General features: G+C 71.9%; 50 protein-coding genes and 1 pseudogene (1 of these 51 running past the window's edge). 27 read left to right on the top strand and 24 right to left on the bottom strand.

All coding sequences use genetic code 11. The features are described from left to right. A partial coding sequence (locus tag ACFV6X_RS24410; protein ID WP_385386728.1) for a PQQ-binding-like beta-propeller repeat protein occupies positions 1–1,302 on the top strand: 1,302 nt, incomplete at its 5' end. Between the two features lie 88 nt (positions 1,303–1,390). Continuing rightward, entirely contained in the window at positions 1,391–1,975 is a 585-nt protein-coding gene (locus tag ACFV6X_RS24405) for a hypothetical protein (RefSeq protein WP_385386726.1), read from the top strand. A gap of 23 nt (positions 1,976–1,998) precedes the next feature. Here ACFV6X_RS24405 and ACFV6X_RS24400 read toward each other — a convergent pair whose 3' ends face one another. From ACFV6X_RS24400 to ACFV6X_RS24390, 3 genes are read right to left on the bottom strand one after another with little or no spacing between them, the layout of a single operon-like run. Then, complete coding sequence (locus tag ACFV6X_RS24400) at positions 1,999–2,775, bottom strand: enoyl-CoA hydratase/isomerase family protein (RefSeq protein WP_385386724.1); 777 nt, start codon at positions 2,773–2,775, stop codon at positions 1,999–2,001. After that, positions 2,772–3,182: a Zn-ribbon domain-containing OB-fold protein gene (locus ACFV6X_RS24395; protein WP_385386723.1), complete on the bottom strand. Its 411-nt coding sequence runs from the start codon at positions 3,180–3,182 to the stop codon at positions 2,772–2,774. The genes ACFV6X_RS24400 and ACFV6X_RS24395 overlap by 4 nt, the downstream gene beginning before the upstream one ends. Positions 3,183–3,187: 5 nt before the next feature. After that, positions 3,188–4,336: a lipid-transfer protein gene (locus ACFV6X_RS24390; protein ID WP_385386721.1), complete on the bottom strand. Its 1,149-nt coding sequence runs from the start codon at positions 4,334–4,336 to the stop codon at positions 3,188–3,190. Between the two features lie 94 nt (positions 4,337–4,430). Here ACFV6X_RS24390 and ACFV6X_RS24385 point away from each other — a divergent pair, with 94 nt between their 5' ends. After that, positions 4,431–6,008 (top strand): FadD3 family acyl-CoA ligase, encoded by a 1,578-nt coding sequence (locus ACFV6X_RS24385; RefSeq protein ID WP_385386719.1) that lies wholly within the window; start codon positions 4,431–4,433, stop codon positions 6,006–6,008. Positions 6,009–6,118: 110 nt separating this feature from the next. Here the strand turns inward: ACFV6X_RS24385 and ACFV6X_RS24380 are convergent, their stop codons facing one another. The 3 genes from ACFV6X_RS24380 to ACFV6X_RS24370 are packed head-to-tail and all read right to left on the bottom strand — an operon-like array spanning position 6,119 to position 8,584. Further along, complete coding sequence (locus ACFV6X_RS24380) at positions 6,119–6,937, bottom strand: ABC transporter permease (RefSeq protein ID WP_365459826.1); 819 nt, start codon at positions 6,935–6,937, stop codon at positions 6,119–6,121. After that, the gene (locus tag ACFV6X_RS24375; RefSeq protein WP_385386717.1) at positions 6,934–7,896 is read right to left on the bottom strand and encodes an ATP-binding cassette domain-containing protein; all 963 of its coding nucleotides are present in this window, start codon (positions 7,894–7,896) and stop codon (positions 6,934–6,936) included. The genes ACFV6X_RS24380 and ACFV6X_RS24375 overlap by 4 nt, the downstream gene beginning before the upstream one ends. Before the next feature lie 16 nt (positions 7,897–7,912). Beyond that, positions 7,913–8,584, bottom strand: coding sequence for a DUF4097 family beta strand repeat-containing protein (locus tag ACFV6X_RS24370; protein WP_385386715.1), 672 nt, complete (start codon positions 8,582–8,584; stop codon positions 7,913–7,915). Positions 8,585–8,828: 244 nt separating this feature from the next. Here ACFV6X_RS24370 and ACFV6X_RS24365 point away from each other — a divergent pair, with 244 nt between their 5' ends. Continuing rightward, a complete protein-coding gene (locus tag ACFV6X_RS24365; RefSeq protein WP_385386713.1) occupies positions 8,829–9,581 on the top strand; it encodes a helix-turn-helix domain-containing protein in 753 nt (250 codons plus the stop codon). 208 nt (positions 9,582–9,789) lie between these two features. On the opposite strand, the gene ACFV6X_RS24360 is transcribed toward ACFV6X_RS24365, so the two are convergent. The 5 genes from ACFV6X_RS24360 to ACFV6X_RS24340 form a co-directional block, all read right to left on the bottom strand. Continuing rightward, positions 9,790–10,020: a hypothetical protein gene (locus ACFV6X_RS24360; protein WP_385386735.1), complete on the bottom strand. Its 231-nt coding sequence runs from the start codon at positions 10,018–10,020 to the stop codon at positions 9,790–9,792. A gap of 81 nt (positions 10,021–10,101) precedes the next feature. Further along, a complete protein-coding gene (locus ACFV6X_RS24355; RefSeq protein ID WP_385386711.1) occupies positions 10,102–10,332 on the bottom strand; it encodes a hypothetical protein in 231 nt (76 codons plus the stop codon). A gap of 116 nt (positions 10,333–10,448) precedes the next feature. Next, positions 10,449–10,901 carry a phospholipase gene (locus tag ACFV6X_RS24350; protein WP_385386709.1) on the bottom strand — a complete coding sequence of 151 codons (453 nt, stop codon included), beginning with the start codon at positions 10,899–10,901 and terminating at the stop codon, positions 10,449–10,451. A gap of 258 nt (positions 10,902–11,159) precedes the next feature. Next, positions 11,160–11,375, bottom strand: coding sequence for a hypothetical protein (locus ACFV6X_RS24345; RefSeq protein ID WP_385386707.1), 216 nt, complete (start codon positions 11,373–11,375; stop codon positions 11,160–11,162). A gap of 211 nt (positions 11,376–11,586) precedes the next feature. Continuing rightward, positions 11,587–14,529 carry a BTAD domain-containing putative transcriptional regulator gene (locus ACFV6X_RS24340; RefSeq protein ID WP_385386705.1) on the bottom strand — a complete coding sequence of 981 codons (2,943 nt, stop codon included), beginning with the start codon at positions 14,527–14,529 and terminating at the stop codon, positions 11,587–11,589. Positions 14,530–14,756: 227 nt separating this feature from the next. Between ACFV6X_RS24340 and ACFV6X_RS24335 the strand changes: the two genes are divergently transcribed. From ACFV6X_RS24335 to ACFV6X_RS24310, 6 genes are all read left to right on the top strand, one after another. Continuing rightward, positions 14,757–15,986 (top strand): amidohydrolase family protein, encoded by a 1,230-nt coding sequence (locus ACFV6X_RS24335; RefSeq protein ID WP_385386703.1) that lies wholly within the window; start codon positions 14,757–14,759, stop codon positions 15,984–15,986. Continuing rightward, a complete protein-coding gene (locus ACFV6X_RS24330) occupies positions 15,965–16,936 on the top strand; it encodes a TIGR03619 family F420-dependent LLM class oxidoreductase (protein ID WP_385386701.1) in 972 nt (323 codons plus the stop codon). Before ACFV6X_RS24335 ends, ACFV6X_RS24330 begins: the two co-directional genes overlap by 22 nt. A gap of 3 nt (positions 16,937–16,939) precedes the next feature. Continuing rightward, entirely contained in the window at positions 16,940–17,710 is a 771-nt protein-coding gene (locus ACFV6X_RS24325) for an SDR family NAD(P)-dependent oxidoreductase (RefSeq protein ID WP_385386699.1), read from the top strand. 95 nt (positions 17,711–17,805) lie between these two features. Continuing rightward, positions 17,806–18,924 carry an LLM class flavin-dependent oxidoreductase gene (locus ACFV6X_RS24320; RefSeq protein WP_385386697.1) on the top strand — a complete coding sequence of 373 codons (1,119 nt, stop codon included), beginning with the start codon at positions 17,806–17,808 and terminating at the stop codon, positions 18,922–18,924. Between the two features lie 94 nt (positions 18,925–19,018). Then, positions 19,019–20,749 carry an amidohydrolase family protein gene (locus ACFV6X_RS24315; protein ID WP_385386695.1) on the top strand — a complete coding sequence of 577 codons (1,731 nt, stop codon included), beginning with the start codon at positions 19,019–19,021 and terminating at the stop codon, positions 20,747–20,749. Then, the gene (locus tag ACFV6X_RS24310) at positions 20,746–22,221 is read left to right on the top strand and encodes an aldehyde dehydrogenase family protein (RefSeq protein ID WP_385386693.1); all 1,476 of its coding nucleotides are present in this window, start codon (positions 20,746–20,748) and stop codon (positions 22,219–22,221) included. Before ACFV6X_RS24315 ends, ACFV6X_RS24310 begins: the two co-directional genes overlap by 4 nt. Before the next feature lie 12 nt (positions 22,222–22,233). Here the strand turns inward: ACFV6X_RS24310 and ACFV6X_RS24305 are convergent, their stop codons facing one another. Then, a complete protein-coding gene (locus ACFV6X_RS24305) occupies positions 22,234–23,637 on the bottom strand; it encodes an alpha/beta hydrolase family protein (RefSeq protein WP_385386691.1) in 1,404 nt (467 codons plus the stop codon). 69 nt (positions 23,638–23,706) lie between these two features. Further along, positions 23,707–24,117 (bottom strand): nitroreductase/quinone reductase family protein, encoded by a 411-nt coding sequence (locus ACFV6X_RS24300; RefSeq protein WP_385386689.1) that lies wholly within the window; start codon positions 24,115–24,117, stop codon positions 23,707–23,709. Between the two features lie 81 nt (positions 24,118–24,198). Between ACFV6X_RS24300 and ACFV6X_RS24295 the strand changes: the two genes are divergently transcribed. After that, the gene (locus tag ACFV6X_RS24295) at positions 24,199–25,014 is read left to right on the top strand and encodes an endonuclease/exonuclease/phosphatase family protein (protein WP_385386687.1); all 816 of its coding nucleotides are present in this window, start codon (positions 24,199–24,201) and stop codon (positions 25,012–25,014) included. 6 nt (positions 25,015–25,020) lie between these two features. Here the strand turns inward: ACFV6X_RS24295 and ACFV6X_RS24290 are convergent, their stop codons facing one another. Continuing rightward, positions 25,021–26,538 carry a CehA/McbA family metallohydrolase gene (locus ACFV6X_RS24290; RefSeq protein WP_385386685.1) on the bottom strand — a complete coding sequence of 506 codons (1,518 nt, stop codon included), beginning with the start codon at positions 26,536–26,538 and terminating at the stop codon, positions 25,021–25,023. A 106-nt stretch (positions 26,539–26,644) separates the two neighbouring features. Here ACFV6X_RS24290 and ACFV6X_RS24285 point away from each other — a divergent pair, with 106 nt between their 5' ends. From ACFV6X_RS24285 to ACFV6X_RS24275, 3 genes are all read left to right on the top strand, one after another. Then, positions 26,645–27,493, top strand: coding sequence for an LLM class F420-dependent oxidoreductase (locus ACFV6X_RS24285; protein WP_385386683.1), 849 nt, complete (start codon positions 26,645–26,647; stop codon positions 27,491–27,493). A gap of 38 nt (positions 27,494–27,531) precedes the next feature. Further along, complete coding sequence (locus tag ACFV6X_RS24280; RefSeq protein WP_385386681.1) at positions 27,532–30,117, top strand: bifunctional FO biosynthesis protein CofGH; 2,586 nt, start codon at positions 27,532–27,534, stop codon at positions 30,115–30,117. A 75-nt stretch (positions 30,118–30,192) separates the two neighbouring features. Continuing rightward, positions 30,193–30,762, top strand: a complete 570-nt coding sequence (locus tag ACFV6X_RS24275) for a hypothetical protein (RefSeq protein WP_385386679.1) — start codon at positions 30,193–30,195, stop codon at positions 30,760–30,762. Here the strand turns inward: ACFV6X_RS24275 and ACFV6X_RS24270 are convergent. The 3 genes from ACFV6X_RS24270 to ACFV6X_RS24260 are packed head-to-tail and all read right to left on the bottom strand — an operon-like array spanning position 30,755 to position 32,293. Continuing rightward, positions 30,755–31,270, bottom strand: a complete 516-nt coding sequence (locus tag ACFV6X_RS24270) for a DUF2165 domain-containing protein (RefSeq protein ID WP_385386677.1) — start codon at positions 31,268–31,270, stop codon at positions 30,755–30,757. The genes ACFV6X_RS24275 and ACFV6X_RS24270 overlap by 8 nt on opposite strands. Before the next feature lie 34 nt (positions 31,271–31,304). Next, complete coding sequence (locus ACFV6X_RS24265) at positions 31,305–31,484, bottom strand: DUF397 domain-containing protein (RefSeq protein WP_385386676.1); 180 nt, start codon at positions 31,482–31,484, stop codon at positions 31,305–31,307. Beyond that, entirely contained in the window at positions 31,481–32,293 is an 813-nt protein-coding gene (locus ACFV6X_RS24260) for a helix-turn-helix transcriptional regulator (RefSeq protein ID WP_385386674.1), read from the bottom strand. The genes ACFV6X_RS24265 and ACFV6X_RS24260 overlap by 4 nt, the downstream gene beginning before the upstream one ends. Positions 32,294–32,408: 115 nt before the next feature. Here ACFV6X_RS24260 and ACFV6X_RS24255 point away from each other — a divergent pair, with 115 nt between their 5' ends. From ACFV6X_RS24255 to ACFV6X_RS24230, 6 genes are all read left to right on the top strand, one after another. Beyond that, complete coding sequence (locus ACFV6X_RS24255; protein WP_385386672.1) at positions 32,409–32,843, top strand: ATP-binding protein; 435 nt, start codon at positions 32,409–32,411, stop codon at positions 32,841–32,843. A 239-nt stretch (positions 32,844–33,082) separates the two neighbouring features. After that, positions 33,083–33,901, top strand: coding sequence for a helix-turn-helix domain-containing protein (locus ACFV6X_RS24250; RefSeq protein ID WP_385386670.1), 819 nt, complete (start codon positions 33,083–33,085; stop codon positions 33,899–33,901). Between the two features lie 492 nt (positions 33,902–34,393). Then, positions 34,394–35,509 carry an ADP-ribosylglycohydrolase family protein gene (locus ACFV6X_RS24245; protein WP_385386668.1) on the top strand — a complete coding sequence of 372 codons (1,116 nt, stop codon included), beginning with the start codon at positions 34,394–34,396 and terminating at the stop codon, positions 35,507–35,509. A 99-nt stretch (positions 35,510–35,608) separates the two neighbouring features. Further along, a complete protein-coding gene (locus ACFV6X_RS24240; protein WP_385386667.1) occupies positions 35,609–36,040 on the top strand; it encodes a TM2 domain-containing protein in 432 nt (143 codons plus the stop codon). Further along, the gene (locus tag ACFV6X_RS24235) at positions 36,033–36,458 is read left to right on the top strand and encodes a DUF2752 domain-containing protein (protein WP_385386665.1); all 426 of its coding nucleotides are present in this window, start codon (positions 36,033–36,035) and stop codon (positions 36,456–36,458) included. The genes ACFV6X_RS24240 and ACFV6X_RS24235 overlap by 8 nt, the downstream gene beginning before the upstream one ends. A gap of 235 nt (positions 36,459–36,693) precedes the next feature. Further along, entirely contained in the window at positions 36,694–36,957 is a 264-nt protein-coding gene (locus ACFV6X_RS24230) for a TM2 domain-containing protein (protein WP_385386663.1), read from the top strand. Between the two features lie 80 nt (positions 36,958–37,037). Here the strand turns inward: ACFV6X_RS24230 and ACFV6X_RS24225 are convergent, their stop codons facing one another. Both ACFV6X_RS24225 and ACFV6X_RS24220 read right to left on the bottom strand, forming a co-directional pair. After that, on the bottom strand, positions 37,038–38,606 hold the full coding sequence (locus ACFV6X_RS24225; RefSeq protein ID WP_385386661.1) for a sodium:solute symporter family protein: 1,569 nt from the start codon (positions 38,604–38,606) through the stop codon (positions 37,038–37,040). A gap of 148 nt (positions 38,607–38,754) precedes the next feature. After that, positions 38,755–39,543, bottom strand: coding sequence for an SDR family oxidoreductase (locus tag ACFV6X_RS24220; RefSeq protein WP_385386659.1), 789 nt, complete (start codon positions 39,541–39,543; stop codon positions 38,755–38,757). 75 nt (positions 39,544–39,618) lie between these two features. Between ACFV6X_RS24220 and ACFV6X_RS24215 the strand changes: the two genes are divergently transcribed. Beyond that, positions 39,619–40,449: a hypothetical protein gene (locus tag ACFV6X_RS24215; RefSeq protein ID WP_385386657.1), complete on the top strand. Its 831-nt coding sequence runs from the start codon at positions 39,619–39,621 to the stop codon at positions 40,447–40,449. On the opposite strand, the gene ACFV6X_RS24210 is transcribed toward ACFV6X_RS24215, so the two are convergent. After that, positions 40,450–42,339, bottom strand: a complete 1,890-nt coding sequence (locus ACFV6X_RS24210) for an MFS transporter (protein WP_385386655.1) — start codon at positions 42,337–42,339, stop codon at positions 40,450–40,452. It abuts the gene before it with no gap. Between the two features lie 205 nt (positions 42,340–42,544). Next, entirely contained in the window at positions 42,545–45,481 is a 2,937-nt protein-coding gene (locus ACFV6X_RS24205) for a D-alanyl-D-alanine carboxypeptidase (RefSeq protein ID WP_385386653.1), read from the bottom strand. Positions 45,482–45,715: 234 nt separating this feature from the next. Here ACFV6X_RS24205 and ACFV6X_RS24200 point away from each other — a divergent pair, with 234 nt between their 5' ends. The 3 genes from ACFV6X_RS24200 (at position 45,716) to ACFV6X_RS24190 (ending at position 48,185) form a co-directional block, all read left to right on the top strand. Further along, on the top strand, positions 45,716–46,471 hold the full coding sequence (locus ACFV6X_RS24200; protein ID WP_385386651.1) for a GPP34 family phosphoprotein: 756 nt from the start codon (positions 45,716–45,718) through the stop codon (positions 46,469–46,471). Between the two features lie 474 nt (positions 46,472–46,945). Beyond that, positions 46,946–47,803 (top strand): helix-turn-helix transcriptional regulator, encoded by an 858-nt coding sequence (locus tag ACFV6X_RS24195; protein WP_365450112.1) that lies wholly within the window; start codon positions 46,946–46,948, stop codon positions 47,801–47,803. A gap of 190 nt (positions 47,804–47,993) precedes the next feature. Next, entirely contained in the window at positions 47,994–48,185 is a 192-nt protein-coding gene (locus ACFV6X_RS24190) for a DUF397 domain-containing protein (protein WP_141311170.1), read from the top strand. A gap of 151 nt (positions 48,186–48,336) precedes the next feature. Here the strand turns inward: ACFV6X_RS24190 and ACFV6X_RS24185 are convergent, their stop codons facing one another. From ACFV6X_RS24185 to ACFV6X_RS24175, 3 genes are read right to left on the bottom strand one after another with little or no spacing between them, the layout of a single operon-like run. Next, positions 48,337–49,221 carry a MerR family transcriptional regulator gene (locus tag ACFV6X_RS24185; RefSeq protein ID WP_385386648.1) on the bottom strand — a complete coding sequence of 295 codons (885 nt, stop codon included), beginning with the start codon at positions 49,219–49,221 and terminating at the stop codon, positions 48,337–48,339. Positions 49,222–49,273: 52 nt separating this feature from the next. Beyond that, positions 49,274–49,783 (bottom strand): glutathione peroxidase, encoded by a 510-nt coding sequence (locus tag ACFV6X_RS24180; RefSeq protein WP_385386646.1) that lies wholly within the window; start codon positions 49,781–49,783, stop codon positions 49,274–49,276. After that, positions 49,780–50,772 carry a winged helix-turn-helix domain-containing protein gene (locus tag ACFV6X_RS24175; RefSeq protein WP_385386644.1) on the bottom strand — a complete coding sequence of 331 codons (993 nt, stop codon included), beginning with the start codon at positions 50,770–50,772 and terminating at the stop codon, positions 49,780–49,782. Before ACFV6X_RS24175 ends, ACFV6X_RS24180 begins: the two co-directional genes overlap by 4 nt. A 73-nt stretch (positions 50,773–50,845) precedes the next feature. Here ACFV6X_RS24175 and ACFV6X_RS24170 point away from each other — a divergent pair. From ACFV6X_RS24170 to ACFV6X_RS24160, 3 genes and pseudogenes are all read left to right on the top strand, one after another. Further along, positions 50,846–51,973, top strand: a pseudogene (locus tag ACFV6X_RS24170) (MFS transporter); the annotation flags it as partial. 665 nt (positions 51,974–52,638) lie between these two features. Next, positions 52,639–53,958 carry a phosphatase PAP2 family protein gene (locus tag ACFV6X_RS24165; RefSeq protein WP_385386642.1) on the top strand — a complete coding sequence of 440 codons (1,320 nt, stop codon included), beginning with the start codon at positions 52,639–52,641 and terminating at the stop codon, positions 53,956–53,958. A gap of 197 nt (positions 53,959–54,155) precedes the next feature. After that, positions 54,156–54,474 carry the 5' portion of a VOC family protein gene (locus tag ACFV6X_RS24160; RefSeq protein ID WP_385386640.1) on the top strand. The gene runs 116 nt beyond the window's last position, so the window shows 319 of its 435 coding nt (coding positions 1–319); it begins with the start codon at positions 54,156–54,158; the stop codon falls past the right edge of the window.

Below are 54,474 nucleotides of genomic sequence, written 5' to 3'. Positions count from 1 at the left end.
GCCGTGTCCATCGGCCCCGGCCCGCGCGTCGCCGACGCCCGCGCCGCCGCCGTCAAGGCGCCCCCGCCCGAGGCGGGCCTGGCCGCCTCCTGGGCCAAGCCGCGCCCCGGCGTCAACGGCGCGGAGCCCGCCGTACCGGTGCCGCCGCCCCCCGCGCCCGCGGAGAGCCCGGGGGGCTGGCGGCCCTGGCGGTTCCGGATGTCCAACGACGTCTGGGGCACCCCGGCCGTCGCCGACGACCTCGTCTACGTCACCTCCTTCGAGGTGCACGCCCTGGACGTGGCCACCGGGCGGCGCCGCTTCAAGACCAGGGACGTGGCCTGGTCGATGGCGGTCGCGGAGGGGCGGATCCACGCCTCCGACGGCCCCACCCTGTTCGCCCTGGACGCCCGCGCGGGCACGGATCTGTGGCGGCTGTCCACGGACGCCTGGGTGTACTCCCTGAGAGCCGAGCGCGGCACCGTCGTCACCGGCACCCGCGGCGGCGGCGTCCAGGCCTGGGAGGCGGTGAACGGCCGCAAGCTCTGGGAGATCACCGGCTGCCAGAGCGACTTCGAGTCCCCCGAGGCCGGCCCCGCGCTGCACGACGGCACCGTCTACGTCTGGCAGGACGCCCGGCTGCGCGCCCTGGACGCCCGCACGGGCGACGAGCGCTGGTCGTACCCGATCGGCGACGCGGCCTCCTGCGGCGGCGTCCCGGTCCGGGTCGCGCCCGCCCCCGACGGCTACGTGTACATCACCGCCGGCACCCGTGTCCTCGCCGTGGACATCGCGGCGGGGCACGTCCGCTGGCACTTCGAGGCACCGGCCGTCTTCCTCTCCCCGCCGGCCTTCGCGCCCGGCCCCGCGGTCACCGGCGGCGGCATCTATCTCGCCGACTACCTGGGCACGGTGTACGCCCTGGACGCCACGGACGGCCGCGACCGCTGGCGCATCGCCACCGAGGCCCGCACCTCCGTCGAGCCGGTCCTGGTCGCCGCCGGCCACGTCCACGTCGGCAGCGGCACCGGCCTCTACACGCTGGACGCGGTCACCGGCACGCCCAAGTGGCGCTTCCAGGCGGGCGGCGACATCGTGGGCTCGCCCTCGGTCGCCGAGGGCCGCATCCACTTCGGCGCCAACGACCACCTCCTGTACACGCTCAAGGCCGACGACGGCCGGCTGCGCTGGAAGCTCGCCACCGGCGGCGAGATCACCGGCTCCCCGGTCGTCAAGGACGGGATCGTGTACGCGTGCAGCAAGGACCGGTGTGTCTACGCCCTCGACGCCGAGAAGGGCACGGGCACGGCCCGCACCGCCTGACGGCGCCACGGGACGCGGCGGCGGGCCGGGTGCGCGACGGTCGCCGCGTGGTGACATGACCGTGACAGGTGATCCGTAGGGTGCCGGTATGGATCTTCGGGGGCGCAAGCTCAAGCTCACGGCGGTGGCGGCGTTGGTGGTCCTGACGCTGACCGGTTTCTCGACGGGCCGGCACAGCGGCGGCACCGGCTCAGGGGGCGGAGGAGGGGGCGGCTGCAGCAGCTCCGGCCAGGACCACGACAGTTCCTCGTCGACGTCCGGCGGAGGAACCTGGTCCGGCTCGGGCCACGATGACGACGACCACGACTACGACGGTTCGTCCGGCAGCGGCGGCTACGACGACTCCTACGACGACACGGGCACCGGCTCCGGCTCGGACGACGGCTCCGGCTCCGGCGAGACGCTCCGGGACGCGACGGCCGAGCTCGTCGGCTGCGCGACCGAGCAGGACTCGTACGCCACCGTCGCGGTGACCAACCCCAACGACAGGGGTGCCTACTTCACCGTCACGGTCGACTTCCTCGACGCCGCGTCCCACCGGGTCGAGCAGGGCACCTGGGACGAGTTCGTCGGCGCGAACGAGACGGTGGACGTGCGGGTGAACCTGTCCAGTCCGGGTGTCGCGGCGAAGGTCGACCACTGCGAGGCCGAGCCGCACGCCACGGTGAACTGACGGGCGCCGCCCTCGACGGACCCTCAGCGGACGCGATGTCCACCGTGGCGGCGGGCGGCGAACAGCTCCGTCTGCCGCCCGGCCGGCAGATTCCCCAGCGCGATGAGCGCCGGCGCCTGCGCGAACGCCGCCGCCAGGGCCGCCTCGCGGCCCGCCCACAGCGCCCGTACCGTCCCCTGGACGGCCTCGGGGGGATACCCGGCGAGCACCGTGGCGCAGGCGGTGGCCGCCGCGAGTGCCTCGCCCGGCGGCGTCAGTTCGGACACCAGACCCACCTCGTACGCCCGCCGCGCCGAGAGCCGCTCCGCCGTGCCCATCAGAGCCGTCCGGGCGGCCTCCCCGTACGGCATCCGCTGCGCCATCAGCATCGCCTCGTACGCGCTGACCATCCCGTAGGAGGTGTGCGGGTCGAAGAAGGTGGCCGTCTCGTCCGCGACCACGAACTCGGCCTCCCCGAGCAGGTAGAAGGCCCCGCCGCAGGCCATTCCGCGCACGGCCACGACGACCGGCTTCCACAGGTCGTTCGCCTTCGGCCCGACGCCGAGCAGCGGATCGTCCTGCATGTACGGCGATCCCGGCTGCGGCACCGAGGCGTCCCGGTCGATGCCGGTGCAGAAGGCCCGTTCCCCGGCACCGGTGAGGACGACGGCCCGCACGGTGTCGTCGTAGCGGAACGCCCGCCAGGCGGCGACCAGTTCGCTCGCCATGGTGAGATCGACGGCGTTGAGGCGCGCGGGCCGGTCGAGGGTGACGACGGCGACGCCGGTGTCCTTGTCGGCGGTGACCTTCAGGCCGCTCATCCGTACACCCACTGCGGGATCCCGGCGTCGGTGAAGACGACCCGCACCTTGGCGCCGATCCGGACGCGATCCGGCGGCACGGAGTCGAGGGCGGCACCGGCACGGCTGACGAGGTTGCCGACGAGCCGTATCCGCGGCGCCTCGGCCAGTTCGACCACGATCACGTTGTAGGGCGCCTGCGCGGCGTAGTCGGGCAGCAGGGGCGGATGCGGGACGACGTACGACCAGATGCGCCCGAGCCCCGACATCCGGCGCCACTCGCTCGCGAAGGACTGGCAGTGCGGGCAGCAGGGGCGGGGCGGGAAGCGCAGCTCACCGCAGTCGGCGCAGGCCTGGATGCGCAGCTCGCCCTGGGCGGCGTACCGCCAGAAGGGCGCGCCCTCGGGGTCGACGACGGGACTCAGCATGCCTCTCAGCTCCTCAGCAGCAGTGCGGACGTGGGGACTCCCTCACCGGCGGTGACCAGGCAGGTCGCGGCGCCGGGGACCTGGGCGGTGCTGGTTCCGCGCAGTTGCCGCACGCCCTCGGTGACGAGGTTGAACCCATGGACGTAGGCCTCGCTCAGGCCACCGCCGGAGGTGTTGAGCGGCAGCCGCCCGCCGATCTCCAGGGCGCCGCCCTCGGTGAACGCCCCGCCCTCGCCGCGCCCGCAGAAGCCGTAGCCCTCCAGGGACAGCGGGACGAGGGCCGTGAACGCGTCGTAGATCTGCGCGACGTCCACATCCTGTGGAGTGAGGTCGGCGTGCTTCCACAGATGCCGGGCGGCACTCCAGGCGGGCCCGGTGAGCGGGTCGTCGTTCCAGTAGTTGACCATGCCGTGGTGCTGGGCGGGCAGGCCCTGCGCGGCGGAGTGGACGTACACGGGGCGTTGCCGGCAGTCCCGGGCCCGCTCCCGGGAGACGACGACGCAGGCCAGCGCCCCGTCCGTCTCCAGGCAGTTGTCGAAGAGACAGAGCGGCTCGCTGATCCAGCGGGAGGTCATGTACATCTCGCGGGTCAGGGGGCGGTCGTACATGATCGCGGCGGGGTTCTGGTTGGCGCGGTTCCGGCAGGCGAGCGCCACGTTGAAGAGGTGGTCGCGGGTGGCGCCGTATTCGTGCAGGTAGCGCCGGGTGAGCATGGCGATCTCGTCCGCCGGACGCAGCAGGCCGAACGGCCGCGTCCACTGGCCGGGGGTCGGCAGCTGGACGGTGGTGTTCGTCCACGGCCGGGGCCCGCTGCCGCGCTTCCGCGACCGCCAGGCCACGCCCACGGTCGCCTGACCGGTGGCTATCGCCGCGGCGAGATGCGCCACGGTCGCGCACGAACCCCCGCCGCCGTAGCCGACCTTGCCGAAGTAGGTGAGGTCGCCGAACCCTACGGCCTTCGCCAGTTCGACCTCGTCGGTCTCCTCCATGGTGTACGAGGCCAACGCGTCCACCTCGCCCGGCGCGATCCCGGCGTCGTCGAGGGCGGCGAGGACGGCTCGGCAGGCGAGGGTCCGTTCGTCCTCCGGAAGGTGCTTGGCGAAGGCGGTCCGGCCGATGCCGACGATCGCGGTCGCGTCCTTGAGGCCTGCCATGTCCGCGCACCTCCCTGGTGCCCACGAGACTGCTGACAGTCCGTCAGGCTACAGCTAATCTGACGGGCAGTCAGCTTGCTGTCGGGAGGCCGTTGTGCGTGGAGATCTGGAGAGCGGTGGGGAGTGGGGGAGCGTTCCGGGCCTGGTCCGGTGGGCGGCCGGGCGCTACGCGGACGTCGAGGCCGTGGTCGAGGGCCGCACCCGGGTCTCGTACGCCGACCTGGGCGCCCGGGTCGAACGGGCGGCGGCCGCCTGCATGGCCCGCGGCGTCCGCCCCGGCGACCGCGTGGCCGTCTGGGCCCCCAACTCGCTCGACTGGATCGTCTCGGCACTGGGCGCCGTGTCGGCGGGCGCGGTGCTGGTGCCGCTGAACACCCGCTTCAAGGGCGCCGAGGCGCTGGACGTGCTGCGCAGGAGCGGAACGCGGCTGCTGTTCGTGACGGGCACGTTCCTCGGGACGTCGTACGTGGCGTCGCTGCGCCGGGCGGCGGGGCCGGGCGAACTGCCGGAGCAGGTCGTCGTCCTGGCCGAGGACGCGCCCCCGGACTTCCGCACCTGGAAGGACTTCCTGGCAGAGGGGGAGGGCATCGGCGCGGCCGAGGTGCGGGAGCGGGCGTCGGCGGTGTCCGGCTCGGCGCCCTCGGACATCATCTTCACCTCCGGCACGACGGGCCGGCCCAAGGGTGCGGTGATCACCCACGCGCAGTCCCTGCGGGCGTACGACATCTGGGGCGGCCTGGCCGGCCTGCGCCCGGGCGACCGCTATCTGATCGTCAACCCCTTCTTCCACACCTTCGGCTACAAGGCCGGCGTCCTGGCCTGTCTGATGCGAGGCGCGACGATGATCCCGCAGCCGGTCTTCAACGTCGGTACGGCGCTGGCGAACATCGCTGCGGAGCGGGTCTCGGTCCTCCCCGGCCCGCCGACCCTCCTCCAGTCCCTCCTCGACCACCCCTCCCGTGCCGCGCACGACCTCTCCGCGCTGCGGCTGGTGGTGACGGGCGCGGCGGTCGTGCCGTTGCGGCTGGTGGAGCGGCTGCGCGGGGAACTGGGCGTCGAGACGGTCCTCACCGCGTACGGCCTCTCCGAGGCGAGCGGCATCGTGACGATGTGCCGCCGGGGCGACGACCCGTCGGTGATCGCCGCCACGTCGGGCAGGGCGATACCCGGCACGGAGGTACGCGTCGACGCGCCCCTCGGCACCCCCGGCGAGGTGCTGGTCCGCGGCTTCAACGTCATGCGGGGCTACTACGACGACGGGCCGGCCACGGACGAGGTGCTCACCCCCGACGGCTGGCTGCGCACGGGTGACGTGGGCGTGCTGGACGACGCGGGCAACCTGCGCATCACGGACCGCATCAAGGACATGTTCATCGTCGGCGGCTTCAACGCGTACCCGGCGGAGATCGAGCAACTGCTCGGCCTGCACCCGGAGGTGGCCGACGTGGCGGTGATCGGCGTACCGGACACCCGGCTCGGCGAGGTCGGGAAGGCGTACGTGGTCCTGCGGGCCGGGGCCGTGCTGACGGCGGACGACCTGATCGCCTGGGCGCGACGGGAGATGGCGAACTACAAGGTGCCCCGCGAGGTGGAGTTCGTGGGCGCGCTGCCGCGCAACGCGAGCGGCAAGGTGGTGAAGAACCGGCTGCGGGATGGGGGCGTGGGCGCCTAGGCCGATGCCCGTCCCCCACACGAACGGGGCGGCGTACGCCGACGGGTGTCGGTGTACGCCGCCCTCGGGTGGGACGCGTCGCGGGAGGACGGCCCGCCTCGCCACGGCGGTTACTTCGGGTCGTCGTCGAACTTGGAGGTCGACCAGAAGTAGCCGAGTGTCGCGAGGCCCAGGCACCAGGCCAGGGCCAGCCATCCGTTGTGGCCGATCCCGGTGCCCAGCAGCAGGCCGCGCAGGGTCTCGATGGCCGGGGTGAACGGCTGGTACTCGGCGACCGGCTGGAACCAGCCCGGCATCGCGTCCAGCGGGACGAAGGTGCTGGACAGGAGCGGCAGCAGGATCAGGGGCATCGCGTTGTTGCCGGCCGCCTCGGCGTTCGGGCTGACCAGGCCCATGCCGACGGCGATCCAGGTGAGCGCCGTGGCGAAGAGCACGAGCAGTCCGAACGCCGCGAGCCACTCCAGGACGGTCGCGTCGGTGGAGCGGAAGCCGATGGCCACGGCGACGGCGCCGACGAGGACCACGCTGGCGACCGACTGGAGCACGCTGCCGACGACGTGCCCGACGAGCACCGATCCGCGGTGGATCGCCATGGTGCGGAAGCGGGCGATGATGCCCTCGGTCATGTCGTTGGAGACGGAGACGGCGGTGCCGATCGTGGTGCTGCCGATGGTCATCAGCAGCAGGCCCGGGACCACGAAGGCGATGTACTCGGAGCGGTCCGGACCGCCTCCGCCGATGCCCGCGCTCATGGTGTCGCCGAAGATGTAGACGAAGAGCAGCAGCAGCATGATCGGCGTGAGCAGCAGGTTCAGGGTCATCGACGGGTAGCGCCGGGCGTGCAGGAGGTTGCGGCGCAGCATGGTGGAGGAGTCGCGCAGGGCGAGGGAGATCCGGGTCGGGCGGGTGGGTGCCAGGGGGGAACTCATCGGGCGGCCTCCGTGGACTGGTGGGGGACGACGGCGCCGCCGGTCAGGGCGAAGAAGACGTCGTCGAGGTCGGGGGTGTGCACGGTCAGCTCGTCCGCCTCGACGCCGGCGGCGTCCAGCCGGTCGAGCAGGGAGCGCAGTTCGCGCTGGCTGCCGTCGCTGGGGATCTGGAGGGTCAGCGCCTCGTCGTCCCGGGTGGCCGGGCGCAGTGCCGAGGCGGCGCCCTGGTAGGCGGCGGGGTCGGTGAAGCGGAGCCGGACGTGTCCGCCGGGGACGATCCGCTTGAGCTCCTCGGCGGTGCCCTCGGCCGCGATCTTCCCGTCGTCGAGGACGGCGATGCGGTCGGCGAGTTCGTCGGCCTCCTGGAGGTACTGGGTGGTGAGGAAGACGGTGACGCCGCCGGTGACCAGCTCCCGGATGATGCCCCACATGGTGTGCCGCGAGCGTGGGTCCAGTCCGGTGGTCGGCTCGTCGAGGAAGATGATCCGCGGGTCGCCGACCAGCGTCATGGCGATGTCGAGGCGGCGCTTCATGCCGCCGGAGTAGGTGGAGGCCGGCTTCCTCGCGGCCTCGGTGAGGTCGAACCGCTCCAGCAACTCGGCGGCCACGCGCCGCCCTTCGCGCCTGGAGAGGTGGTGCAGGTCGGCCATCAGGAGCATGTTCTCCTCGCCGGTGATCAGCCCGTCGACGGCGGAGAACTGCCCGGTGACGCCGATCGCCGCCCGCACGGCCTGCGGTTCGGCGCCGAGGTCGTGGCCCCCGACGCTGATCCGGCCGCCGGCGGGGTCGGGGGAGACGAGGGTGGAGAGGATCTTCACGGCGGTGGTCTTGCCGGCGCCGTTCGGGCCGAGCAGGGAGAAGATCGTGCCTTCCGGGACGGCCAGGTCGATGCCGTCGAGGACGGTCTTGTCGCCGTAGGACTTGCGCAGCCCGTTCGCCGCGATGGCCAGGTCGGTCATGAGAGGAACTCCTTCTTCACAGGCTGCGGGCGGTGACGTCGCCGTAGGCGGTGGTCGCGTGGAGGGTCAGGCCGGCGTCGGCGCCGTCGCTGTTCTTGAGCGTGTTGCTGATCCGGCCGTGGCTGGTGCCGGCGTCCAGGGAGGCGGAGACCCCCTGGGCGGCGCCGACCGAGATGTCGCCGTGCTCGGTGCGCAGCGTGACGGTGCCGCGCATGGCTTCGGCGATCCGGATGTCGCCCTTCTGGGTGCTGATCTCGCCCGGCCCGCCGAGCCGGCCGACCGAGATGTCGCCGGCGAGGAGGGTGAGGCGGGCCTGTGCGGCCTCGTCGAGCTTGACCGAGCCCTGCGCGCCCTCGAAGGCGACGTCGCCGAGCCGTCCGACGCCCCGGAACTCGGCGGCGGCGGCCTTCGCCTCGATCCGGGAGCCGGCCGGCAGCTGGACCGTCACCTCGACGGTTCCGGAGGCGCCGAGGATCCGGTTCTTCGCCGCAGGCACCTCGATCCGCAGGACACCGTCGCCGTAGGCGACCTCCGTCTGCTCGGCCGCCTTCACGTCGCGGCTCTTGCCGGCGTCCGCGGGGAGGACCTCGACGGTGGTGTCGGCCCGGTCGGCGGCGATGAACCGGATGTGTCCGGCGGGGATGTCGAGGACGACGGAGACCGGGGCGGGGGTGTGGAACTTCTGCATGGTGCTCTCCTTCATCTGCGTCGCGGGCCTTCCGTCGGCCCGCCGTTTCCGATGTCGTGAACGCTACGTTGCATTCACTGATCCGGCAACGTCTTCGTTGCACTGAGAAGCGATAATGGCAGCTCAGTGACGCAATTTCATTGCAATGACCCTGAACTTAACGCAACGACGCTCCCCTGTGCGTTGCAATGAAATAAAGGTGAACGCTATGCTGGGGACCTCACGCGCCACGAAGGAGACCGGGATGCCGGGAGGCAGACTCACCCAACAGGAACGTCAGCAGATCGCGCTGGGACTGGCCGACGGCCTCGCCTACGCGGAGATCGCCAGACGCCTCGACCGCCCCACCTCGACGATCACGCGCGAGGTGATGCGCAACGGCGGGCCCACCGGCTACCGCGCCGACCTCGCCCACCGCGCCACCGAACGCCGCACCCAGCGCCGCAGGCAGAGCGCGCCCCGGGGTACGCAGGCGCCCCCGCAGGCGCACGGTCGCGACGCCGAGGCCGTGCGGGCGTACGAGGAGCTGCTCACCTCCGTGTTCACGCAGTCGGGCATGCCCGCGATGATGTCCCGGGTCATGGCCTGCCTCACGACCACCGACGAGGGCAGCCTCACCGCGTCCGAACTCGTCCAGCGCCTCCAGGTCAGCCCGGCGTCCATCTCGAAGGCGGTCGCGTTCCTCGACGGCCAGGGCTTCATCCGCCGGGAACGCGACGAACGCCGCCGCGAGCGGTACGTCGTCGACGACGCCGTCTGGTACGAGTCGATGATGGCGAGCGCCCGCGCCATCGCCCAGGTCGTCGAGACCGCGCGACAGGGCGCCGGCGTCCTCGGCCCCGGCACCCCGGCCGCCATGCGCCTGGAGAACATCGCCCGCTTCTTGGACTACGTCTCGGAGAGCACGGCCCGCGCGGCGGAACAGGCCCGCGACATCCTCCACACGACGGCGGGGACCGGCCCGGACGGCACGGCCGAGCAGGGTTCAGATCACTGACGCGCAGGCCGTGTCGAGGGTCACGGCGATGGACGGTGGACGGCACCGGGGTCGCGGCGGAGCTGGTTCCAGTGCTCCCCCAGTCGCCGGCCTCGGTCGCAGTGGCGGTCGTCGGTCCTGCGGTCGCGGCACGTCGCCCCGTGGACGGACCGGCGCCGGAAGGCCAGTTGGACCGGGCTCCACCGCTGCTTGGTGACCGGTCCGCCGCTCAGGGCCGCGTGGTGGCGGCGGAGTTCCTCCACCGACCGGGCCAGCTGCCGCAGGTGGGCGATTCCGGCCAGGGGCCGAGGGCGGAGCTTGTCACCGCCAGGAGGCGCCGTGCCTCACGGAGGCCTGCGTGCGCGGCGATCCGCACCTTGGCGTCCTCCGGCGCGGCCGGCACGGCGGCCTCGACCTCGCGGACGACGCCGGTGAGCTGCCCGCGTAGACGGAGTGCGATGGCCTCCGGCTCCTGGGGGCCGGGCGGTCCGGCGTCGCCGTCCCGCGAGGTCGAGGCCGGTGGGGTGGCGGGTGCGCGCCGTCATGGCAACTCGCGCCTCGAACGGGCGTTGACGGCCGCGACCGCAGCGCTGAGACCGTCGCTGGTCCTGACCGGCTTCAGGTCTTCGGGGCTCGCGTCCCACTCCACACCCCCGCCGGGGGGCCGCAGTTGGACGTACGGCCCCTCGAAGCCCATCACCTCGCCGATCCGCTGACTGCGGTTGTCCTCGACGATCTCGTGCAGCCTGGGCTCGTAAGCCACCGCCGTCACCGCGCCTCCCCGGCCGGGGGAGTCGGCGCCGACGGGCGGTACTCGGGGCTCGGTGGGGAGCCGGAGGGACCGGAGCGGGGCGCCGTGGGCGGCGTGGCGCCCCGCTGCGGACCAGGTCAGCCGAAGGCGCGGACGGCCTGGTAGTACGTCCAGGCGGTGCTGTTGCAGGCGGTCTTGGTGGCGCCGCTGTAGCCGTTGCAGACCCGCTTCAGGTCCTCGTAGAAGGCGCTGTCGAGGCGGTCCTTGTTGGCGCTGAAGGAGCCGGCGGCCTTGTAGTTGCGGTAGCCGAAGTCGTGACGGGCGCAGGACGTGGAGAAGGGGAAGCCGAAGGGGTTGTCCGGCGAGGTGGAGCAGTAGTCGGTCGACCAGTCGAAGCCGTACGCGGCCCAGGCGCCCTGGTTCGCGCGCGCGGCGGTCCAGGCGTTGTAGCTGGACGCGCTGGTCTGCGTCCAGCTGGACAGGACCTGGGGCTTGTCGGCCGGAGCGGCCCCGGCGGTCGTCGCGGTGGCGACGACGGTGACCAGGGAGAGGGTCGCGGTGGCGAGAGCGGTCGCGAGTCTGCGGTGCATTCCCACACCTCCATGAGGCTGTTGCCCGCCTGTCGGGCTACAGGTTCATGACAAGATGATTGACATCGCAACAGCTTCTTCACACCGCGCCGACCGAAAGGATCTCTGAACTCTCGGCGCGGTCCGGGGATCGGAACATGAACCTCCGGGGGCGCAAGTGACGGGACGTCATCTGTGTGCCGTGCGAGGCTTTCTGGACATGACTCGGCCGCGGCGGCTCCCCTCCCCGCCGCCGCGGCCGTACCCCGTCGGGTTGGCTTAGTTGGCCGGCTCGCTCGTCGCGTGCTGGTCCAGCGGCTTGGCCTCGCCGCCGGTCGCGTGCTGGTCCTGCGTCGTCAGTTCGCCACCGGTCGCGTGCTGGTCCAGGAGTATGGCCTCACCGCCCGTGGCGTGCTGGTCCTGCGTCGTCAGCTCTTCACCGGTGGCGTGCTGGTCCAACGGCTCGACGACGGGCTCGCTCTTCTTCTCGCTCATGACGGTCAACTCCCGGTTCATTTCTCAGGCCAGAGGTCCGACGCCCGGAACAGCGACTCCCCCGCGGGCCGCCGTCCGGGCGTCGATCGGCCGATCAGACTAACCTCACGGCCTCGGCGTCGCTCCGCAACCTCCGCCTGCGGAGAACGACATGAGCGAGCATGCAGGACGCCGATAAACGTTCGCTGAACGCCCCGCTCCCCGCGACGCCTCAAGCCACCGCCGCCGGTGTCAGCAACCCGCGCACCTCGTCCGCCTCCGGGGCGTCCAGGTCCTCGTAGATGCCGAGCGCCTCCCGCCAGCAGACCTGGGCGCGGCCCGTCTGGCCGATGCCGTTCAGGGCGCGGCCGAGGGCGGTGAGCACCAGGCCGCGGCGCCATTCGCCGCCGATGCCGCGCAGCACGGTCAGCGCCATCTCCGCGTTGGACGCCGCCTTGGCCGGGCGCCGGGCCGCGAGGTCCACCTCGGCGAGGCGGAAGAGGGTCATGCCCTCCCAGAGGCGCTGGCGGCTGTCCCGGAAGGTCTCCAGCGCCTCCCTCAGGCTCTCCGCCGCCAGCCGCAACTCGCCGCTGCGGGTGAGCGCCAGCCCCAGCGCGTAGCGGCCGTTGGCCCCTCGCAGCGCGTTGCCCATCCCGTCGTAGATGTCGATGCCCTGCTGGGCGAGGGCGATGGCGCTGTCGACCCGCCCGGTGGCGAGGTGGATCCGGGACAGGTTGCACAGGGCGCTGGCCTCGCCCGGCCGGTTGCCGTTGGCGCGGAAGTTGTCGATCGCCGCGTTGAGGTGCAGTTCGCCCTCGGCGTGGCGGTTCTGGTAGATCGCGATGATGCCGCGGGTGTTGGGGGCCCAGCAGCTGGCCACCGGGTCGGACGCGTCGCGCGCCATGCGCAGGGCCTCGACGGCCGCCGCGTCGGCCTGGTCGAAGCGTCCGGCGACCATGTGGACGTCGGTGAGCGTGGTCAGCGCGCGCCCGGCCGCCCACGCGTCCCGGGCGGCGTGTGCGCGCTCCAGCGCCGCGTTGGCGGCGATCTCGTACTCGCGTGCGTTGGCCCCGGACTCCGCCAGGTCCTTGGCCGCCCACAGCAGGTCGACCGCCCGCCGCAGCCGCCCGTCGCCCACGGACCGGCGCACGCAGGACAGCAGGGCGCCCGCCTCGGCGTAGAGCCAGTCCTGGGCGGCGTGCCGGTCGGAGAAGGACAGTCCCGGGTACTTCGTCACTTCCAGGTGGTCCACCAGCCGGTCGCCCGGCCGCTCCATCGCGTAGACCCCGGCGGCGGTGGCCAGGTAGAAGTCCAGCAACCGCGACATCGCCGCCTCCCGCTCGCTGGGCAGGTGCTCGTCCCGTTCGGCGCACGCGCGCGCGTAGAGCCGTACGAGGTCGTGGAAGCGGTAGCGGCCGGGTGCCGCCGATTCGAGCAGCGACATGTCCACGAGGGACTCCAGCAGGTCCTCGGCGTCCTCGGCCGCCAGGTCCAGCACCGCCGCCGCCCCGGCCAGCGAGATGTCCGGCCCGTCGGCGAGGCCCAGCAGCCGGAACGCCCGTGCCTGGGCGGGCTCCAGCTGCCCGTAGCCCAGCTCGAAGGTCGCCTTCACCGCCAGGTCGCCGGCCTGGAGTTCGTCCAGCCGCCGGCGTTCGTCGGCGAGTTTGACCGCGAGGACCGAGACCGTCCAGGTGCGGCGGGCCGCGAGGCGGGACGCGGCGATGCGGATCGCGAGCGGCAGGAAGCCGCACGCGGCGACGACGTCCAGCGCCGCCTCCCGTTCGGCGGCGACCCGCTCCTCGCCCACGATCTTCGTGAACAGCGACAGCGCCTCCTCGGGCGACATCACGTCCAGGTCGATCAGGTGCGCCCCGGCCAGGTCCACCATCCGCGCCCGGGAGGTCACCAGCGCCGCGCACCCGTCCGTGCCGGGCAGCAGCGGCCGTACCTGGGCGGCGTCGCGGGCGTTGTCCAGAAGCACCAGGACCCGGCGGCCGTCCAGCACCGACCGGTACAGCGCCGCGCGCTCCTCCAGGGAGTCCGGGATCGCCGCGTCGGGTGTGCCGAGGGCGCGCAGGAACGAGCCGAGCACCGTCTCCGGCTCCGCGGCCCGCGAACCGGCGCCCTGGAGGTCGACGTACAACTGCCCGCCGGGGAACGCCGACCGCGCCTGGTGCGCCACATGGACCGCCAGCGTGGTCTTGCCGACCCCGCCGATCCCGGCCAGCGCCGACACGGCCATCACCCGGCCGCCCGCCGAGGCCAGCACCTCGCTCAGCTCGGCCACGAACGACGCGCGGCCCGTGAAGTCGGGCACGGTCGCGGGCAGCTGCGCCGGGCGCACCGGGGCGGCGGGCGGCTCGGCGACGGGCGCCGACGGCTCCGCGAGCCCCGGGTCGGCCGTCAGGATCCGCTGCTGCAACTCCCGCAGTCCCGCCCGGGGGTCGACGCCCAGCTCGTCCGCGAGCAGGCGCCGCGTGTCGGCATAGACCGCGAGCGCCTCCGCCTGCCGGCCCGACCGGTACAGCGCCAGCATCAGCAGTTCCCGCAGCCGCTCGCGCAGCGGGTGCGCCGCCGTCAGCGCGGTCAGCTCGGAGACGGCCTCCGCGTGGCAGCCCTGCTCCAGGTCCATGTCCAGACGGGATTCGAGGAGTTGCAGCCGCCACTCCTCCAGCCGTACGCGCTGCGCGTCGGCGTACGGCCCCGGCACGCCCGCCAGCGCCTCCCCGTCCCACTGGCCCAGCGCCCGGGCCAGCAACTCGCGCGCCCGGCCCAGCTCCCCCGCGCCGCGCGCCTTCTCGGCCTCGGCCGCGAGGTCCTGGGCGACCGCCAGGTCCAGCGCGCCGTCCCCGACCGAGCGGATCGCGTAGCCGCCGGACTCGCTGACCAGCACGTCGGGGTCCAGCGCCTTCCGCAGCCGCGAGGCGTACGTCCGCACCGCCGCCAGCGCCTGCGAGGGCGGCTCCTCGCCCCACAGCGCGTCGATCAGCTGCGCCGCGGTCGCCGTACGGCCCTCGCGCAGCAGCAGCGCTGCCAGCAGGGCGCGTTGCTGCGGGGAACCCGTGGCGAGCGGGTCGCCGCCGCGCCAGGCACGTACCGGTCCGAGCACACCGAAGCGCAGCGTGACGGGCTCTCCCGCTCCGCCCGGACGCCTCTGTGCCGGCACCCCGTCCATAGCCGTCCCCCTAGACAACATGAGCAATGCTGTCAGTTTGCCTTGCTCGGGCGGATGCGTCAGCCGCCCGAGACCGCGGTCACAGCGGGGCGCACGGGATCCCACAAGCCCCACACACCCTCTTCGCACACTTCCGCACTGACCTGAGCACGAAGGGGCGTCCGAGATACACCCCCGTCACCCACCAGATAGCTGACGATCCGTCAGATCAGCGCTACCGTGCCCCCATGGACACTGGATTCCCGCAGATCATCTCCGTGGACGACCACACCGTCGAACCCCCAAACGTCTGGCAGGACCGCCTCCCGAAGAAGTACGCCGACACCGGCCCCCGCATAGCCCGGGCCCCGCTGAAGGAGATGAGCTTCCTCGGCGGCCGCTTCAAGCCCGTCATGGGTCGGCCCGGCGACGACGGCCCGATCGGCGACTGGTGGATCTACGAGGACCTGCACCGGCCCCTGACCCGCCTCGACACCGCCGTGGGCTACAGCAGGGACGAGATCAAGCTGGAGATCATCACCTACGAGCAGATGCGCCAGGGCTCGTACGACGTCCCCGCCCGCCTCGCCGACATGGACGTCAACCACGTCCAGTCCGCCCTCTGCTTCCCGACCTTCCCGCGCTTCTGCGGCCAGACCTTCACCGAGGCGAAGGACCACGAGCTCGGCCTGCTGTGCGTCCAGGCCTACAACGACTGGATGGTCGAGGAGTGGTGCGGGCCGTCGGCCCGGGGGCGGCTCGTACCGCTCACCATCATCCCGCTGTGGGACGCCGAGCTGGCCGCGGCGGAGGTCCGCCGAAACGCCGCCCGGGGCGTCCGCGCCGTGGCGTTCTCCGAGATACCTCCGCATCTCGGCCTGCCCTCCGTCCACACCGACGACTGGGACCCCTTCCTCGCCGCATGCGACGAGACCGGCACGGTCGTCGCGATGCACATCGGCTCCAGCAGCCGCATGCCTTCCACCTCGGCCGACGCACCGCCCGCCGTCGGCTCCACCATCACCTTCGCCAACTGCTGCTTCTCGATGGTCGACTGGCTGATGAGCGGCAAGTTCGAGCGCTTTCCCCACCTCAAGGTCATGTACGCGGAGGGCCAGATCGGGTGGATCCCGTACATCCTGGAGCGCGCCGACGTGGTCTGGGAGGAGAACCGGGGCTGGGGCGGCGTCGCCGACAAGGTCCACCGGCCGCCGTCCGAGCTGTTCGCCGAGCACGTCCACGGCTGCTTCTTCGACGACGCCTTCGGGCTGCGCAACCTCGACTCCATCGGCGTCGGCAACGTGCTCTACGAGACGGACTACCCCCACTCCGACTCGACCTGGCCGAAGTCCAGGGAGGTCGGCGAGGCCCAGATGGGGCATCTGGACGCGGACGTGGTCGAGCGGATCGTGCGCGGCAACGCGATCGAACTGCTCGGGCTGACGGAGGACGGACTGTGGCCCGGGGCGAAGCGGTGACCGGCTCGGACGGCGGCGGCACCGCTCCGGAGTACGGCATCCAGCTCCCGGTCCAGTCCCAGAGCACCCTCTATGCCGAACCCTGGGAGGCCGGCGCGGGACGGGACGACCTCGTGGCCGTCGCCCGCGCCGCCGACCGCGCCGGGTTCGGCTACGTCGCCTGCTGCGACCACGTCGGCGTCCCGCGCCGTCTCGCCCCCGCGATGAGCACGGTCTGGTACGACCCCGTGGCCACCCTCGCCCACCTGGCCGCCGTCACCGATCGCGTCCGGCTCCTGTCCCATGTCGCCGTCGTGGGCCTGCGCCACCCCCTGCTCACCGCCAAGCAGTACGCCACCCTCGACCATCTCAGCGGGGGGCGGCTGATCCTCGGCGTCGGCGCCGGTCACGTACGGGAGGAGTTCGAGACGCTCGGGGTGGACTTCACCCAGCGCGGGGCCGTGCTGGACGAGACCATCGACGCGCTGCGGGCCGCGCTCGGGCCGGAGGAGTTCCCCGTCCACCACGGAAAGCTCCACGACTTCGAGGGACTCGGGCAGCTGCCCCGGCCCGCCCAGCGGCACGTCCCTCTATGGGTGGGCGGATCGTCCCCGGCGGCGGTGCGCCGGGCCGCGCTCAAGGGTGACGGCTGGCTGCCGCAGGGCGACCCCCGTGACCGGCTGCCCGGTCAGATCGCCACGCTGCGGCGGCTGCGCGCCCAGGCCGGCGTCGACACGCCGCTCACCGTCGGCGCGATCGCCGAGCCGCTGTACGTGGGCCGCCCCGACTGGGACGTCGGCCGGCGCACCCTCAGTGGCCCGCCCGAGGCCCTCGCCGAGTCGCTGCGTGAGTTCCCGGCGATGGGCGTGCACCAGATCCAGGTGCGGTTCCGCAGCCGGAGCCGCACCGAACTCGAGGACCAGATCGCGGCGTTCGGGCGGGACATCGGCCCGCTGCTGACCCAGGAGTGAGATATGGGCAAACTGGACGGACGTGTCGTGATCGTCACCGGTGCGGCGCGGGGGCAGGGGGAGCAGGAGGCCCGGCTGTTCCGGGAGGAGGGTGCCGACGTCGTCGTCACCGACGTCCTCGACGACCAGGGCGAGGCCCTCGCCAAGGAGATCGGCGCGCGCTACGTCCATCTCGACGTGGGCCGCGAGGACCAGTGGTCCGCCGCCGTCGCCGCCGCCAAGGAGACGTACGGACGGATCGACGGCCTCGTGAACAACGCCGGCATCCTGCGCTTCAACGCCCTGGTGGACACGCCGCTAACCGAGTTCATGCAGGTCGTGCAGGTCAACCAGGTCGGCTGCTTCCTCGGCATCCGGGCCGTCGCCCCGGAGATGGCGGACGGCGGCACGATCGTGAACACCGCGTCGTACACGGGGATGACCGGCATGGCCGCCGTCGGCACGTACGCGGCGACCAAGCACGCCGTCCTCGGCCTCACCCGCGTCGCCGCGCTGGAGCTGGCCCATCGCCGGATCCGCGTGAACGCCGTGTGTCCCGGCGCGGTCGACACGGCGATGTCCAATCCGGCCGCGCTGGATCCCGGCGCCGACCCCGAGGAGACGCGCCGGGCCCTGGACGGTCTGTACCGCAAGCTGGTGCCGCTCGGCCGGGTCGGGCGGCCCGAGGAGGTGGCCCGGCTGGCCCTGTTCCTCAGCTGCGACGACTCCTCCTACATCACCGGCCAGCCGTTCGTGATCGACGGCGGCTGGCTGGCCGGGGTCACCATCATCTGATGGACCGTCAGCTATTGACGGTGCACACAGGTGGTGCCACAGTCGGCCGCACGACGACCTGACGATGCGTCAGAAGCAGAGGACGGTGAACCTCCGTGGAATTCGGGCTCTTTGTACAGGGATACGTGGGCAAGCGCGCCGAGACCGACCCGCTCGCCGAGCACAAGGCGCTGATGGAGGAGACCGAGTACGTCATCGAGGCGGACCGGTCCGGCTTCAAGTACGCCTGGGCGTCCGAGCACCACTTCCTGGAGGAGTACTCGCACCTCTCCGCCAACGACGTGTTCCTCGGCTACCTCGCGCACGCGACCGAGCGCATCCACCTGGGCTCGGGCATCTTCAACCCGCTCGCCCAGGTCAACCACCCGGTCAAGGTCGCCGAGAAGGTCGCCATGCTCGACCACCTCAGCGGCAACCGCTTCGAGTTCGGCAGCGGCCGGGGCGCGGGTTCGCACGAGATCCTAGGGTTCCTCCCCGGCATCACCGACATGAACTACACGAAGGAGATCTGGGAGGAGACGATCGCCGAGTTCCCCAAGATGTGGCTCCAGGACGAGTACGCCGGCTTCCAGGGCAAGCACTGGTCGCTGCCGCCCCGCAAGGTGCTGCCCAAGCCGTACGGGAAGTCCCACCCCGCGATGTGGTACGCGGCCGGCTCGCCGCCGTCGTACGCCATGGCGGCGCGCAAGGGGCTCGGGGTGCTGGGCTTCAGCGTGCAGAAGGTGGCCGACATGGAGTGGGTGCTGGAGCAGTACAAGACGGCGGTCGTGGACGCGGAGCCGATCGGGGACTTCGTCAACGACAACGTGATGGTGACGACCACCGCGATCTGCGCGCCGACGCATGACGAGGCGATACGGATCGCCGTGAACGGTGGGCTGCACTACCTGCCCTCGCTGGTGTTCCGGTACCACGACACCTTCCCGCGGCCCGAGGGGTTCCCGGTGTGGCCGCAGACGCTGCCCGAGTACACGGCGGAGTTCGTGGAGGTGCTCATCGAGGAGGAGCTGCTGATCTGCGGCGATCCGGACGAGGTGCTGCGGCAGTGCAAGCGGTGGGAGCAGGCGGGCGCGGACCAGCTGAGCTTCGGGTTGCCGGTGGGGGTGCCGAAGCAGGAGACCCTGCAGACGATCCGGCTGATCGGGGAGCACGTGATTCCGAAGATCGACACGGATCCGGTGCACAGGACGTCCCGGTTCCGGCAGGGGGTCTGAGCGTCGTTTCGGGGTGCGGGTGCGTCGTGGCCGTTCGCGCGGTTCCCCGCGCCCCTCAGGTGCCTCATCGCCCCGGAGTTGCAGGAGGAGCGTCATGCTTGATCACGTCATCAGGGGCGCGTCCGTCGTGGACGGAACCGGCGCGCCCGCCCGCACCGCCGACGTCGGCATCCGGGACGGCCGGATAGCCGTCGTCGGCCACCTCGCCGAAGCGGCCCGTACCACCGAGGACGCCACCGGGCTCGTCCTCGCGCCCGGGTTCGTGGACCCGCACACCCACTACGACGCCCAGCTGTTCTGGGACCCGTACGCGACGCCCTCGCTCAACCACGGGGTCACCACCGTCGCCGGCGGGAACTGCGGGTTCACGCTCGCGCCGCTCCATCCGGACCGGCCCGAGGACGCCGACTACACGCGCCGGATGATGTCCAAGGTCGAGGGGATGTCGCTGGTCGCGCTGGAGGAGGGCGCGCCCTGGAGCTGGCACGGGTTCGGGGAGTACCTGGACGCCCTGGAGGGGCGGATCGCGGTCAACGCCGGTTTCATGGTGGGGCACTGCGCCCTGCGCCGGTACGTGATGGGGCCGGACGCCGTGGGCGGCCGGCCGACCGAGGAGCAGCTCGCCGCCATGGTGCGGCTGCTGCACGACGCCATGGACGCCGGGGCCTGGGGGCTGTCCACCACCCAGTCGTCCACCCACTCGGACGGCGACGGGCAGCCGGTCGCCTCGCGGCACGCCGGGCCCGCCGAGCTGCTGGCCCTCTCCCGCGCGGTCGGCGAGCGCGAGGGGACGCAGATCGAGGCGATCGTCGCGGGCTGCCTGGACCAGTTCAGCGACGCCGAGATCGACCTGTTCGTGGAGATGAGCGCGGCGGCCGGACGCCCGCTGAACTGGAACGTCCTGACGATCGACGCGTCCGTCCCGCAGCGGGTGCCCCGGCAGTTGCTGGCGAGCGAGCGGGCCCGCAAGGCGGGCGGCCGGGTCGTGGCGCTGACGATGCCGATCCTCACGCCGATGAACATGTCACTGGGCACCTTCTGCGCGCTCAACCTCATCCCGGGCTGGGGCGAGATCCTCGGCCTGCCCGTGCCCGAGCGGATCCGGCGGCTGCGGGATCCCGCCGTACGGGAGGGGATGCTGGAGCGGGCGGCGTCGAAGGAGGCGGGCGTCTTCCGGCGGCTGACGGACTTCGGCCGGTACGTCGTCGGTGACACGTACAGCGCGGAGAACGCCGGGGTGTCGGGCCGGGTGGTGCGTGACATCGCCGCCGAACGCGGTCAGGAACCCTTCGCCTGCCTGGTCGAGATCTGCGCCAACGACGACCTGCGCACGGTCCTGTGGCCCATGCCCACCGACAACGACGCCGCGTCCTGGGCGCTGCGCGCCGAGACCTGGCAGCACGAGGACGTCCTGCTCGGCGGCTCCGACGCGGGCGCGCACCTGGACCGCATGTGCGGCGCGCCGTACACCACGCGCTTCCTCGGGGACTGTCTGCGGGGGCGGAAGCTGGTGGGCCTGGAGCAGGCGGTGAAGATGCTGACCGACGATCCGGCCCGGCTCTTCGGGCTGAGGGACCGGGGCCGGATCCAGGAGGGCTTCCACGCCGACCTCGTCCTGTTCGACCCGGAGCGCGTCGACGCGGGAACGGCCACCCTGGTGCACGACCTGCCGGGCGACAGCCCCCGGCTCGACTCCCGGGCGATCGGCGTGCGGGCGGTCTGGGTCAACGGCGTCGAGGCGATCCGCGACGACGTGGTGAGCGGGGCGGTGCCGGGGCGGGTGCTGCGGTCGGGGCGGGACACCCGCACGGTGAGCACCCGGTGAGCCGGCGGCTGTTCATCGACGGGGCGTGGGTCGAGCCGGACGGCGGCGCCTACGAGGTGACCGACCCGGCGACCGAGGAGACCGTCGGGTGGGCGCCGGAGGCATCGCGCGAGCAGGTGCGCTCGGCCTGCGCCGCCGCCCGCGAGGCCTTCGGGCCGTGGTCGCGCACGGCACCCGAGGAGCGGGCGGCGATCCTCTCCCGGGCGGCCGACATCATCGCGGGCCACCTGGAGCCGTACGCGGAGCTGGCCCGTGCGGAGACCGGGGCGACCACGGTCACGGCGCGGCGTATGCAGGTCGGGGTCGCCGCCGCCCGCTTCCGCCGGTACGCGCGGATCGAGCCGGCCGAGTGGCCGATCGCGCCGCAGATCAACGAGGCCGGTGGGGGCGCCTCCCACGCCTTCAGGGCAGTGGGGGAGGGGAAGGCCGGTGTGATGGGCGCGCTGGCCGTGCGCCAGCCCGTCGGTGTCGTCACCTGCGTCACCTCCTACAACAACCCCTGGGCGAACACGGCCGGCAAGGTGGCCCCCGCCCTGGCCATGGGCAACACGGTGGTGGTGAAGCCGGCCCCGCAGGACCCGCTCTCCGTGTACCGGATGGCGGAGGCGCTGCAGACCGCCGGTGCGCCCAGGGGCGTCGTCAACGTCGTCTCCGGCCGGTCGGCCGGGGTCGGCGAGGCGGCCGTCGAGTCCGCCGACGTCGACATGGTGAGCTTCACCGGCTCCACGGCGGTCGGGCAGCGCATCGCCGAGGTGTGCGGGCGCTCCATGAAGCGCCAGTTGATGGAGCTGGGCGGCAAGGGCGCGGCGGTCGTGTTCGACGACGCGGACCTCGCCTCGGCGGTGGCCGGCATCGGCACGACGTTCTCCTTCTACAGCGGCCAGATCTGCACGGCACCGACCCGGGTGCTGGCCCAGCGGGGTGTGTACGACCGCCTGGTCGAGCAGCTGGCCGCCTACGCGGGCCGTCTGAAGGTCGGCGACCCCCGGGAGCGGGACACCGTGGTCGGCCCGCTGATCTCGGCGGCGCACCGGGACCGCGTGGAGTCGTACGTCGAACTCGGCCGCAAGGAGGGCGCGGTGGTCGTCACCGGAGGCGAACGGCCATCCCTGGACACCGGCTTCTACGTCGCGCCGACACTTCTCGCGGACTGCACCAACGACATGCGGGTGGCCCGCGAGGAGATCTTCGGCCCGGTGGTCGTCGTCGTCCCCTTCGACGACGAGGACGAGGGCGTGGCCCTGGCCAACGACAGCGACTACGGCCTCATCGACTACGTCTGGTCCGGCGACGTGGCCCGCGCCTTCCGGGTGGCCCGCCGTCTGCGGGCCGGCGGCGTCGGCGTCAACACGGTCGGGCGCAACATGGAGGCGCCGTTCGGCGGTTTCAAGCGCAGCGGCGTGGGCCGCGACGTCGGCTCGTACGCCCTGCACGCCTACAGCGAGGTGCAGGCGATCGTGTGGCCGGGGTGAGGGGCCGGGAAATCAGCTGGCCGGCAGCGTCTCGTCCAGCCAGTCGAAGACGACCTCGCAGTGCTGCTGCGGTGCCATCGGGGAGCAGTGCAGCTGCGCTCCGGTGGCCGCGGTGAGCTTGACGTAGTCCTTGGGCGAGGTCAGCTTGTCGAACATCTGGCGGGCCTGGCCGGGGTAGAACTGCTCGCCCTCGTAGTCCAGGACCAGCGTGGGCATCTTGATCCGGCCCACGACGTCCGTGATGTCCAGCGCCTCGATGCGCTTGGCGGGCGTGTGGAAGTCGGTGAACATCCTGCCCTGGCGGGCGTCGAGCATCGCCTGCACGGAGAAGGGCTCGAAGCGCTTCCTCAGCGTCGCGGCGTCGGCCGCGGGCAGTTCGGGGACGACCTCCTTGTTCCAGATGTTGTTGGTCTCGGCCTTGTCCGGGGTGAGGATCTCCCGGACCTCCGGGGGGAAGCCCAGCCAGGGCGTCAGGCAGCCGGGCATCGCCACCACGGCGGCGAGCCGGCTCTCGTAGGCCGCGGCCCGGGGCGCCAGGTCGCCCGCCATGCTCAGCCCGGTCAGGGCGATCCTGTCCGGGTCCACGTCGGAACGGGCGGTCAGCCAGTCGACGAGCGGGCCGACGACCTTCTCCCAGGTCGGGGTGAAGACCACCTGGTCCACGAAGAGCAGCTGTCCCTGGCCGGGCCCGTCGTGGACGAGGGCGTTCCAGCCGCGTTCCAGGGCGGCCCGGACGCCGTACGTCCACATGTCGACGTTCTGCCCGTCGCTGCCGTTCGTGAGGATCACCGTGGGGCGGCGCCGCACGGACGTGTCCGGCCGGAAGAACCACACGGGCAGCGGCGTCCTCCCGTACGGGACGTTCGCGGTGACCGGCGCCGGGTCGCACAGGCCGCAGAACTTGTCCCAGGCCCCACGTCCGGCCTGGTACATCCGCTCCTCGCTGCCCGGGTCGTCCGAGCCGAGGACGAAGAACAGCGCCTGGCCGTAGTACTGCGCGGCCCGCAGCGCGCGCCACCGGGTGGTCTGGTCGTCGGGCCTGCCGCCCACGGGCGCCGCCATGAGCTGGTCGCCGAGCTTCTTGAAGGTGCTGACGAAGGACTGCGCGGACAGGCCCGCCTTGTTGATGGAGTTGACGGCGGTGAGCACCTCGCCGACCTCACCGGCGCCCTGGCCGGACCCGCCGAGCGCCATCAGCCCGCTGAAGTTGAACCCCGGATCGTCGAACAGCGTCATCACGCCCGGGGTGGGCCCGCCCGCCGTGGCGGAGGCGGTGCTGGTGGCGCGGGCCGCGGGCGCGCTCGCGCCGGTCGGGGTGCACCCGGCGGCCAGTACGGCGCCGGCTCCGCCGACCAGCCCGGCGAGTGCGGTGCGACGGGTGGGCGTGGGCGCGCAGTCTCCGGAAACGTCCTTCATACGACGGGAAAGTACGACTTGGGTCACCGGGCCCCGGCACGCCACGCGCCCGCCTCGCCCGAACGGCCGTCAGGGGCGGGCCTCGCCGTCCCCCAGGTCCACCCGCACCGTCAGCAGGTTCGTGCCGATGGCCCGCACCGCCGAGCTGTTCATCATCGGCAGGTCCCGCAGCCGGGCCTTCGGATCGTCGTCCGGCAGCAGGTGGGCGCTCCCCTCGTGCCACCGTCCGCCGAGCCGCACCCGCACCCTCGGGTCGGCGCGGATGTTGCGGACGTACTGGGAGCGGTCGCCGAATTCGGAGACCAGCCAGAAGGAGTCGCCGACGCGGCGCCCGCCCACCGGGGTGCGGCGGGGGAGACCGGAGACACGGCCGGTGGTCTCCAGCAGGGTCTGGAGGGGGACCCGGCGCAGGACGGGGTTGAGGACGCGGCGCTGGAAGGTCGTGGCGACGCGGAATCTGAGGTCGTCGATGCGGCTCATCGGTGTGGCGACTCCTGTGTCGTGACGGCGCGGGTGTTGCTTCAATGGTCCTCGCAACGCGGCGCGACGAGGACGGTGGGCATGCGGGTCGTGACCTGGAACCTGTGGTGGCGGTTCGGGCCCTGGGCACAGCGGCAGAAGGCGATCCTCGGCGCGCTGCGCGAGCTGCGTCCCGACGTGGTGGGCCTTCAGGAGGTGTGGGAGGTCGGCGGCGAGAACCTCGCCGAGTGGCTGGCCGGCGAACTGGGTCTGCACTGGACCTGGGCCCCCTCGCACGCCCCCGAGCGCTGGCAGCGACGCATCGGCGATCCCACGGTCGGCATAGGCAACGCCGTCCTCAGCCGCTGGCCGATCACCGAACAGGCCGTCCTCCCCCTCCCGGCGCCCACGGAGGTCGACGACGGCCGCCTGGCCCTCTACGCCCGCCTGGCCACACCTTCGTACAACGTGCCCTTCTTCACCACCCATCTCACCTCGCAGCTGCACGCGTCGGCCACCCGCTGCCGCCAGGTCGGCGCGCTCGCCGAGTTCGTCGCCGAGCACCGGGGCGGCACCCCGTACCCGCCGGTCGTCACCGGCGACTTCAACGCCTGGCCCGACTCGGACGAGATCCGCCTCTTCGGCGGCTACCGCACCGCCCCGGCAGTCCCCCGCCAAGTCCTGCTCGACGCCTGGGAGTACGCCGACCCCGCCGCCCCGTCCCACACCTGGGATCCGGCGAACCCCTACGTGGCAGCCGGCCACACGCCCGGCGCCCGCATCGACTACGTCCACGTCGGCCCGCCCGGCCCGGACGGACTCGGCCACGTCCGCTCGGTCCGGCGCGCGGGCGACGGCCCGGTGGACGGCGTCTGGCCCTCCGACCACCTGGCCGTCGTCGCGGACCTGGCCCTGTAGGTCACCTCACGCGCGGCCCAGGAAGATCGGGTTCGTGAACGCCGCCATTGCGCCCGGCAGCGGGCCGAGAGCCGTCTCGTGGCGCAGTTCGGCGCGGACGTACGCCGCGTACGAGGGCGTGGTGCGCCACTCCACGACGCCCGCGCCGGACACCGGCAGCGGGGCGCTGGTGTGCAGCGCGCCCTGGTCGGTGACGAAGCGGACCACGCACCGCGGCGCCCCGCTCACCTCCAGGCGTACCGTCACCGGCGTCTCCCGGTCGACCTTCAACCGCTGGCCGATGCCCGCGTGCCGGGCCCGCCCGCCGGACGCCGTGAAGGACAGGGACACGTTCCGGGACTCGGCGACGTAGGAGCGGCCCGCGCGGATGCCCTCCTGGACGGCCTCGCGGGTCAGGTCGTCGGCGAGGACGACGGTCTGCGGGTGGCCGACGACGTCCGGGTCCCGGTGGGCGTCGCTGCTGCCCATCGCCGGGATCCAGTCCCGCCCGGCCTCCCGCCCCTCCGCGCGCGCGGACGCGACCAGCATGCTGTCCCAGTCGGCCAGCGCCATCTCGTCGTCGGGCGTCCAGGGGCCGTTCCACACCTCGATCGCGTCCGCCTCGCCGAAGCCGAACTTCCAGTTGCATCCGATGCAGTTGGAGTGCGGGTGGGCCGGGACGACCAGGCCGCCGGCCTTGCGGACCTGGCGGGCGAACCGGCCGTAGCGGTTGTCGCGGGCCCGGTAGCGCCAGTCGACGAAGGCGCCGGGGTCGGTGCCGAGCGCGACCACGTGGCCGTTGCGGGTGGTGATCTCCTCGCCCAGCATCACCAGCAGGTCCTCGCCCGCGACGTCGGCCCAGTGTGCGTGCCCGGAGTGGGTGTTGTGCTCCGAGCTGTTGACGAAGTCCAGCCCGGCCGCCCGCGCCAGCGCCCCGATCTCGGCGGGTGTGCGGCGGCCGTCGGAGTGCCAGGAGTGCAGATGGCAGTCGCCCCGGTACCAGTCCCGGCCCCGCCCCCTGGCCCGCTCCGGCGGGTACACCACGTTCGGCCCATCACCGGGCTCGCCGTACGTCAGCGTGATCGTGATCTCGTACGTCAGCCCCTGCGGCGCCACCGTGTAGGGGCCCAGCGCGATGTGCCACGTGCCGCGCCGCACCGGGCCCGGGAGGTAGCCGGGGGTCGCCTCGTCGGCCCGGAGGAAGAACTCCGTGCGCGCCCCGCCCGACCAGCCCCGAAAGCCCTGGCCGCCCAGGTCGGTGCCGCGCTCGTCGAAGATGCCGATGTCGAGGGCGTTGCCCGCCGTGCCGGCGGGGACCGAGGGGCGGTCGTAGGTGTAGGCGACCTTGAGCTCCCGTACTCCGGCGGGGATGTCCACCGGCACGTACACGAAGTCGGGTGAACCGGGCGGGAGGGTGCCCCGCACGGTCTTCGTCTGCTGCCGGCCGGCGCCCGCCGCGAAGCTCACACCCGAGAGCGTAAGCGCGGCGGCGGTCCCCGTCACGAACAGCGTGCGTCTTCCGATCCCTGCGTCGTCGTCACACATGTCGACCAGCATGGGCGCCCGGCGTGAACTCCGGAACACCTTGTACCAAGCGTGATCCCGACCAGTCGGTATGGACAGATGGACGTTCCCCGGGTAGAGATGGGGCATGCGCATCTCCGTCACCATCTTCCTCACGGACGAGACCATCGCCCCGACCCGGCTCGCCCGTGAGCTGGAGCAGCGGGGCTTCGCCGGGCTGTATCTGCCCGAGCACACCCACATCCCGGTCGAGCGGACCACTCCGTATCCGGCGGGCGGCGACCTGCCGCCCGAGTACGGCCGGACCCTCGATCCCTTCGTCGCCCTCGGCCAGGCCGCCGCCGTCACCGAGCACCTCGGCCTCGGCACCGGTATCACGCTGGTCGCCCAGCACGACCCGATCGACCTGGCCAAGCAGATCGCGACCCTGGACCACCTCTCCGGCGGCCGCTTCACGCTGGGCCTCGGCTACGGCTGGAACGTCGAGGAGGCCGCCGACCACGGCGTCGAGTGGCGGACGCGACGCGAACTGGTCCGGGACCGGATGGCGTTGATGCACGCCCTGTGGTCGGAGCAACCGGTCGGCTACGAGGGCGAGTTCGGCAGCGTGCGCGCCAGCCACGCGCACCCCAAGCCCGTGCAGAAGCCGCGCGGCCCGGTCGTGGGCCCCCGCACGCTCGTCGGCGGCGCCGCGGGCCCGAAGCTGTTCACGCACATCTGCGAGTACGCCGACGGCTGGCTGCCGATCGGCGGGCGCGGCCTGTCCGAGTCGCTGCCCCGGCTGCGCGCCGCCTGGTCCGACGCGGGCCGCGACCCGTCCGCCCTCCAGGTCGTCCCGTACGCCGTCTCCGCCACCCCGGGCAAGCTCGCGCACTACGCGGAGCTGGGCATCGAGGAGGTCGTCGTGCAGTTGCCGCCGGCCGGTGAGGCGGAGGTGCTGCGGGCGCTGGACGGGTACGGCGGCTTCCTGGCGTGACCGCCGGGCACTGATCAGCTCGACCGTATGCTCGAAGAATGACGACTTCCGCGACCTCCGGAACCGGCCCCACCGAGAACTCCCTGCGTCGCGCCCTCAAACGCGCCCGTGACGGCGTCGCCCTCGACGTCACCGAAGCGGCCGTACTGCTCCAGGCCCGCGGCGAGGCCCTCGACGACCTCGCCGCGTCCGCCGCCCGGGTGCGGGACGCGGGACTGGAAGCGGCCGGCCGACCCGGCGTCATCACGTACTCGAAGAGCGTCTTCATCCCCCTGACCCGGCTGTGCCGGGACAAGTGCCACTACTGCACGTTCGTCACCGTGCCCGGCAAGCTGCGCCGCGCCGGGCACGGGATGTTCATGTCGCCGGACGAGGTCCTCGACATCGCCCGCAAGGGCGCGGCCCTCGGCTGCAAGGAAGCCCTCATCACCCTCGGCGACAAGCCCGAGGACCGCTGGCCCGAGGCGCGCGAGTGGCTCGACGCGCACGGCTACGACGACACGATCGCCTACGTCCGCGCCATCTCCATCCGCGTCCTGGAGGAGACGGGCCTGCTGCCCCACCTCAACCCGGGCGTCATGACCTGGACGGACTTCCAGCGTCTGAAGCCCGTGGCGCCGAGCATGGGCATGATGCTGGAGACGACGGCCGAGCGCCTCTGGTCGGAGCCCGGCGGCCCGCACCACGGCTCCCCGGACAAGGAACCCGCCGTACGGCTTCGGGTGCTGGAGGACGCGGGCCGCTCCTCGGTCCCCTTCACCTCCGGCGTCCTCATCGGCATCGGCGAGAGCTACGAGGAGCGCGCCGAGTCCCTCTTCGCGCTCCGCCGCGTCTCCCGGGCCTACCACGGCATCCAGGAACTGATCATCCAGAACTTCCGCGCCAAGCCGGACACGGCGATGCGCGGCATGCCGGACGCCGAACTGGACGAACTGGTCGCGACGGTGGCGGTGGCCCGGCACATCATGGGCCCGTCGGCCTGCCTCCAGGCCCCGCCCAACCTGGTGGACGCGGAGTACGAGCGGCTGATCGGCGCCGGCATCGACGACTGGGGCGGCGTCTCCCCGCTGACCATCGACCATGTCAACCCCGAGCGCCCTTGGCCGCAGATCGAGGAGCTGGCAGAGAAGTCGGCGGCGGCCGGTTTCGAACTGCGCGAACGCCTCTGTGTCTACCCGGAGTTCGTGCGCCGCGGCGAGCCCTGGCTGGACCCGCGCCTGCGCCCGCATGTCGCGGCCCTCGCCGACCCGGAGACGGGCCTCGCGCGTGCCGGGGCGCTGCCCGAGGGGCTGCCCTGGCAGGAGCCGGACGAGGCGTTCGTCTCGTCCGGCCGTACGGACCTGCACACCACGATCGACACCGAGGGCCGCACCTCGGACCGCCGCGACGACTTCGACGAGGTGTACGGCGACTGGGGCGCCCTGCGCGAGGCGGCCGCCCCCGGCATGGTGCCGGAGCGCATCGACACGGACGTGCGCGCGGCGCTGAGGACGGCGGCGGACGACCCGACGCGCCTGACGGACGAGGAGGCGCTGGCGCTGCTGCACGCGGACGGCCCGGCGCTGGACGCCCTGACCCGCATCGCCGACGACGTGCGCAAGTCGGTGAACGGCGACGACGTGACGTACATCGTCACCCGCAACATCAACTTCACCAACGTCTGTTACACCGGCTGCCGCTTCTGCGCCTTCGCGCAGCGCCGCACGGACGCCGACGCGTACACGCTGTCCCTGGACCAGGTGGCGGACCGCGCCCAGCAGGCCTGGGACGTGGGCGCGGTGGAGGTCTGCATGCAGGGCGGCATCCACCCGGACCTGCCCGGGACGGCGTACTTCGACATCGCGAAGGCGGTCAAGGAGCGCGTCCCCGGCATGCACGTGCACGCCTTCTCGCCGATGGAGGTGGTGAACGGCGCGAGCCGGACGGGGATGTCCGTCCGGGAGTGGCTGACCGCCGCCAAGGAGGCGGGCCTGGACTCCATCCCCGGTACGGCGGCGGAGATCCTGGACGACGAGGTCCGCTGGATCCTGACCAAGGGCAAGCTGCCCACGGCGACCTGGATCGAGGTCGTCACCACGGCCCACGAACTGGGCATCCGCTCCTCGTCCACGATGATGTACGGCCACGTGGACCAGCCCCGCCACTGGCTGGGCCACTTGCGCACGCTGGCCGGCATCCAGCAGCGGACGGGCGGCTTCACGGAGTTCGTCACGCTCCCCTTCATCCACACGAACGCCCCGGTGTACCTGGCGGGCATCGCCCGCCCCGGCCCCTCGGTGCGGGACAACCGGGCGGTGACGGCGATGGCGAGGCTGCTCCTCCACCCCCACATCCCGAACATCCAGACAAGTTGGGTCAAACTGGGCGCGGAGGGTGCGGCGGAGATGCTCCGCTCCGGCGCCAACGACCTGGGCGGCACCCTCATGGAGGAGACGATCTCCCGCATGGCGGGCTCGTCCTACGGCTCCTACAAGTCGGTGCGCGACCTGGTGGCGGTGGCCGAGGCGGCGGGCCGTCCGGCCCGTCCCCGCACCACTCTGTACGGCGAGGTCCCCGAGGAGCGGCAGCGGGCGGCGGCGGCCTCCGACGGCCACCTGCCGGAGCTGCTGCCGGTGCTGGACTGAGGGAGGGGCGTTCAGGCACGCACAGTACGATGATCCGACCCTCGGTGTGTCGGGGGTCGGAGACTGAGGAGATGCGTGCCCGTGCCTGCCCGACGGCTTCCCTCCTGGGCCTGGGTGTCCGGCCTGACCGCGGGGGCGATCGCGGCGGTCGTCGTGCTGGCCGTGCAGGCCGGGCAGGGGCAGCGCCCCACGGCCGCGGCGGCCCGGCCCAGCCCCTCGGCGTCCGTCAGCGCCAAGCCCAAGCCCAGCAAGCCGGCCCCGCCGGTCGTACCCGACGGCTCCGGGACCGGCCGGCGGATCGTCTACGCGCTGGGGGAGCGGCGGGTGTGGCTGGTCGACGCCAGTGACAGCCCCCGCCGCACGTTCACGGTGTGGCCCGGCACGGTCGACCCCGACCCCGGCACGTACACGGTCGGGACCCGGACGGACGCCACCACGGGCTCGGACGGCGTGGAGATCGAGCACATCGTCTATTTCGCCGCGAAGTCCGGCGTCAACATCGCCTTCTCCGCCGCGGTGGACGGCTCCTCGCCCCCGCCGGCCGCGTCCGGCACACAGACCGGCGGTATCCGCATGAAGTCGGCGGACAGCTCGGCACTGTGGACGTTCGGGACGGCGGGGACGAAGGTCACGGTCGTCAAGTAGTGGGGTCGGCCTGGCCCATGGGCAGGTGGTTCACCAGCAGGACGACACCGCTGACCAGGAAGATCCGGGTCGCGGCGTCCAGCCCGTTCCAGTCCTGCGACTGCCACATCGCGAACCACTCACCGCCGATCGCGAGGAACCCGGCGCCGAACAGCAGCATCACCATCAGCAGCCCGTACGTCGATATCCGCCGCGCCAGCGGGTGCGGGCCGCGGGCCCAGACCCAGGTACCGGCGACGAGGACGAGCGCGGCGACGGTCTCCCACACGATGATCGCGACGTACGCCGCGTCCTGGAGCGCGGTGTCCGTGACGGCCCGCCACATCAGGTCGTCGTCCTTGAACGTGGTGTCCATGGCGAGAACATGCCGGACGAAGTCCTGATTGGTGCCGAAGTCCGTGATGTTCCCGAAGGCGACGAAGGCGATGTAGAGGGCCAGGGTGCCGGTGAGGACCGTGGCGGCCAGGGGGAGGGTGCGTCTGGTGGTGCCTGAGGTGGTTGTGGACATGCCTATTCTCTACCAGCGTCGGGGCATGCCCAAGCTAACGAGTGCGCTCCACGAAGTCGCTCCAGGCCTGCGGCCCGAAGGTGAGGGGGGTGCGGCGCGGGTCCTTGGAGTCGCGGACGTGGATGGCGGGGTGGGATATGGCGACCTCGACGCAGTCGGGGCCGTCGGCGCTGCTGTAGCTGCTCTTGAACCACTCCAGTGGGGCGGTGGTCATGTCACTTCTCCCAGCACTTTTTCGACGAAGGCGAGCGACTCCCGGGGCGAGAGAGCCTGCGCCCGGATCATTCCATAGCGCATCTCCAGGACCTGGACTTCCCGAGGGTCGCTGATCACTCGGCTGTGCAACTGGACCTCCAAGTGCCCCACTGTTTTGCCGTCCTGCAGTTTCAGCAGCCGGAACGGCCCGCTCAGGCCTGAGTGATCCTCACGGTCCGTGGGCATCACCTGGATCGAGACGTGCCGCAACTGGCCCATCTCCAGCAAATGTTCGAGCTGATTTCGCAACACCATTGTGCCGCCGGTCGGCCGACGTAGCGTCACCTCTTCCTGGACAAATGTGACCAGCGGTCGGGGCGTTCGTTCGAAGACGGCCTTCCGAGCCATGCGCGCGGCAACATGGCGTTCGATCTCGTCCTCCGCGTAGGCCGGCCGCCGCAACTCGTACACCGCCTGTGCGTAGTCCGGCGTCTGCAACAGGCCATGGATGTGCTGGGTGGTGTACGCCCCTAGCTCGACAGCCTCGCCCTCCAGCTTCGTCAAGTCCCGGACGTTCTTCGGATACCGGGCCTTCTCGACGTCCTCCTTCATCGCGGAGATCTTCCCCTCCGCCCCAAGCACCTCATCGGCCTTGTCCAGGAAGTCGGGCTTGGGAATCCGCCGCGCCCGCTCCACGGACGAGACCATTTCCTCCCCGTACCCGATCGCGGCCCCGAACTCCGCCTGCCTCATCCCGGCGGCCTCGCGCCACACCTTGATCTGCCGGCCGACCGCCCTGAGAACGGCCGCGGCCTCCTCGTCCTCCACGCGTCTTCCCCTCCCTCTGTACGAGCCGTACGACACCGCTCAGCGTCCGGACAGTCACGGAACGTACTGAGGCCGTTGCTGTTCAGAGTAGGAGCGGATGACCACGCTGGGTGACATGAGCCAGAAATTCCCCCCGCAAGTCGTCAGCCTCACCCACCACTTCACGGTCCTGTTGTCCGCCACCCGCAGGGGCGCACGCCTCGCCCGCCTGCTGACGGAGCGACAACTGGAGGAGTGGGGCACGTACTTGGACGGCTCCGCCCACGTCGTCGCCGAGCTGGCCGCGAACGCCGTGACGCACGGTCGGGTCCTGGGCCGCGACTTCAGGCTGGCGCTGAGGCTGTACGAGGACGGCACCCTGCGCGTCGAGGTGACCGACGCCCGGGGTGTCCGGCTCCCGCACATCCAGGAAGCGGGCGCGGAGTGCGCGGAGTCGGGACGGGGCCTCCTGATCGTCGCGGCGTACGCGGACCGCTGGGGCGTCGACCAGGCACCGGCCGGCGGCAAGACCGTATGGGCCGAAATGCCCCCGGATCGAGGTGACCTGTGACCCGGTCGGGCCCGACGCCAAAGACAAAGAACCAGGGAAAGAACCCACCCCGCCCCACCCAGCCCGTCATCAACCGCACCCCTGGTCACCTGTTCGGGTGATCACCACCAGTTCGACTGGCGGCGCGCCGAGTTGGTCGGGCACCGTCGACTTCACCAGACCCCGCACAACGAATCGGCCCCCGCCGGGACTGCCATCCCGGACGAGGGCCTGATCACCCAGGAAGAAGAGCCTTCCCGATGACTGAGAAGCACCTTAGCGCGCACGCGCGCCCCCGATCCGTCCGTTCCCACCTCGGAGTCGCCCACGTGGAAGCACGCCACGACGAGGAGTTCACCGTCGTCGGAAATCATCTGGCCCAGCACCCCGACCTCTCGCTGACGGCGATCGGTCTGGCCACCCACATCCAGTCGCTGCCGGACGGAGCCCTGGTCGGCATCAAGGTCCTGGCGGCCAAGTTCCCCGAGGGCGAGACGCGGATCGCCTCGGCACTGCGGGAGCTGGAGAAGCACGGGTACCTGTCGCGCACCAAGGAGCGCCTGCCGTCGGGCCGGATCATCACGCGCACGACCTCGTACAACAAGCCCCGCAAGCACGCGTCCCGCGCCATCGCGCCCGCACCGCGCCCCGCGCAGACCCCGGACCCGAAGGAGCCGGAACATCCGGCCCCGCCCGCACCTGACCTGCCCGCCCACCGCACCGCCCGGGCCGTACTGGCCGGCTTACACGCCCGCGACCCCCGCCTCCACCTCGCCGAACGCGACCTACGCCGTCTCATCCCCGCCGTCGTCACCTGGCTGGAGCGGGGTGTCACCCCCGACGACGTACAACGAACCCTCGCGGCCGGACTGCCCCGGGAAGGCGTACGCCACCCCGCGGGGTTCCTGGCCCACCGCCTCACGGCTCTGCTGCCTCCCGCCGTCACCCCCTTCGAGCCCGACCGGCCACCTGCCCATCCGGCCCCCCTCCAGACCTGCGACGGCTGCGACCGAGCCTTCCGCTCACCCACCCCGGGCCGCTGCCGCGACTGCCGCCACCCCGCTCGAGAGGCGGCGTAGGAGATGCCGGTAACCGGTCCGCCGATTTCCCTGCCGAGCTGACCCCGGACGCGCTGCGGCGCGCGGTCGCCCGCATTGCCCCGAGCCGGCTTCCCGCCCTCACGCAGCACCTTTCCGAGGCCACGACCAACGCGCCCAGCAGACCCGGAGCCTGGCGCCTCTGCGCGCGTTCGTGCACTCCTGGGCGGTGTTCGTCGCGATGGAACGCCAACCGGTGCGGGCTGAGCGCCTGCGGGAGCGGGAGCGACTCGTGGACACCGGAGACCGGGACCCGTCCGAGGCGATCGCCGGGATCAGGGTGATCCGCGATGCGGCGGAGGCCGAGGCAGGGCTGTGCTCGCAGCCGCAATGTGACGCGGTACGGCTCATAAGCGACCAATCACGACCACTTCCAGCAGATCCCGCATACCGATCCGCCCCCTGAACGGACCGTTCCCCGTCGCATACAGTGCTGAGCTGTCGTACGTACGGACGGTGCCCTGGGGAGGTCTGGTGGATGCGACAGCGGGCGCCGTGTGGGGTCGTGCCGAGCAGCAGGACTTCCGTAGCCGGGTGCGCGGGACGCTGCTCGGTGCCGCCGTGGGGGACGCGCTGGGCGCGCCCGTCGACCGGCTGGACATCGACGGCATCCGGGCGGCGCACGGCCCGGAGGGCGTCGTGGACCTCGCCCCGGCCTACGGCAGACGCGGCGCCGTCACCCACCTCACCCAGGTCGCCCTCTTCTCCGTCGACGGGCTGATCCGCGCCCAGGTCCGCCGCGACACCGGCGCCTGGCACCCGCCGACCGACCTGCACCGGGCGTACCTGCGCTGGGCCGCCACCCAGCGCGACTGGGGCCCGGACGAGCGCCGCAAGGACGACGGATGGCTGGCCCGCGAGGAGTGGCTGTATGCCCGCCGGGACCCCGCCCGCATCCTGCTGCTCGGACTCGGCGACGAGATCATGGGCACGCTGGAGGCCCCCAAGAACCCCGGCGAGACCGGCCCCGAGGCCGCCGCCCGCTCCGCGCCCTTCGGGCTGCTCGTCGGCTGGGAGCCGCAACTCGTCGTCCAGCTCGCCGTGGAGTGCGCCGCCCAGACCCACGGTCACCCCACCGCCTACCTCGCGGCGGGCGCGTACGCCGCCATCGTGCACACCCTGGCGCGCGGCGAGAGCCTCGACGGCGCCGTGCAGCGGGCGCTGGCGCTGCTCGCCGCCCGGCCCGGCCACCAGCCGGTCTCCGCCGCCCTCCAGCATGCGCTGGGCGCCGTACGGCAGGGCATCCCGACACCGGACCGCGTCGCCGACCTGGCCGGTGACGGCACCGCCGACCGGCTTGTCTCCGCCGCCGTCTACTGCGCCCTGGTGGGCGAGGACGTACGCCACGGCCTGCGCCTCGCCGCCAACCACGACGGCCCCTCCGCCGCGACGGCCTCCCTCACCGGCGGCCTCCTCGGCGCCCTGCACGGCGAGACCGCCCTGCCCCCGGCCTGGCTGGCCGAGTTGGAGGGCCGCGCCACGATCCTCGAACTGGCCGACGACTTCGCCATGGAAATGACCCAGGGCCCGGCCCTCCACACCCCGGCCACCGCGTCCCCGGCCTGGCTGGCCCGCTATCCGAGGTCCTGACCCGCGGGCGCGGCTTTCCTCCCGGCGGTTCACTCCTGCAAGATGACCTTCGTTCATCTCACTTGCCTTTTATGCGATCACCAACGGGAGAATCCTCACGTGTCCGAACAGCCGCAGCAGCCGCAGCAGCCGCAGCAGCCGCCTCAGCCCCCGCCGTCCGGGTACGGCTACCCCGGCTCGGGGCCCTACCCGGGCGGCCAGCCCGGCCCGTACGGCTATCCCCACCAGTACCAGCAGCAGCCCGGCTATGCCGGTCCCGTCCCGCCCGGCACCTACACCGGTGACCCCAACGCGCCCTACGGCTACGACCCTTACGGACGCCCGTACTCCGACAAGTCGAAGATCGTCGCGGGCGTGCTCCAGTTCGTCCTGGGCTGCTTCGGTGTCGGACGCTTCTACACAGGCCATGTGGGCATGGCTCTGGGCCAGTTGTTCACCTGCGGCGGACTGGGCATCTGGGCGCTGATCGACGCGATCCTCCTGCTGACCGGCGACCACACCGATGCCCAAGGACGCGTCCTGCGTGGCTGAGACGGTCCGTCCGCCCCGCCGCGGCCAGCTTCTTCGGCTCCTGCCGAGACATCCGGCCACGGCTCCGCTCGCCGTGCTCGCCGCCGGGGCGGCCGGATCCGTCCACCTCTACGGCACCGACCCGCACCAGGCGGGGCAACTCCTGCCGCGGTGCCCGTTCCACTTCGTCACGGGGCTGCTCTGCCCCGCCTGCGGCGGCACCCGCATGGTGTACGACCTGATGCACGGCCGGTTCGACGCCGCCTGGCTGGACAACCGGGCGTTGCTGCTCGCCTCACCCTTCGCGCTCGCGCTGCTGGGCTGCTGGATCCGGGAGGGGCTGCGTGGCCGGCACTGGCGGCCACGCATCGGCCGGCGGACCCAGGCGCTGATCCTCACCGCCGCCGTGGTCTGGACGGTCGCCCGCAACGTCCGCTGACAACAGGCCCGATGGTCTTGATCACGGAACAGGCACAATCGCTTCACGCCACTCCCTTTGGGCTCGGTCGTCTCCATATGCTCCTGGTCATCGGGGGGACGGCCGGGCGTGACGAGGTCATGTGCGGGTGTATTCAGGACACGTCCGCAGGATGCGGACCTGGTCGGTGACGGCTGCCTCCTGCTGCCGGAACTCCCCGTTCCGGCCCTTCGCGTACTTCTCAGGAGCAGTTCACATGACCGTCCCCACCGCCGACGCCCCGTACGGTGTCGACCCGCTCGGCCGCCCGTACTCGGACAAGTCCAAGATCGTCGCGGGCATCCTCCAGATCTTCCTCGGCACCCTCGGCATCGGCCGCTTCTACGTCGGCTCCGTCGGCGTGGGTGTGGCGCAGCTGCTCACCTGCGGTGGCCTGGGTCTCTGGGCGCTGATCGACGGCATCCTGTTCCTCACCAGCAAGGACCGCACCGACAAGCAGGGCCGCGTGCTGCGCGGCTGACGCCGGCCGGCAGACGGCGCAGGGCCCCGCTTCCCGGAGGAGCGGGGCCCTGCGCCGTACCCGGGGTGACGTGCGCTCAGCTAGTCCTTGACCCCCGCGCCGAGGCCGTCCTCCACGCCGCCGCCCTGCGCCGGCACCGTCGCCGCCGCGCTGTCGTCGTCCGTGTTGATCTTCTCGATGACCGCCAGCCGATCCGGTGTGTCCTCCGGCTTCAGGTAGCCGATGAGGATGTACAGGACCAGCGACACCGCCAGCGGGATGGACACCTGGTACTGGAGCGGCACCCCACCCTCGACGCTCCAGTTGATCGGGTAGTTGACCAGCCAGAAGGCCAGCAGCCCCGCCGCCCAGCTGGTGAGCGCCGCCGTCGGGCCGGAGCGGCGGAACGGGCGCAGCAGGCCGAGCATCATCGGGATGGCGATCGGTCCCATCAGACCGGCCACCCACTTGATGACCACGGTGATGATGTCCTTGAACGTCGGCGAGTTCACCTGCGTCGCCACCGCCATGGACAGCGCGAGGAACACCACGGTCGTCAGCCGCGCGCTGATCAGCCCGGACCGCTCCGACCAGGTGCGTGCCTTCGCCGACAGCACCGGTGCGACGTCCCGGGTGAAGACGGCGGCGATCGCGTTCGCGTCCGAGGAGCACATGGCCATCGTGTGCGAGAAGAAGCCGACGATGACCAGGCCCAACAGGCCGTGCGGCAGGAGCTGTTCGGTCATCAGGGCGTACGAGTCGGAGCCGTCCGGCTTCTGCGCGTCGACCAGCAGCGGCGACATCCACATGGGGAAGAACAGCACCAGCGGCCATACCAGCCACAGCACCGCCGACAGCCGTGCCGACCGCTCGGCCTCCTTGGCGTTCGGGGTCGCCATGTAGCGCTGGGCCTGGTTGAGCATGCCGCCGTTGTACTCGAAGAGCTTGATGAACAGGAACGCCAGCAGGAACACCGTGCCGTACGGCCCCACCAGCGGCTTCTCGTGGCCGGCCAGCTCCGGCCGGTCCCAGACGCCGAAGAAGCCGCCGTAGTCGCCGAGTTTCACCACGACCGCGACGAACATCGCGACACCGGCGAGGAGCTGGATCACGAACTGCCCCAGCTCGGTCAGCGCGTCGGCCCACAGTCCGCCGATCGTGCAGTAGATGCCGGTGACGACACCGGTGATGAGGATGCCCTGGTTCAGGGAGACGCCGGTGAAGACCGACAACAGGGTGGCGATCGCGGCCCACTTGGCGCCCACGTCCACGATCTTCAGCAGGATCCCGGACCAGGCCAAAGCCTGCTGCGTCTTCAGGTCGTAACGGTTCTTCAGGTACTCCAGCGGGGAGGCCACATGGAGTCTGGAGCGCAGCCGGTTGATCCGGGGAGCGAACAGCTTCGACCCGATGGCGATGCCCAGCGCGATGGGGAAGGACCACGTCACGAACGACGTGACCCCGTACGTGTAGGCGATCCCCGCGTACCCGGTGAACATCACCGCGCTGTATCCCGACATGTGGTGCGAGATACCGGACAGCCACCACGGCATCTTGCCGCCGGCGGTGAAGAAGTCGCTGACGTTGTCGACGCGTTTGTGCGACCACACGCCGATCGCGACCATCACGCCGAAGTAGCCGATGAGCACGGCCCAGTCGAGACTGTTCATGTGTCAACCTTCCGGGATCCGCCTGGTGAACGGCCCGCTCATCGTGGGTGCGTCGACGCGGGCACGACAAGCAAGTGGAAGGTCAAGAGCAAGCAAAAAAGTTCTGCACGATGACCTACGTTCATCTACTTGAACACTGGTGAAGAGGTCAGCGCATCAGCTCCCCCGCGTTGACCAGCAACGACTGCCCCGTGACGGCCCGCGCCCGGTCCGAGGCGAGGAACGCCACCGCGTCCGCCACGTCCCCGTCCGTGGCCGGCTCCGGCAACGCCATACGGTCCGTCAGGCGCGCCAGCACCTCCTCCTCCGGCACCCCCTCGGTGTGCGCCGTGAACCGCACGTACGCCTGCACCGGCGGGCCCCACATCCAGCCCGGGAGCACGGTGTTGACCCGGATCCGGTGCGGACCCAGCTCCCGTGCCAGCGAGTACATCGCGCTGGTCAGCGCCCCCTTCGACGCCGCGTACGCCGCCTGCCGCACCTGCGACGGTGCCGCCACCGCCGACTGCGTCCCGATGAACACCACCGACCCGGCGCCGCGCTCCCTCATTCCCGGCAGACACGCCCGCGTCATCCGCAGCGAGCCCAGCAGGTTCACGTCGAGCACCGACAGCCAGGTGGCGAAGTCGGCGTCCTGGAGCCCGCCGAAGTAGCTGTCCCAGGCGGCGACATGGACCACCGCGTCGATCCCCCCGAACCGCTCCCGCGCCAGCCCGGCCAGCGCCGCGCACTGCCCCTCGTCGGTGATGTCCGTCGCGCGGTACGCGGTGTGCGCCCCGCCCGGGTCGATCGCGGCGGCGCTCTTGGCGAGGTTCTCCTCGGTCCGCGCGCCCAGAACCGCGTTCCCACCGTCCCGGACGACGGCCGCCGCGACCTGGTGCCCGAGTCCGGCTCCGACGCCCGAGACGACGACTGTCTTTGCGGAGAGCAGCGACATGGGGCCTCCCTGGGTCTGGCATGTCATCTGACGGAGCGTCAGAGTATGGGGGAGCGCAGGAGGAGGGAAGGTTCGATGTCCGAAGAGACCCGCAGCGACCTCTACGCCGGGCTGGCCGCCGTCGGCCCCTACGGCGTCCACCCCGGCCACGCCCTGATCACCATGGTCGAGCCGCACCCGGGCCACGAGTACGCCTACAACCGCTGGTACGAGGACGACCACTACTACGCCGGCGCGATGGCCATGCCCTGGATGTACGCCGGCCGCCGCTGGGTCGCCACCCGCGACCTGCAACTCCTGCGCCACCCCGAGAAGTCGGCGATCGCCCAGCCCGTCACCGCCGGCTGCTACCTCTCCACGTACTGGATCACCGAGGGCCGCCACGCCGACCACATGCGGTGGACCGTCGCGATCAACAAGCGCCTCAACCGCGACGCCCGCGTCCACCACGCCCGCACCCACGTCTTCACCGCGTTCCAGGACCACGAGGCGACCGTCTACCGTGACGGCGCCGCCGGGCCCCGCGACTTCCACGCCCTCGACCACCCCTACGCGGGACTCGTCCTCCAGGTCGTCGACGCCGAGTCGCCACAGCGGCGCGCCGCACTGCTGGACTGGCTGCGCGGCCGCCACCTCCCCAGGCGGCTCAGGAACTCCCCGGCCGCCCTGGTGACCGTCTTCCGCCCGGTGCCGCTGCCCGGCGACCGCATGACCTACGTCAAGCAGGTCGAGGGCGTCGACACCCGGCTGACCCTGCTGTGGTTCCTGGAGGCGGACCCGAGGGACTGCTGGGAGGAGCACTTCAGCGACCTCGACGTACCCCGGGAACTGGGCCGTACGGAGCTGGTCGCCCCCTTCATCCCCACCGTGCCGGGCACGGACCGGTACGTCGACCGGCTCCGCTGATCACCTGAGCTCCTCCGGGCACGGCGTCCCCCGCGGCAGTTCGTAGGGCGACGCCAGCCGGTACGTCCCCGCGCGCGGCGCGACCAGCACCGTCCACTTGTCGCCCTCGGCGTCCTCCTCGGTCTCCATCAGACAGCCGTTCACGTTCCGGTAGGTCTTCGGTGTGCCCTCGGGCCGGTCCTTGGAGGCCTCCGTCTCCTGCGGCGCCTGAACCCCCTCGCCTTTCGTGTCGACCAGCTTCAGCCACGGCGAGTACGGCACCCGGATCAGCACCCGGCCCGGCTGTTCCACCCGCAGCGTCATCTCGCCCTGCTCGGCCCGCTCGACGGTGGCCGGCGGATCGGCGAGCGGGGCCGGGTCGGTCACCTCGAACAGCTGCCAGTTCGCGTCCCCCCAGACCTGCGTCAGATACGGCAGCCCGCGCTGCACCAGCTGCCGCTCCCGCTCACCGCCGTCCCCGTCCGGCTCGTCCTTGGGCAGTACGACGTAGTGCACGGCCCAGCGCTTGAGCCACTCGTGGTAGTTGGCCGAGTTGAGGGTGTCGTCGTAGAAGAGCGGGTTGCGCTCCATGTCCGCCTGCCGGTTCCAGCCCCGGGCGAGGTTGACGTACGGGGCGAGCGCGGAGGCCTCGCGGTGGGAGCGGGCCGGGACCACCTCGACGCGGCCCTTCCCGGCGGCGACCTCCTGGAGCTCGTTGACCAGCGGGGCCAGCTCACGCGCCCAGGACGCCCGCGGCGTCGTATGGACCACGTCGTCGACCGACTTGTAGCCGATCCAGACGACGAACCCGGTGAAGGCCACCGCGATCGCGTACCACTTGCGCGAACGCGGCACCGCGAACGGCAACGCGGCCAGCAGCGCCACCCCCGCGAACAGCATCGAAAGCCGCGTGATGTTCGACCCGATCTGCGAGCTGATCAGCCACACCAGCAGCACCGACAGGCCGTACACGGCCGAGGTGATGCGGACCGTCGTCCAGTCGCGCGGGACCAGCAGGAAGACGAGCGCCGCGTAGACCACGGGCAGCAGGGCCGACCCGAAGGACATCGGCTGGGTGCCGGAGAACGGGAACGCCCACGCCGACACCGCCACCACCGCGGTCGGCGCCAGCCCCAGCGCCCACGCGCCCGGCCGCCGCTTCTGCAGGAACAGCGCGACCGCTACCAGCCCCACGAACAGCCCCGCGACCGGCGAGGACATCGTGGCGAGGGCGGCGAGCGGCGCCGCGCACAGGGCCTTCGCCCACCGCTTGTAACGCCAGCGGTACGGCCAGCAGAACACCACCGCGACCGCGCCCAGCGCGAACAGCGTGCCGAGTCCGAACGTCACCCGCCCCGACGCCGCGTTGCACAGCAGCCCGAACACCCCCGCGAGCCCGGCCCACAGCGGCTGCCGCACCACCCGGCTGCGCATCAGGATCAGCGTCAGCAGCCCCGCGGAGAGCGTCCCCGCGATCATCATCGTCGTCCGCACCCCGAGCAGCGACATCAGATACGGCGAGACCACGCTGTACGAGACCGGGTGCATCCCGCCGTACCAGGCGAGGTTGTACGCCGAGTCCGGGTGCCGGCCGACGAACTCGGCCCAGGCGTCCTGCGCCGCGAGGTCCCCTCCGCTGTTCGCGAACGTGAAGAACCAGGTGACGTGGAGCACTCCCGCGACGACGGTGGTGAGGAGGACGGGATGCCGTGCCGGCCGCTTCAGCCGCTCACGTATGGTCACGCCGGGCGGCGCGTCCGGCGCGTCGGGCTCGTGAGGGGAGTCCGGTTCGCGTGCTTCGCGCGGTTCGCGCGGCGATCCGCCGGGCGGCCGGGCGGGCACGCGTATTCGCGGACCGGCTCCCTGGTCCGGACCGGTGTCGTCGGTGCGTGTCGGCTCCGCAGTGGCCACCTGTGGCGCTCCCCGTGTCCCGTCTTCTGGTCTCCCCCGCATACCCCGTTTCCCGGCCGTTCCCGGCCCTGTGACGAGGCGTTCCCGCTCCCGTCCCGTACGCGGGTACCCTGTCCCGTTTCGTGACGCTAGCACGCACCCCGCCGACGGTTGCCCGGGGAGGGCTCCGTCGACGGGGTGCGAGGGGCGGTGAAGGGCTGCCCGGTCAGGCGACGCGGGTCAGCTTGTCCAGGAAGGCCGGTTCGGCGAGGTCCGACTGGAGGGCCACCGGCACGTCGACCGCGCCGCCGCTGCCGTCGCCCACGGTGAGCGTGCCCACCTTGGTCCCGGTCCTCGCGGTGTGCGGTACGTCGTCCGCGGTGAACGACAGCTCCACCTTGTGGCCGGCCCAGCCGACCGCGGTGACGTCCTGCGTGACGACGACCGGCGTCCGGCCGCCGAGCCGGTCGTCGACGTACCCGACGACATCGCCCCTCTTGAGGATCTTCGCCGAGGCCAGGGCTTCCTGGGCGCCGAGCATCGCGGTCCTGCTGACGGCGTTCACCGTGTCGATGATCGGCGCGGTGTGCTGGCCGAGGATCGCGCCGACCACCGTGACCGTCTCACCGCCGACCTCCTTGGTGGCGGCGAACAGCAGGTTGCCGCCGGCCGCGCTGGTGGTGCCGGTCTTGATGCCGATGGCGCCGTCGTAGGGCACGAGGGTGTTCCAGTTGCGCCACTTCTGACCGGACGGGTCGACCCACTCAGGGAGCTTGGTGATCTCCACCAGGGCCGGGATCCGCACCAGTTCGTTGCCGAGCTTCACCTGGTCCGCGGCTGTGGAGACGGTGGTCTCCTTCAGCCCGGACGGGTCGGTGTACGTCGTGTCGGTCATGCCGAGTTCCTTGGCGGTGTCGTTCATCTTCTTGACGAACGCCTCCTCGGAACCGGAGTCCCAACGCGCCACCAGCCGCGCGATGTTGTTGGCGGACGGGATCATGATGGCCGAGAGGGCCTGCCGCTCGGTGAGCTTGTCGCCCTTCTTGACCGTGTTCAGCGTGGACTCGTTGCCCTGCTGGTCGTACCCGCCCTCCTTCTCGGCCGTCGCGTCGACCTCGATCTCCGGTCCCTCCTGGCCGGCCTTCAGCGGGTGCTCCTTGAGGATGACGTACGCCGTCATGGCCTTGGCGACCGAGCCGATGGCGACGGGCTTCTGCTCGCCGAAGCCGCCCATCGTGCCGATGCCGGCGACATCCATCGCGCCCTGACCCTCGCTCGGCCACGGCAGGGCGACGTCGTCGCCCTCGAAGCTGTACGACTCCTTGGCAGTGAGCTCCAGCGTCGGCGCAGGCAGCGGCCGGACCGCCTGCGCGACCGCAAACGCGACCACCAGCAGCAGGACCAGCGGCGTCCAGATCTTGACCCGCCGCGCGGCCGTCCGCAGCGGAGTCTGCGGCGGCGGCGGAGTGTTGGTCAGCTCGGCCAGCAGGTCCAGCGGCGGCTTCGGCGGCAACGGCTGCTGCGTCGTCCGCTCCGGCCCGACCTGCGGGACGAAGGCGGTCTCGTCGGCGGGGGCCTTGGGCCTGTCCGAGGGGACCCTGGGCAGCGCGGTCGTCGCGTCGGCGGCCGGCGGGGGCTTGCGCGTCGACGGGTCGTCCAGCGGCTTGAGCGCGACGAACTTGCTCGTCCGCTCGGCCTCCGACTCGGGCTTCGGAGCGGGCTTCCTGGCATCCCCCAGCTTCAGCATGGTCGTCGGCTGATCGACGGCGGGCTTCACGGCCCGGAACACGGCGGTGGGCTGGTCCCCGGGCGGTGCGTCGGCCTTGGGAGCTTCGGCGGGGGAGGACTTGGCACCGGCGCGACCGTCCTTGGCGTCGGGCGCGGCAGCGGGGGTGCGCTCGGCGCCGCCGCGGTCGCCCTCGGCGTCGGGCCGGGCGTCGGCACGGGAGTCGCCGGGCGCGCTCTTGGAGTCGCCCTTGGCGCCGGGCGTGGAGCCGGGCCGGGCGTCGGTGCGGGGACCGCCCTCGGCGGTGCCCTCGGCTGCGAGCCTCGGATCGCCCTTCGCCTCGTCCTGGGAGCCGCCCCGGGGGTTCTGGACGGCACCGCCCGTGTCCTTGGAGCCGCCGCGCTCGCCCTCGCCCTCGGCGGCGGGCGCGGTCCCGCCCTTCGCGTCGTCCCGGGCGCGGTCGGCGGCGTGCGGCGCGTCAGCCTTGGAGCCGCCGTGCTCGCCCTCGCCCTCGGCGGCGGGCGCGGTCCCGCCCTTCGCGTCGTCCCGGGCTTGGTCGGCGCCGTGCGGAGCGTCGTTGGCGTCCGCCCGGGCGCGGTTGACGGCGTGCGGAGCGTCCTCGGCATCCGCCCGGGCGCTGTGCTGCGCGTCCTCGGCGTCAGCCCTGGAGTCGCCGGCGTCGCCCTCGGTGGTGTCCTTGGCGTCCGCGGTGGCAGTGGGCGTGGTGTCGCCCTTCGCGTCGTCCCGGGCGCCGTTGGCGGCGTCGAGCGCGTCCGTGGTGCCGCCCGCAGCGTCGTGCGGCGCGTCGTCGGTGTCCTCCGGGCTGCCGTGCGGCGCGTCCTCGGCGTCGTCCGAGGTGCCGCGTCGCGCGTCCTGGGAGTCGCCCTCGGCGTCCTCACGGGCGTCCTGGGCGCCGTCGTTCGCGCCCTTGGCGTCGGCCTCGGCGCTGCGCCGCGCCTCCTCGGCATCGGCGTGCGTGTCGTCCGCCGCGCCCTCGGTGCCGTCACCCTCGGCCTTCCCGGCAGAGGCGTCGGCGGAGCCCTCCTCGCCCGGGCCGGAGGTCACCCAGGCCGCCACAGCCGCCCTCAGCCGGTCGTCGCCCGAGTCGCCGGACCCTGCGTCGCCCTCGGCCCCTTCGCGCTCCGCACGGCCCGCGCGCTCCTCGGAGGCCGCATCCCCGGAAGGCGTTTCGGAAGCCGTCTCCTCGGCAGCTCCCTGTGTCGCCTCCTCGGACCGCTCCTTGACCGAGAGCACCCGAGTCGCCGTGTCCGGGCGCCCGTTCTCGGACTCCCGCGCCACGGCGAGCCGTGGGTCACGGGCGGTGGCGCCGCTCCTCGCCTCGGGAACCGGACTCGCGCTCCCCGACGTCGGTTCTGCCGACGACTCGCGCTGCTTCGAACTGTCGGGGGACTCGCCCGCCACCGATGCCTCCTCCATGCGCCGCACGCCTCCGTGCGCGTACCGAACCGTGAACCGCCGTCCGGACGACCGCCCCCACAGCACTGCCCGAAGCGCTGTCCGAACCATGTACCAGTGTCCTGTGTGCGGACCTGACCAACGCTGAAGACGAGAACGACATACCTACTGGTTCCCTTACAAACAGGTCACGCACCCTCGACAGACCAATGTGAGAGGGGTCACCCTGTCATTCATCCACGCGGGGAGGCATGGATGGGCAGGAGCCGCAGAACACTTCCGGAAGAGCTTCTGCTGCTGGCACTGGACCCGGCCACGGGTACCACTGCACAGCCGCAGTCGCTCGACCTCGGTCTGGCCGGAGCACAGCTAGTGGAGCTGGCGCTGGCCGGACGGATAGCCCCGGACGGGGATCGTATCGCCGTGGTGGTACCACGGCCGACAGGAGATCCGACACTGGATTGCGCGTTGGAGTTGCTGCGCAGACGCGGCGCCCCCGTACGGGCGGTCCACTGGATCGGCGGGCCACGATTGGGGCTTCGCCAGACCTACCTCTCGCATCTGGAGCGGTGCGGCATGGTGCACGCCGTGGCCGGACAGATGTGCGGAGTATTGCCGACGACTCGTTACCAGGCGACGGACAACGCCATCAGCCGGGAGATCAGGGCCCGGCTGGATTCAGCGATCCGCACCGGCGTACCGCCGGACCCGCGGACCGCGGCGCTCGCCGCACTGGCCCACGCGGTCGGTCTCGGCAAGCACCTGTATCCGGGCAACGAGGGACGCTCGTCCCGCTCCCGGCTGCGGGACCTGATCAGGCACGACCCGATGGGCGGCCTCGTGGCGCACGCCGTGATGGACGTTCAGAACGGCGTGGCGGCACAGCCCCGTCGCAGCCCGGCCCCGGCCCCGGCCGGCCGTCAGGCCGCCCCCGGAGCCAGGCCGGAACCGGTCCGGGGTGTCCCGGCGCAGCCGCACCACGGCACGATGGCGCGCGCCGTGGCCCACTGAGCCGCAGTCCCACGGCAGCGCGCCGGCACGCCGTACTACCGAGCACCACAGGCATCACCACGCACCACCAGGCAACGCACCACGCACCACCAGGCAACGCACCACGCACCACCAGGCAACGCACCACGCACCACCAGGCAACGCACCAGGCATCACCACGCACCGTCAGCGCCGCAGTCGAGTCCCCAAGACCCGTTCCGGGAGCCGCAGCGGTCCGCGCGGGGCGGTGGGAGCCGTCGTCGGGACGACGCACGGCCCCGGCCGCCCCGCGCGGCCGTGTGCCCGCGCGACGGCCAGTCCGCGCGCCCGCGTCTCCAGGGACTTCGCGTAACCCTCGTACGAACTGGCGTCCCGCCGCGTTCCCGCCGCATATCCGCTGTTTCCCAGCGGTAAGCAGGACCTTGGTGGCAGTCTGCTCAACAGCAGATACGCATAGTTGCAAGTTCGAGGCACGCAGCCGGAGGTGCACGTCCCGTGGCGTCCAATGTCAATCCCACCGTCAGGCGACGCCGGCTGGGCCAGGAGCTGCGCCGGCTCCGCGAGCTCAAGGGCATGACGGCCGAGGAGGTCGCCGAGCGGCTGCTGGTGTCCCAGTCGAAGATCAGCCGGCTGGAGAACGGCCGGCGCAGCATCAGCCAGCGCGACGTCCGCGACCTGTGCGGTGTCTACGAGGTGGAGGACCACCGGATCGTCGACTCGCTGATGCAGATGGCCAAGGACTCGCGCCAGCAGGGCTGGTGGCACTCCTTCGGCGACATCCCCTACAGCGTCTACATCGGCCTGGAGACCGACGCGGCGAGCCTTCGGGTGTACGACCCGCAGGTAGTGCCCGGCCTGCTGCAGACCCGCCAGTACGCCGAGGCGCTGATCCAGGGCGCCCTGCCGGAGGCGACGCCGACCGACATCGACAAACGCGTGCAGGTGCGACTGCGTCGGCAGGAACGTATTGCCGCCGCCGAGAACCCGTTGCGGCTGTGGGCGGTGCTGGACGAGGCGGCCGTACGCCGCGAGGTGGGCAACAAACAGGTGATGATCGACCAGCTGGAGCATCTGCTGGAGATGTCCCAGCTGCCGCACGTCACTGTCCAGTTGATCCCGTTCCAGATGGGCGCGCACCCCGGCGTGAGCGGGCAGTACGCGATCCTGGAGTTCCCGGACGCCGCGGACTCCAGCGTGGTCTACATCGAGGGTGTCACCAGTGACCTCTACCTGGAGAAGCCGCTCGACGTGCAGAAGTACAGCGTGATGTACGAGCACTTGCGGGCACAGGCCCTCAATGTGGACCAAACCCGGGAATTCCTCTCGGACGTGGCGAAGAGCTACGCCCGCTGAACACTCCGGGACGCGGGCGCGGAAAGATACACCGTCGCCCGGCCTGAGCGGAAGACCTCACTGGAATATGCCAGCCGGTCGAGTGAATAGCCGCTCCGTGCGCCGATGTTGGCGAGTAGCGTCGATCACGCCATCGAGCAAGAACGTTGGCGCAATCACAGCAACTCAGCAACTGCTTACCGGAGCGAAAATGGCAATCAAGCAGGGCGCGACGGACACGTGGGTCAAGTCCTCGTACTCCCAGGGCAACGGCGCTTGCGTCGAGATCAAGTCCCCTGTCCTGTCCGCAATCTCCGTCCGGGACTCCAAGGTGACCGAGGGCCCCGTCCTCGCGTTCCCCGCGACCGCGTGGAGCGTCTTCGTGGCCTCGGTCAAGGCGTAAGGAGAGAACCTCCCTGACGCCTCCCGACGACAACTACACAGCAGGACCACAAGAGCCCTCTCGACCAGTTCGCCGTCCTAGCCGAGAGGGCTCGGTCCTGCCCAGGGCGCTTCCCGTCACCGCACGTCCGACGCCTCCTACGCCTCCCGTCCTACGACTCCCCGACGGGGAACGCCACGTCACACACCGGGTCCTCGGCCCCGGCCGCGGCCCAGTCCGCGAAGTACACCTCCCGGCAGGGCCCGTCGTACGACAGCCCCTTCTCCCTCATCCACTCCTCCACCGCCTCGAACGCGGCCAGGATCCGCGGATGCGCCACCTGCGCCTTGGTGATCCGGGTGTACGCCAGCCGCCGCGCCGGCTCCACCCGCACCGCTGCCTGACGGGCCCGCCCGGCCGCCTCGGCCCACGCCCGCGCCGCCGCCTCGTCGGCGACCGGCACGCACGCCTCGACCGGCCCGTCGCTGTCCATCGACACCTCGGAGTGATAGACGACGAACGGCGCCGCGACCACGCCGCCGCACTCCCGGGCCGCCTCCTCCAACCGCCCCAGCGACGCACCGATCCAGGCCGGCAGCTCAGGCGCCAGCGTGTGCCGGGACTCGGTGATCACCACCTGCCGCGGCACGTCGACCGTCTCGACCACGAACTTTCCGTACATCTCGGAGCTCCTCCCCGACAACCGTCCACGGAGGTACTCGGCGAGCGTCCGCTGCCCCGCCACCCGCGCCTCGACGTCCGCCCAGTACGCGGTGAGCCGGTCGGCGGCCAGTACACCCTCGGCCTCGACCACCTCGGCGATCCGGGCCAGCGGCATGTCCAGCCGGCGCAGCAGGGCCACCAGCCGGGCGCGTTCCACCTGTCCGGCGCGGTAGTAGCGGTAGCCGCTGGCCCCGTCGACGTACGCCGGGGCCAGCAGCCCCAGGCGGTCGTACAGCCGCATGGCCTTGGCCGACAGCCGGGCCCGCGCCGCGAACGCGCCGATGGTGAGCAGTTCCTCGTCCTGGGAGTCGGTCACCACGTCATCCTCCGTCACCGGGCGCCTGCCGCCCGGTGACAGGAGACTGATGTCTGCCCCAGGGGCAGGGTCAACCCGCGAGCTGGGCCTCGACGGCCGCCACCAGCTCGGCCGCCTCCGGCTCGGTCTGCGGCGAGAACCGCGCGACGACCCGGCCGTCCCGCCCGACCAGGAACTTCTCGAAGTTCCAGCGGATGTCGCCGCTGTGGCCCTCGCTGTCGGCGAAGCCGGTCAGCCGCTCGTACAGCGGGTGCCGGCCCTCCCCGTTCACCTCGACCTTCTCGGTCATCGGGAAGGTCACGCCGTACGTCGCCGAGCAGAACTCGGCGATCTCCGCGGAGGTGCCGGGCTCCTGCCCCATGAACTGGTTGCAGGGCACGCCGACCACGGTGAACCCACGGTCCGCGTAGCGCTCGTGCAGCTGCTCCAGCCCGGCGTACTGCGGGGTCAGCCCGCACTTGGAGGCCACGTTCACGATGAGCACGGTCTGACCCAGGTACTGCTTGAGGTCGGCGGAGCCGCCCTGGAGGGCGTCGATGTCGACGTCGAGAACCGATACGTGTGCGTCATTGGTCGTCATGGTGCGGATGCTACGTGCTGCCCCGCGGACCTGATGAGCACCTCTCCGGCCGCTGTCCGGGAGTACAGCACCGAGCGTCCCGCCCGGCGCCGCGCCACCAGGCCCGCGTCCAGCAGCACCCGCAGATGCCGGCCCGCCGACCCGAGCCCCTGCCCGGTCACGGCGACCACCTGGGTCGTGCTCATCGGCGTCTCCAGCAGCACCAGCACCTCGGCGCGCGCCCGCCCGAGCAGCGCGCCGAGACCGGCGGGCACGGGTGGCCGACCCCGTTCGCCGGCGAGCACGCCCACACACGGGTAGACGACGGCGTACCGCTCCCGCCGCGGCTCCTCCCACGACACCCACCCGGTCTGCGGTGTGACGGGCACGAAGAGCAGCTCCGCGCCCGAGAGCTCCCGCGGCGGATACTCGTGCAGATTGACCTGCAGCCGGCTCTCCCCGAGCCACCGCGTCCGCCCCGGTCGCAACGCGTCCAGCACGGCCGCCCAGCCACCCCGGCTGACCTGCGCGGTCCGCGCGACCACATCGGCCTCCAGCACCCGCCGCCGGCGCTCCCAGTACGGCAGTACGCCCTCCTGCCAGACCCACTCGACGAGCCGCGCGGCCCGATCGGCGAGATCGTCCCGCTCCAGCTCGGCGGGGAGCGGGCAGCCCAGGGACGTCCGCAGATGCCCGCGCACGGCCCCGGGCGGCGCCGCCCGCACCCGCGCGACCGCTTCCGCGAAGCTCTCCCCGTCCCACGGCGTCGGCGTCAGGAAGTCGGCGATCCAGTGCCGGCCGAGCCCGGCGCGGACCAGCAGCGCGGTGACGGGATCGGCCGCGAGCCGGGCCCGGTAGGCCGGGAGGTGCGCGCGCAGCCAGGCCTGCTCGCCGGGATGCGCACCGGCACCGGCGTGCAGCAGCTTGAGGCTCGCGAAGGTCTCGGCGTAGGGGGAGAGGACGAAGCGACTACGGGCGAGCGTGTCGGCACTCACCTGCCACCACCCCACGGCCCCGCCCCCTTGCTTTCGCGTGTGCGCGAAACGATACCCACCGGACGGCGGGCGCCCGGAGACTCCGCCCATGGGCAGCTACCGCCACCTGTTCCGCACGCCGGAGTTCACCCCGCTCTTCCTCTCCTCCTCCGCCCATACCGCGGGCCAGACGATCGGCGGCCTGGCCCTCGGCACGCTGGTGTACGAGGCGACGCGCTCGCCGCTGCTGGCGGCGGTGAGCATGTTCGGTCCGTCGCTGGCGCAGGTGCTGGGTGCGACGCTGTTCCTGTCCTGGGCGGACGGCCTGCCACCGAGGCGTGCCCTGACGGCCGTACCGCTGGCCTTCGCGACGGGCACGGCGCTCCTCGCGCTCCCCGGCCTGCCGATCTGGACCGTCCTCCTCGTCGTCCTCGCGCAGGGTCTGATCGCGTCGCTGGGCGGGGGAGTGCGGTGGGGCCTGCTGACCGAGATCCTGACCAAGGACGGCTATCTGCTGGGCCGTTCGATGTTCAACATGATGAGCGGCGTCATGCAGATCACCGGTTACGCGACGGGCGGCGCCCTTCTGGTGCTCATCGGCTCGGCACGCGTGACGCTCCTCCTCGCGGCGCTGCTGTTCCTGTCGGCGGCGGCCATGGCGCGCCTGGGCCTCACGCCCCGCCCCCCGCGCACGTCCGCCCGCCCCTCGGTCGCGGCGACCCGGCGCACCAACGCCCTCCTGTGGTCCTCCGCCCCGCGCCGGCGCCTCTATCTCGCGCTCTGGGTCCCCAACGGCCTGATCGTGGGCTGCGAGTCGCTGTACGTGTCGTACGCCCCCCGGGCCGCCGGCCCCCTCTTCGCCTGCGCGGCGCTGGGCATGCTGGTGGGCGACGTCCTGATCGGCCGCGTCGTACCCCCGCCCCACCGGCAGCGCCTCGGTATCCCACTCCTCCTGCTCCTGGCGACCCCGTACGCCTTCTTCTTCCTGGGCCCGGGGCCGGTCCTGTCCGGGGCGCTGGTGGCGGTGGCGTCGGTGGGCTTCGGAGCAAGCCTCGTACAACAGGAACGCCTGGTGGCCGAGACCCCGGACGAACTGGTCGGACACGCCCTGGGCCTGCACTCCGCCGGGATGCTCACGATGCAGGGGGTGAGTGCGGCGGCGGCGGGGGCGGTGGCTCAGGTGACGTCGCCGGGGGTGGGGATGTCGGTGATGGCGGGAATTTCGGTGGGGGTTACGGGGTGGGTGGGGTGGGGGATCCGGGGCAAGCGCGGGGGGGCGGACGGTGAGGCTGGACGCTTGATGTGTTCGTGCGGGGTGACGTCACGGATGCCGAGCGGTCCGGTCGGGACCGGTCCCGGGAGGTCTGCCACAGGATGGCGAGCACTCTTCAGCGAGCCATCCGCCGAATCGGGACCGGGAGAGAAGACAGCATGGACGAAGCGCAGGCCGCAGGACCTCGAACTGCCCGCACAAGGCCCCGCATCCACTTGGCGTTCGAGGTCGAGTTCTCGGCGACCGACGACCAGCCCTCGCCGTTGAGGGGCTGGTGGGCGGCACCGGCACGGTCGACACCGGCGACATCCACGTCGACTTCGACCGGACGAACGACGGCAGGGTCTTCCTGAAGTTCAGCCCCAGGCGCGACGAATAGCCCGCAGACAGGATCCGTCGGCCGGAACGCGGGCCGTGATTCTGCCGTCTTCCCACGTCGGACGGGCCGCCCTCTGTGAGGGAGACAGCGAGCCCGACCTTAAGGTGGCGACCGGAACCACCTTGACGTGCACTTGATATCCAGAAAATCGGCCCAAAAATTGAGAAACGTATCATCACGGGCTTCCTCGCGAATAAGTCGCAGGATCCCGTTCTCCGTATGGCGTCACCCACGGGCGAGACTCTGGGCCGTGGCGGGTGTCGTGGCCATCGGATTCCTCATCGCGCTGGAGATCGCCGCACGCCGCTACGGCCTGCCCGGGCCGATCACCAATCAGGTGCGAGAGGTGATATTCGCCCCCAAATCCGGCTTTTTGCTGTACGCGGGCATGGCATTGATGATGGTGGTGCTGACCTGGCGGCAACGATTCGTCGCGACAGGTGCCGCGATCGGTATCGACCTCGCCTTCTTGGTGGTCCGGTGGGCCGTCGGCGCCGAGACCACCGGCGGCCACCCCTTCGGCAACGGCGCGGTGTGGGTGATTCTGGGCTGCGCGGTCATCGCGCTCACCCGCCGTACCGGCCGGGAACGCGTCCTGCTGCTGAAGGGCGTCGGGCTGGCCCTGCTGCTGGTGGCCGGCCGCAAGACCGGCGACATCTGGCTGCTCATCACCTCCAAGAGCCGTCCGGAAGTGCTCGACCAGTACCTGGCGACCGCCGATCACGCGCTCGGCAACCCGTCGTGGCTGGCGGGCCGCCTCCTGACGGCCACCGGCCCCATCGGCTTCAACTTCCTCGACATCGTCTACGGCCAACTCGCGGTGGCCGCGGTCGTCGTCGCGCTCTACCAACTGCGCGCCGTGGCGGTCGAGCGCCGCTTCCCGGGCCACCACCTGGTGCGCACCTTCCTGGTGATAGGCCTCCTCGGCCCCGCCATCTACATGATCTTCCCGGTGGTCGGACCGATCTTCGCCTACGGCACCGGCGCCGAGCACTGGGCATCGGTGAGCCTGTGGGCGGACACACCGTCCAGCGAGCAGTGGGCGGTCGCCGACCTGTGGCCACATACGCCCCCGCCGCTCAACACCCCGCAACACATGCCGTTCGACGAGATCACCCCGCGGAACTGCATGCCCAGCCTGCACACGGCGTGGGCCACCGCGATCTTCATCCATTCCCGGCAGGGCCCACGGCTCCTACGTTCTGCAGGAACGTTTTGGCTCATCGCCACCCTCGCCGCGACGCTGGGATTCGGCTACCACTACGGCGTGGATCTCATCGCCGGCGTGGTCTTCACGCTCACGATCGAGGCGGCTCTGCGCGCGCTCGACCGTGGCTGGGACCGATCCGCGACCCGGCTGGTCGCCCACGGCACAGCCGTCTTCGCCGCGCTCCTGGTGTCCTACCGCTTTCTGCCGTTGGAGATGGCCAGGTACCCGTGGGTGTCCGCGCCACTTCTCCTGCTGGCGATGACCTCAGTGATCCACGGCTATGTGAGGACCACCGCCCTGCCGGAACCGAAGACCCCGCCGGCGCGACAACCTGAACCGCAATCCGAACTGGTGCTGTAGTCATCGAGGCGGCCGGTCCGGAGGCAGAACAACCGCAAGTCGTGCGGACAGGCCGGGGAGCTGGGTGGCGCCGGCTGCGGTAGTAGGCCGCGGTAGTAGGCCGCGGGTGCGGCCGTATTCCGATGGCGGGCGGGGCGCCACTCGGACATCATCGCGCGCAGGGCATTGCCGTGGTGACCCCCTGTTATGGTGCGCCGATGTCATCGATCAAACAGTTCCAGGTCACCTTCGACTGCGCGGAACCTGAGCGCGTCGCCCGCTTCTGGTGCGAGGTGTTGGGGTACGTCGTGCCGCCGCCTCCGGAGGGGTTTGCCACGTGGGACGAATTCGATCGCTCGCTGCCGCCTGAGCGGCAGGGTGCGGCGTTCGCCTGCGGTGATCCCTCGGGCGTGGGCCCGCGGCTGTATTTCCAGCGCGTCCCCGAGGGCAAGGTCGTCAAGAATCGGGTGCATCTCGACGTGCGGGTCGGCACCGGGCTCGTGGGTGAAGAGCGCCTGGCCACGCTGGAAGCCGAGT

The organism is Streptomyces sp. NPDC059861 (assembly GCF_042731435.1).
In the GTDB taxonomy this organism is placed as follows: Bacteria; Actinomycetota; Actinomycetes; order Streptomycetales; family Streptomycetaceae; genus Streptomyces.
Note: the sequence above shows the minus strand (reverse complement) of the source record. Positions and strands in the feature narration are given on the sequence as shown.

Coding starts and splice junctions, on each gene's coding strand:
- ACFV6X_RS24405 (WP_385386726.1), top strand. CDS start 1,391: ATGGATCTTCGGGGGCGCAAGCTCAAGCTCACGGCGGTGGCGGCGTTG.
- ACFV6X_RS24400 (WP_385386724.1), bottom strand. CDS start 2,775: ATGAGCGGCCTGAAGGTCACCGCCGACAAGGACACCGGCGTCGCCGTC.
- ACFV6X_RS24395 (WP_385386723.1), bottom strand. CDS start 3,182: ATGCTGAGTCCCGTCGTCGACCCCGAGGGCGCGCCCTTCTGGCGGTAC.
- ACFV6X_RS24390 (WP_385386721.1), bottom strand. CDS start 4,336: ATGGCAGGCCTCAAGGACGCGACCGCGATCGTCGGCATCGGCCGGACC.
- ACFV6X_RS24380 (WP_365459826.1), bottom strand. CDS start 6,937: ATGAGTTCCCCCCTGGCACCCACCCGCCCGACCCGGATCTCCCTCGCC.
- ACFV6X_RS24375 (WP_385386717.1), bottom strand. CDS start 7,896: ATGACCGACCTGGCCATCGCGGCGAACGGGCTGCGCAAGTCCTACGGC.
- ACFV6X_RS24370 (WP_385386715.1), bottom strand. CDS start 8,584: ATGCAGAAGTTCCACACCCCCGCCCCGGTCTCCGTCGTCCTCGACATC.
- ACFV6X_RS24365 (WP_385386713.1), top strand. CDS start 8,829: ATGCCGGGAGGCAGACTCACCCAACAGGAACGTCAGCAGATCGCGCTG.
- ACFV6X_RS24350 (WP_385386709.1), bottom strand. CDS start 10,901: ATGCACCGCAGACTCGCGACCGCTCTCGCCACCGCGACCCTCTCCCTG.
- ACFV6X_RS24345 (WP_385386707.1), bottom strand. CDS start 11,375: ATGAGCGAGAAGAAGAGCGAGCCCGTCGTCGAGCCGTTGGACCAGCAC.
- ACFV6X_RS24340 (WP_385386705.1), bottom strand. CDS start 14,529: ATGGACGGGGTGCCGGCACAGAGGCGTCCGGGCGGAGCGGGAGAGCCC.
- ACFV6X_RS24335 (WP_385386703.1), top strand. CDS start 14,757: ATGGACACTGGATTCCCGCAGATCATCTCCGTGGACGACCACACCGTC.
- ACFV6X_RS24325 (WP_385386699.1), top strand. CDS start 16,940: ATGGGCAAACTGGACGGACGTGTCGTGATCGTCACCGGTGCGGCGCGG.
- ACFV6X_RS24315 (WP_385386695.1), top strand. CDS start 19,019: ATGCTTGATCACGTCATCAGGGGCGCGTCCGTCGTGGACGGAACCGGC.
- ACFV6X_RS24305 (WP_385386691.1), bottom strand. CDS start 23,637: ATGAAGGACGTTTCCGGAGACTGCGCGCCCACGCCCACCCGTCGCACC.
- ACFV6X_RS24300 (WP_385386689.1), bottom strand. CDS start 24,117: ATGAGCCGCATCGACGACCTCAGATTCCGCGTCGCCACGACCTTCCAG.
- ACFV6X_RS24295 (WP_385386687.1), top strand. CDS start 24,199: ATGCGGGTCGTGACCTGGAACCTGTGGTGGCGGTTCGGGCCCTGGGCA.
- ACFV6X_RS24290 (WP_385386685.1), bottom strand. CDS start 26,538: ATGTGTGACGACGACGCAGGGATCGGAAGACGCACGCTGTTCGTGACG.
- ACFV6X_RS24285 (WP_385386683.1), top strand. CDS start 26,645: ATGCGCATCTCCGTCACCATCTTCCTCACGGACGAGACCATCGCCCCG.
- ACFV6X_RS24280 (WP_385386681.1), top strand. CDS start 27,532: ATGACGACTTCCGCGACCTCCGGAACCGGCCCCACCGAGAACTCCCTG.
- ACFV6X_RS24270 (WP_385386677.1), bottom strand. CDS start 31,270: ATGTCCACAACCACCTCAGGCACCACCAGACGCACCCTCCCCCTGGCC.
- ACFV6X_RS24265 (WP_385386676.1), bottom strand. CDS start 31,484: ATGACCACCGCCCCACTGGAGTGGTTCAAGAGCAGCTACAGCAGCGCC.
- ACFV6X_RS24255 (WP_385386672.1), top strand. CDS start 32,409: ATGAGCCAGAAATTCCCCCCGCAAGTCGTCAGCCTCACCCACCACTTC.
- ACFV6X_RS24250 (WP_385386670.1), top strand. CDS start 33,083: ATGACTGAGAAGCACCTTAGCGCGCACGCGCGCCCCCGATCCGTCCGT.
- ACFV6X_RS24230 (WP_385386663.1), top strand. CDS start 36,694: ATGACCGTCCCCACCGCCGACGCCCCGTACGGTGTCGACCCGCTCGGC.
- ACFV6X_RS24225 (WP_385386661.1), bottom strand. CDS start 38,606: ATGAACAGTCTCGACTGGGCCGTGCTCATCGGCTACTTCGGCGTGATG.
- ACFV6X_RS24220 (WP_385386659.1), bottom strand. CDS start 39,543: ATGTCGCTGCTCTCCGCAAAGACAGTCGTCGTCTCGGGCGTCGGAGCC.
- ACFV6X_RS24215 (WP_385386657.1), top strand. CDS start 39,619: ATGTCCGAAGAGACCCGCAGCGACCTCTACGCCGGGCTGGCCGCCGTC.
- ACFV6X_RS24205 (WP_385386653.1), bottom strand. CDS start 45,481: ATGGAGGAGGCATCGGTGGCGGGCGAGTCCCCCGACAGTTCGAAGCAG.
- ACFV6X_RS24200 (WP_385386651.1), top strand. CDS start 45,716: ATGGGCAGGAGCCGCAGAACACTTCCGGAAGAGCTTCTGCTGCTGGCA.
- ACFV6X_RS24190 (WP_141311170.1), top strand. CDS start 47,994: ATGGCAATCAAGCAGGGCGCGACGGACACGTGGGTCAAGTCCTCGTAC.
- ACFV6X_RS24180 (WP_385386646.1), bottom strand. CDS start 49,783: ATGACGACCAATGACGCACACGTATCGGTTCTCGACGTCGACATCGAC.